Origin of the sequence: Pseudomonas sp. MF7453, from assembly GCF_016405455.1 — a bacterium.
GTDB lineage: Bacteria > Pseudomonadota > Gammaproteobacteria > Pseudomonadales > Pseudomonadaceae > Aquipseudomonas > Aquipseudomonas paralactis.
Map to the genome: position 1 here is coordinate 171,543 of NZ_JAEKCN010000009.1, position 57,671 is coordinate 229,213.

Below are 57,671 nucleotides of genomic sequence, written 5' to 3' on the forward strand. Positions count from 1 at the left end.
TCCATGTCTCTTAATGGTTACGGATGGCTCCGTCAGACCCAAGGCGCTGCCAGGGAAGACCGACCACCAGTGCCTGGAGCTGCTCAGCATTCAGCTCCATCGAGTCGCCACTTCGACTGCTCGGCCAGGCGAATTTTCCTTGGTGCAGACGGCGTGCCGCTAGCCAAACGCCCAGGCCGTCGTGCACCAACACCTTCATGCGGTTACCCCGGCGATTGGCAAAGAGATAAGCACAGTGCGGCTGCGCCGCACCGAAGACAGCGACGACTCGAGAGAGCGCTTTTTCGGTGCCAGCTCGCATATCCATGGGTTCGGTGGCCAGCCAGATGGCGTCGATGCGGATCATGGGGCAAGTCCACGAATAAAGCGGGCGCAGCCCTCGGGGTCGGAAGACGGCCATTTTATCGTGAGGGTTTGCTCGCCAAATGGCAGCTCAATGATTACGGAGCCCTCGGCCGGCCTTTTCGGCGCGACCTTCACCGGAACAAATGCCGGCAGCGGTGCGGGTGGTTGATCTCGGTAAAGCGGTAGCCACTTGCGGATCACATTGGCATTGATGCCGTGGCTGATGGCAACGCTGGAGATGGATACGCCGGGTTGCAGGCATTCCTGAACAACCTGGGCCTTGAACGACTTGGGGTAAGAGCTTCGTTGGCGCATTTAAGGGCTATCGCGTCCGCTTAAAAATAGGCGGACACCATCGCCCTTAATTTGGGAGTTCGGTAGGTGTGTTGGCTGTTCGCTTACGCAGTACCCAGCCCCAAAAACCTGACAGGCACAAAAAAGGCACTTGCGATAAATGCTAAGTGCCTGATTTTTATAGCTTGTTTGGGCCGGGGTAATCTGAACTGATATTATAAGTAATTGATTTAAAATGAAAAATATTGGTTAAAAAATTCCTTGGAATACCATTTGGAATACCAAGGCTTTAGCCTTGTGGTGCAGAGGAAAGGAGGGGCTTCGGCTGGTTCCATCACCTAAGGTAGTTCTCCTAGCCACCGCTTGCCTGTGGAGTACACGCCATTCTCAGACTCCTTCGTTATCAGAAGCTCCAAGACTTGAGCTCGTTTCAGCTCGTGCTTTTTTGCCAGCGTATCAAGTAGCTCGATCACGTTTTTCGACAGCATGACGTTAAGCTGCTTCTTGTCTGCTGCCCTTTCGTCGAACTGCTTGCGGCTCCATCTTTTCTTGATGTATTGGATGATGGCTTTCTGCTCAGTATGGCGGAGCTGCGCTTCATCGAAGAATATGAGGAGTTCCTTGTAATTGCTGATCGGGAGCTGGCTCCTGGGCATGGGTGTATGGTTCTTCTCCAACCATTCCCAAGCACATTTGCAGCGCTTGCTGCCATCTTTTTTGTCTTCGAACCACTCGAAATCACGGTCCCTTGACTTGTGCCTGAGCCAAAAATTGCGGAGGTTTTCGATTTCGTCTGCTTTCTCTGCGATAGGGGCATTCCAGAGATCAAGCATGGCGATGAGACGACTCCTGCCTGTGAGGTGTACCAGGCCTTGAGGCAGTCCCCGGGGAGGTCCCAGCGCGGTGATGTCCTCAATCCTGCGAAGTAGCCATTGATACTGCCGCTCATCTCCGTCAATCCACTTAAAATTGCCATCTGGGAGCAGAGCCCGATCTTTGTCCGAATTTATGCCTTCAAGGATGTGGATATTTTCATTCAGTGTGAGGGCGATTGTGTCCCTCATGGTGGCGCCGTTGCAGGTAGAGGGATCTAGATCAATATTTCCGTAGTACTGCAGGCAGAGCCATAGCCAGATGTCATGGCGATTGCTTTGTCGTGGTTCCTTGAGCAAACGGCTTAGCTCATCAAGCCCGCTATCGTCAACGATGAAAGTATTATCCATAGTCATGCTCTATCAATTGCCGAATATTAATATTATTAATTGGGTCAGATTCTAGTAGGATTCTATATGAATTCTATGCGCGTTCTACATGTATTCTATAGTGGATCAATTGATATTGTATGTTTATTCTATGAGTATTCTAGAATAATTATTCTCGTGGCAGCCAGCAAATATGGGCTCTGTAGCCATGAATTGTTGGTTTTTTAGCAGTGCTTAGTATTTTTACCGTGTGAATCGATCAGTGTTTTCGAGGCTGTCATGGCGTCAGTGACGTTTTGTCGCGTTCCTGGAGTCGGTGGTGCATATGGCGCTGAACGTCTATTAGTAAGAGCGAGCGGCCTCGTGGGTGCTTATCGAGTGGCGGCGAGATTGTCAGAACATGCTGCTGATGCTTATAGGTTGCGCGCGTCAATTTCAGCGAAGCGCGGGGTGCAAAGCGTACTCGGTTGTTTCGAGCGACTGACTGAGACTGCTTCGAGTCTTTGTCGTGTGGCAAAGGTGGTGGCCGAAGTCGGGCGCGTGCAGGGGTGAGTAATGCTCTGTACAAGGTCGAATTGATTCGTCGTCGGTCATCTTAGGCAAGATATTGGCGAAGCTCCCTAGGCTCGCGTCTCCGCTTGACGCAGTTGATCCTGAGCTAAATGGCGTCGGTCTATTAGGCTAATAAGTCTTCAACTGAGCGGCACAGACTATGCCGTTCTGATGGAATTCTCTGCGGAGCCTGGGCGGTCAACGTTAAGCAGTAGGCGTGGTGAGTATTTATTTACAGGCCTTGCGAATCCTCTGAACGAATATGAGGAGACAGTTCATGAGGATCATCCGTCTGAAAGAAGTTATCGACTGCACCGGCCTGGGCCGGTCCACTATCTACAAGTACATAAGCGAGGGGAGCTTTCCTAAGTCAGTACCATTGGGTGGCAGGTCTGTGGGCTGGGTTGAAAGCGAGGTTATGAGCTGGGTCATGGCCAGGATCGAGGCGCGTGATGCTTGTGAGTCGCTCACGGAGGTGTAGTGGCTAAAGGCGAGGGTGATCGGCCGATTGGCTGAGCGTTCGCCAATTCATTCGGTCGGCGTTCCGGCTGACTCGAATCTTTGGTTTATTTCCAGAGCTCTGAATCACTGAAGCTGCCACATTCTTGCCAGAGCTCTCTGGCAGTTTGCCGCCCCACTCCCTTGCAGGAGTGGGGTGGTGGTTTCGGTATTAGTATTATTTATATATCCATACATTAAACATGGATTCATCTGGGTAGAGCTTGCATTTCTCATGGTCATCATCAACCAATAGATCCTACCCATACATCCATTCAAGGCAGTCATCCCATCACGCTCACCCCTTCTTGAGGGGTGAGCTCAGCCAGTGATTGAACAAGCGCCTAGCTGCAGTTGCTGAGGTCTGCTGCACCTGCAGATCGAACCGTAAAAATTTACAGAATCCACTGAGTTGATGAACCTACTTAGCGGATCATTCCCATGACACACCAACCCAAGCGTCACCCTGACAACAGCAATCTTCACCTGCACTACGAGAGCACCTTCCGTGGACTGTCCGTGCTGACGCGTCACGCTCCCTTCATTACTGAATACCTCGAAGGCATTCATGGGACCACTCAGTTAGCGCTGAGAGCTCACCGCCAGGTGTTCGCTGTACGGTTCGACCTACATTTCCCAGATGACGACTCTGTCCCTACATCAGATAACACTGTCATTTCCAGATTTGTCGATTCGTTGACCTTCAGAATCCAATCGGCACGAGAGCGCTCCAGGCGGTTGAACGGTACTGCTCATCAGACAGACGTCCGATGGTGCTGGGTCAGGGAGACTGGGAAGGAGGGGCGACCACATTACCACTTCGTCTTACTGCTCAACCGAGATGCGTACCACACCGTGGGACGCTATGACTCAGCACAGCAGAATACATACAGCCGCATGAATGCGGCATGGGCCAGTGCGTTGAGAATGCCTATCGATGATACCAATGGTTTGGTGCATATCCCCGAGAATGCTGGGTACCACCTTTCTCAGGATGATCCAGCGGAGATGGATCGGTATTTCGTTCGGGTGAGCTACCTCTGCAAGGCGGCGACCAAGGTGTATGGCAATCGTTGCCGGGTATTTGGTTGCAGCAGAGGGTGAATGGACCACTGCAGCAAATCAGGGGGGGGGCTCAGCCCTCGCCTGATACACCCTGATACCCGTCACCGGACCGAGACTTGCACATATGCAGGCGACTGATCCGGACGTTGGGGTGTTGGCGTGGATTGTCCTATCGCGCGAAGTCATTGAAGTGGCCTTGCGCGATGAGCGGCACTACTTGAAAGCGTTTGATCAGGAAGAAGAGAAAGAGCTTGCGTCGCTTTATCCTCATGGGGTCAGCGCGCAGGCGCTTGTCCAGATAATTGAGCACAGCAGATTTGGCGGGAATTGCTTTAATGATCTCTATTTGGCAGAGACCTATAGCAGGGCACCGCCAGAGCTCGATGTGCAGTGTCTGGGCTGCATCTCTAAAATGCAGAATCGTCGCGATCAGGCGCGACTTGCATTTTCTAATGCATGGAAGATTAGGTAATCAAAATGAGTACCACCATATTTGTAAAATACAAATATGGACGTGCGCCTAAGGCGTACAATAATATCCGTTAAATAGTCAGATCACGTGCCGCTAATTCATATGACGCCCATAAGCTCTCTTGCAGAACTCGCTCAGCCACAGCGTGACCGCCTAGCCTTTATCGAGCTGCGTATACGTTTCGTCGGGGAGATTCGGAGGCAGGATCTGGTGGATCGCTTTGCCATCCAGTCCGCTGCGGCGACCCGGGACCTTGCGCTGTATAGGGAGCTAGCCTCCGGCAATATTGACTATGACTCCAAAGCCAAGACCTATGTTCTTGGAGCTGACTTCCGTTCGCTGTTCGATTACCCAGCAGAAAGAGTTATGTCGTGGCTGACACAGGCCTTCGGTGATGGCGAGCCGCTTAAGTTCAAAACTTGGGTGCCTAGTGAAATTCCTTCTAGGCTGACGAACCCTGATTTGGATGTGCTGGCGAGTGTGACGCGCGCCATCCATCATTGCTGCGCTTTGGCCGTCGAGTACCACTCGATTTCCAGTGGCAAGTCGAAACGCGAGATCGTGCCTTTTGCTTTGATCGATACAGGTTTTCGCTGGCACGTTCGCGCGTTCGATCGGAAGTCAAAGGAGTTCCGTGACTTCGTCATTACTCGGATAAGGCGCCCAGTGGTGCTTAATGGTCAGCCCGTGGCTCCTCACGAGATGAGCGATCAAGACATTCAGTGGACCCGAATCGTCGAGTTAGAGCTGGTACCGCATCCGAGCCAGCCGCGTCCAGAAATAACCGAAATGGACTACGGGATGGATGGAGGGGCACTACGCATGAAGTTGCGTGCCGCCACTGCCGGATACATCCTAAGGCAATGGAGCGTGGACTGCTCGCCAGGCCATAGTCTGCGTGGGCATGAGTACCGACTTTGGCTGAAGGACCAGTTGGCGTTATACGGTGTCAAGAATGCTGTTTTGGCTCCAGGCTACAAAGAACCCCGCCTGGACGAGGCGAAGCCAAATTACTAACAGTGTTGCCTAGCTGCCCACTGGAAAAAAGATTTAGGACTTTTATGAATACCATCGCAAAAACAATCGCAGAGCTCCGGATACTGATTGGTTACCTGGGGGAAAAGGGCCAGGCTAATTGGTGGGGCAGCGAGTTCTTTGGCGCTACAGCAACTGCTTTTTTGGCTCCAATATTCAACCGATCTCTGTTTCTTGCCCAATACCAGGGGGCAACTGCGGCGGCAGCTAAGGTTCACGACGAGGTCATTGGTGTTGGTCGTATCTATCACCTATTTCGTTTGCCGATCGGGCTCGAGCAAGCATCTGCTGATGCGCTCAACGACACCGCTTTCGTGCAAATCTTGCAAGGCAGATTGGCAAGTCGTGAGCTGGCGATGGTGCGCCTGGCTGAATTGGCGGAAAAACCAGAGTCCGCATCGCCAGGCCCCATTTCGCTGGGCCAGATGAGTCAAGATCTACAAACCGAGCTACAACGTGCTGCGGGCTTTTATTGTGCAGCCCTAACCTCTGGAATTCAGACCTTCCCCTACGTTCGGGAGGTTGAGTGAGTCAGCAGCGCTACTACACCACTCAGCTACAAGCCGGGCTTGGGCTCCTAGAAGAAACAAGGCAGCTGCTCCAGGTTTATCAACCTGGCATGAGTGCGTCCCAGCTTTATGAGGCCGCGCTGGCATCGGGTCGTTTCCCTTTGGTAACGGCAAGGCGCCTTCGCAATATTGTTGCCGAGTGCTTTGCCCCACGCTACATGCGCGACCCCTGCGTTGCCGCGCGCCTCAATTCCCTGGTTGGTCGTTTCACGACCGCCGAGCTCAATCAACTGCTCTTTATCTATACCGCGCGAGCCAATCTTGTATTGGCAGACTTCGTTCGAGAAGTTTACTGGGCGCGCTATTCAGCAGGGCGAAATGACCTCCAGCTGGAAGATGCACGCACCTTTGTTGCCAACAGCGTGCGCGAAGGAAAAACGCAAAAGCCATGGTCTGAGACCACGATCAAGCGCATCTCATCGTATTTGATGGGCTGCTGCGCCGACTATGGACTGCTGACAACCACAGGCCGTAACCAGCGCTCGATTGCTGCTTATCGCATCTTGCCAAAGGTCGCCGCCTACTTGGCCTACGACTTGAAGTTCAGTGGTCTTGGTGACAACCAAATTGTTTCAAGCTCCGACTGGGATCTCTTTGGACTGGAACGTACCGACGTCCGAGACCAATTGAAACGTTTGTCATTACAAGGCCTGTTCATATTTCAGGCCGCTTCCGATGTCGTGCATATCGGTTGGACCTATAAAAACATGGAGGAACTGATCGATGTCATCGCTCAAAGCTGATTTCAATGAGTTGATGGAGCGAATTAAGCAGGGGCGCGAGTTTGGCCATGCCAGCTTTGAGCCCATTTTCTATTTGGTTTTTCCGCCAAATCAGATCCTCAATGTGAAGCGCGAAACACCTGCGTGGGTGCACCGACTGCGTAACGAAGGCTGGGAAGTCGAAACCTTTTCGATCACCGAGCATGTTGCAGACATTATCGAGAAGGCACCGCTTCGCAAGATCTGGCTCGCGGCCGATCAGAAAGCACCCCTGGCATGGGGCAAGACCAATGCGTCGCTCGCCAATGCCATCAGTAATGGTGCTTTGCAGGCACGCATTGAAGCCAAGCTGGCCGAACTTGAAGGCAAGCCTAAGGCCATTTTACTGGTCACCGATCTTGAGGCGTTGCATCCCTACACACGCATCGGTGTCATCGAAGGCAAGTTGCAAGGCAAATTCCATGTACCCACGGTGTTCTTTTACCCTGGTGTGCGCACCGGCAAGACACGACTCAAATTCCTGGGGTTCTACCCCGACGATGGCAACTACCGCTCTGTCCACGTCGGCGGCTAATCATTGAGGTAAAACATGACGATCAAAAAACTCTTCGACCCCAGCAAGAGCATCAATCGCAGCATTGAAAAGGTCATCACCTATGGCGTGTCACAAGAGGCGCGCCTGAAATCGGAAATCTCGGAATACGTGGTTACCGACAGCATCGACCAGCAGTTTGAGAATCTCCTGCTCAAGATGGAAGCCGCCATGGACATTGGTGGCGAAAACGAAGTCGGCGTCTGGGTATCGGGCTTCTATGGCTCGGGTAAGAGCTCGTTCACCAAATATTTGGGCTTGGCATTTGACGATCGCATCACCATTGATGGCGTTCCATTCATCCAGCACCTCCAAGATCGCCTCAAGCGTCAGCAAACCAAGTCCTTGCTTTCGAACGTAGCCAAGCGATTTCCTGCCGCAGTGCTGATGTTGGACTTGGCCAGCGAACAGGTCGCAGGTGCGACCATGGAAGAGGTGTCGACGGTCCTGTTCTACAAGGTTCTGCAGTGGGCAGGTTATTCGCGCAATCTCAAGGTTGCTGCGCTGGAACGCAGGCTTAAGAAGGAAGGTCGTTACAACGAATTCCTGGATGCATTCAAAGAGGCTGCGGGCGGTGAAGACTGGAGCAACTACCGTAACGACGAGTTGGTGGTCGACAGCCTCATTCCTGAGATTGCGCACAAGCTTTACCCCACGCTTTTCAAGACATCCAGTTCGTTCACGACCGAATCAAGTGAAATCGTCGTTTTCGAAAACGATCGCGTGCGTGAAATGCTGGAGATTGCCCGCGAGGCATCGGGCAAGGAATACATCATCTTCATCATCGATGAAGTCGGTCAGTACGTTGGCCCACGGCCCAATCTGATCCTGAACCTCGATGGATTGGCGAAGAACCTGAAAAACATCGGCGACGGCAAGGTTTGGATCGTCGGAACGGCGCAACAAACGCTCACGGCGGACGACGCGAAGGCCGCCCTCAACTCGCCAGAACTGTTCAAGCTTAATGACCGCTTCCCGATTCAGATCGCCCTTGAATCCAACGACATCAAGGAAATTTGCTACACGCGTCTGCTGGGCAAGTCGTCACCAGCGGAAGCCGAATTGGGCGGATTGTTTGATCAATATGGTCAGCAGCTGCGCCAGAACACCAAGCTTGTTGATGCGCGCGTATATGGTGTCGATTTTGACCGCAAGACCTTTGTCGATCTCTACCCGTTCCTTCCTGCGCATTTCGACATCCTGCTGCACTTGCTAGGCGCACTGGCCAAGTCTACGGGTGGCATCGGCCTGCGCTCGGCGATCAAGGTGGTGCAAGATATTCTGATTGACGGCTCTGAAGGCAAACCTGCCGTTGCAGAGCAAGCCGTTGGCTGGCTCGCCACCACCGTCACGCTGTTTGATGCTCTGGATAAAGACATCAAGCGCGCCTTCGCCTCTTTGCACGCATCGGTCGAGAAGGTCACAAAGATCCGCTTCTCGCATTCCGAGTTGCATCAAAACATCGCCAAAACGGTCGCCGTACTGCAAATCCTTGGCAACCTGCCGATCACCCGTCAAAACGTCACCAGTCTGATGCACGCCAGCATCGCCGGGGCGTCTCAAGGAGACGCTGTGGCGAAGGCGGTCGAAGACCTGATCAACGACTCCATCGTTCCATTTGGCGAACAAGACGGCAACCTTTGCTTCTTCAGTGAAAAACTGAACGACATTGAACAGGAGCGCAGCCAAGTTGCACTGCGCGGCGTTGAGCTGCGTCGCATCGTTAACGAAGCGTTGACCAGTGTCTATGCGCCATTGCCCTCCACCCAATTACACGGCTCCTATGCCGTATCCACCGGACTCAAGGCGCAATCGGCAGGCAATGTGCCCGCATCGTTGGCGGGTGAACGCAACCAGATCCAAACCATTGTGGAGCTGGTCGACCCCAAAGAAATCGACAACGCACGTACTCGACTCACTGACGAATCGCGTCACAACTCCTTCAAGTTCAACATCTACCTCGTGGGCCGCACGACGCCGGAAATGGACGAACTGACGGCTGACATCCACCGATGCCGTGAAATCGCCAACCGCTATCGCAGCGATCCAGACCAAGAAATTCGTGAATATTGCAACGGTCAGGCCGATCGTGCGGAGCACCTCAGCACCAAACTGCGGGCGCAGATTCAGCGCAGTCTGCTGCAAGGATCGTTCATCTTCCGAGGCCAGGTTATTGCGGTCGATACGCTAGCCACGGAACTGCTGGATGCCGCTCGTAAACACCTGAGCGAAGTGGCCGAACAAGTTTTCGATCGTTACGCAGAGGCGCCGGTGCGCGCCTTGACAGAACTCGCCGAGAAATTCCTCCGGGTCGGTAACTTGTCGGGTATCACCAGTGCCCTTGATCCGCTGAATTTGGTGCAATCCCAAAGTGGAGGGCACAGCATTCGCACCGACCACTTGGCCATGGTGAGCATCCGTGACTACATTGATCGCAACGGCACGGTCGATGGTAAGCGCCTGACTGATGTATTTGCCGATGCGCCCTTTGGTTGGTCGGCAGACACCCTGCGATATCTAGTGGCGGCCATGCTGCTGGCCGGTGAGATCAAGCTCAAGGTGGCAGGGCGCGAAGTCACCGTCAACGGCCAGCAAGCCATCGATGCCATCAAAACCAACAATACGTTCAAGATCATTGGCATCTCGCTTCGCGGCGGCGACCGTCCGTCCAACGACGTACTGGCACGCGCTGCAACCCGGTTGACCGAATTGACTGGTGACACCGTCGTGCCGCTGGAAGACGACATCAGCAAAGTCACCACCAAGCTCTTTCCGCAACTGCAGCACCAATACGGCCCTCTCACTGAAAAACTGCGCGGCCTGAACTTGTCGGGTGTAGACCGCCTGCAAAGCCTCACGCACGAGATTAACGATGTGCTGCTCACCGACGCGTCGGATGCGCCACGTCGTTTGGGCAACGAGCAATCAGAGCTGTTTGAAAATCTTAAATGGGCTGCCGAAGTCAAACTCAAGTTGGAGCAAGGCTTGGAGCAAACGCTGCGCGATCTTCGCCAGCACTGCACGGCCATTGCCAACCTGCCGAATGTGGCCTTGCTGGCCACGCTAAAAGAAGAGTTGGCTGAGGCCCTCAGCCTTATCGACGAGCGCCTGCAGCAGGCCGACTTCTATCGTTTTGCGGCTGATTTCAGCACCAGCCTCACCACTATTCGCGCCCGCATTCGCGATACGGTGATCGCGATGCAAAATCTGCTCAAAACACGCATAAAAGATGCCGAGGTCGACCTCAAGCGGGTGCCGGAGTGGATCAAGCTCACCCAGCAAGAGCAGACTGAACTGTTGGGTAGCCTAGAGCGTTTGATTGTGGAAGTGACGCCTGATTTGTTGGGACTCAATTCCATTACAAACAAGCTGTCTGAACTGCAGGATGAAGTGCAAGGTTTGAAGCACAGCATTGAGCGTCTTGGCACGAAGCGGATTAAGGAGGAGCTTGAAGCTGAGATTCCTGTGCCAAGTGCTGTAAATGAACCGAAACCAGCCATCGCGCGCAGTATCAAAGCGCGCACCAAGATCACCACGATGGATGACTTGGATGCGCTGATCACGCAACTGCAACAACTGCGTGGCGAGCTGAAGTATGCACATGCCTTCGCCGTCAACCTCGAACTGCAGGACCAATAAATGGCTTTCGATCAATCCACACGAGGCCGCCTGCAAAAGCTGGTTAATACTTGTCGCAACCTGCTGTCCGACGAACTCAGTATCCAGCTTCAGCAAACCTATGGTCTAGACCCCAAGACCGGTGAAGTCACGCCCATGGCACGACTCACCCATCTGGACGACCGGCAGCGCCACACGGCTGAGGTCCTACGCCAAACCCTGGCGCACTACCTGGGCGCTGATGTCGATGACACCGATCACCGCATCGCAGTGCTCGACCGGATGGTGCGCGAGCAAGCCTTTACGGTGCTTAACCGCCTTGCTGCACTGTTAATGATGGAGGCGCGCGGACAACTGATCGAGTCGGTCAGCAAAGGCTATCAGTCGCGTGGCTACCAGCTCTATAGCAAGATTGCCGGTACAGCTCTGGGTGAAACCGGCCAGGCTTACCAGGTCTATATCTTCAGCGTGTTCGATGAACTGGCAGAAGAACTGCCTGCCCTGTTTGAGCGCTATGCCGCCAATGGTTTGCTGTTCCCACGCGAGACCGCCCTACGTGCTCTGCTGGATGAACTCAACCACTTTGAGATCGAACCTCTCTGGGCTGCAGACGAAACCATTGGTTGGATCTACCAATACTTCAATTCCAAAGAAGAGCGTAAAGCCATGCGTGATGCCAGTCAGGCGCCACGCAACAGCCGTGAACTCGCGGTGCGCAACCAGTTCTTTACTCCGCGTTATGTGGTGGAATACTTGGTCGATAACACGCTGGGTCGTCTCTGGTTTAACGCCACTGGCGGGAAAACGGATCTGCGAGATCGCTGCCAATATCTGCTGCTCAAGCCCGACGAGCAACCACAGGCAGCTATAAAACTGCGCGACCCGCGCACCCTGAAACTGCTGGACCCGGCTTGCGGCTCGATGCACTTTGGCCTGTACTCCTTTGATCTGTTTCTGGAAATTTACCGCGAAGCTTGGGCTTGGGAGCAGCAAAACGGTCCAGGTTCTTTGGATGGATCTACGCATCCCCAGTCGAAGTTCAAACCGCTCAGTCAGACCTATCCCGACCAAGACGTATTCCTCCTCGATGTACCTCGACTTGTCATCGAACACAACATCTATGGCGTTGATATCGACCCGCGAGCGGCTCAGATCGCCACGCTTGCGCTGTGGTTGCGTGCTCAGCGTGCCTGGCACGACACAAACGTAAAGGCAAAAGAGCGTCCGCGTATCGGTCAAGGCCATGTAGTCGCCGCGGTTGCTCCACCAGCTGAGCGCGAACTGCGTTTGCAGTTTGCAGCCCAGCTGGACCCACGCGACGCTGAGCTGTTCGAGAAAACGCTTCAAATGCTGAAGCACTTGCCCGAACTGGGGGTGTTACTTCAGGTGGAAAAGGAGTTGCCGTCCCTTATACGTCAAGTTTATGTAGGCAAGGGCACAGGCTTGTTTGCTGACCAGGAACAAGAGAACTGGAGAGGGGCCGAAATGCGCCTGCGTGAGGCGCTTTCTAACTTTGCCCACGCCAATAAAGCAACCTACCAAGGGCGACTCTTTGCGCAAGATGCATTGGATGGATTACGCCTAATTGATTTGTCTCGTGAAAAATTTGACGTGCTAGTCATGAATCCACCTTTTGGGGAGCCTGCACGATCAACCAAGTCATATCTTGAAGAAAGTCTGCCTAGGTCGAAGGGGAACATTCTCGCGAATTTCATCGAGCGAGCAACCGAAATTGTGAGGCCTGGCGGACGAATCGGAGCAATTGTTAGCAGAACATGTTTTTTTCTACAGAGCTTTTCAGAGTTCCGCACATCCGTGCTCGCAAACGAACTTTCACTCGAAAGCTTTGCCGATCTGGGACAGGGAGTGCTTGACGCAATGGTGGAAACCGCTGCGGTTACTTGGGAGAGAGGTGGGAACCACAAAAATGACGCTATCTTTTTTAGAGAACTCAATAGAACCAATAAAAATGAAGGTCTGCTTGAGTCAATAGAACTCGTAAAAAAAGGAGTTCCAGGAGTCAATTATTTCAAAAGGCAAGCATCGCAGTTCCTCGCATTCAGTGATGCACCATATGTCTATTGGATTGATGATTCGATAGCCAGAAAAATTGCTGCCCATCCAGCAGTCGACCCATTGGCGAGTTCAATAAGAGTTGGCTTACAAACGGGCGACGATTTTCGTTTTTTACGACTTTGGTGGGAAGTAAAGTCAAAAGATATTGTCGTTCCAGATAAGTCGAGCGACTTAGATAAGGTGCGCCAGCAGTGTTTGACGCTTTGTATTCCTACGAAGTGGGCTTGGTATTCAAAGACTGAAGCGGCTTCTCCGATGCTTTCGTCAATTCACATGTGTGTGAATTGGTTAAATGATGGATATGAAATAAAGGCTTTTCACGTGGGTAAGGGGGACTCCCCGTCCAAATACGTTCGCTCCGAAGCGTTCTATTTTCTTCCTGCCTTTAGCTACATGTTGCGGTCAAGTCGCCTTGTTCCGTACCTAGTCCCATCGGGAGTTATTCCGACAGCCGGCAGAAGCCAGGTCTATCCAAAGCTGGGGGAAGAAACTTGGTTGGCAGCGCTTTTGTCATCCAACTTTGCAACGGCAGTCGCTAGATTTCGAGGAGAAGCGTTTTGGCAGCCAAAATTCCAAAATTCCATGGTTTCCGCAATTCCCTATGTCAAGCCTGGGGCGAGCGACATCGCATATGCTGAGAACGTCATTGCTTCAGTGCGAGAAAAAATGGCGGAGCGGTTTAAGCGTGATGAGACGGAAATTTTGTTTGTCATGCCGTCGCTTAGCGGGAAAACCGAAGCACTGCAGCCAATCAATCGAGAATCGCTTATTGGCGCGGAGCTTGACCAGCGAATAGCTAGTTTATTTGGTCTGACTGCCTCCGAATTTAAAGTACTGCAGCGCGATCACAATGAGGCATTGGTTCGAGTAACCGGTGAAATCGAAGCGGATGACTCAGATGAAAGTGATGATGACGTAGAAGAAAACGTTTCAGTCCTTGATGATGATAGTTCCCGTTTGTCGTGGGCAGTCGGGGTGTCTTTCGGACGATTCGATTGGCGCCTTTACTCTGGGGAGAGGGAACTTCAATCTGAGCCTGCCCCGTTTGACCCCTTACCAGCTCAAAGTCCAGGCATGTTGCCTGACGGCTCAACGCCATTTCACGATAACTCCAACATATTGGTAGACGATCTTGGCCATTCGCATGATTTGCCGCGCTTGGTTGAGTTGGTATTGGATCGAGTTGGTGCGACTTTGTCGGGCGATGTACGTCGTTGGTTGCAGAAAGATTTTTTTGCCTTCCATTTTCAGCAGTACTCCAAGAGCCGCCGCAAAGCACCTATTTACTGGCCGCTGTCCACCGCATCTGGTAGCTACACCCTGTGGATCTATTACCCTTCCCTGAACAATCAAACGCTATTTACAGCGGTGAATGATTTCCTTGACGGCCCCAACGGCAAACTGACTCAAGTCAGCCGTGAGTGCTCAGAGTTGCGCATTAAGGGCAGCGGTCGCTCTCGCGATGAGGAAAAACAGTACGAAATACTACAAACCTTTGAGCAAGACCTCACCGACCTGCGCGACACCTTGCTCAAGATCGCTCCGACCTACCAGCCCAATCACGACGATGGCGTGCAAATCACCGCCGCGCCGCTGTGGCCATTATTCCGCCACAAGGCCTGGCAAAAGGTCTTGAAGGGCACCTGGGCCAAGCTGGAAAAAGGCGACTACGACTGGGCGCACCTGGCCATCGCCTACTGGCCAGAACGCGTGCGCGAGAAGTGCAAGACCGACAAATCCCTCGCCATCGCGCATGGGCTTGAAGAGCTGTACGTGGTGCCAGAGGCACCCCCCAAGAAAACGCGCGGAAAAAAGAAGGCCGGGGGTGATGAGTGATCCAGGACGTCAAAGCATTCCCCGTCAGTTTTTACTTCAATCCGGATGGGGCGACCTCTTTCTTCATCCCCAAGTACCAGCGCGAGTACGTTTGGGGGTGGTCGAACTGGGATGCGCTATTCAACGACCTGGATGAATCGCCTTCTGGCCACTTTTTGGGGTCGATCATTTGTGTCAACGGCCAAAAGGACTCGATGGCAGGTAGCAAGCTGGAGTTGATCGATGGCCAGCAGCGCTTTACCACCATCTGCCTGCTGTTCTGCGCGCTCTATGAAAAGCTGAAGTCGAACCCTGACCCGGATGACGACTTCAATGTCGAGATGGTGAACCTGAAGAACCGCATCTTCATCAAGGCGAACAACCAATGGCGCTTTGAACCCAGCGAGCAGATGCAGAACAAGGCGGACTTCCAGCGGATTCTGAGCGAGCTTTTCCCAAAGCTGGTCACTGCACCCAAAGGGCTGGCCAACTTCGGGAATCGCCGTATCGCGAAGGCCTACAAGTATTTCCGCGAGCGGCTTACGCTACTGACCATTAGCCAGGGCATGGTGCTGCTGGAAAAACTCAAGTCGGCGATCCTGGTCAAGATTGAGGTTCAAAGCCACTCAGACGCGTTTATGTTGTTCGAGTCGATCAACAACCGGGGCATTCCGCTATCGGCTATCGACATCATCAAGAACAATTTGCTGGCAGAACTCGACAAACGTCCTGACTACGGCATTGACCGGGCGTTTGATGAGTGGAAAGAGCTGATTTACTGGCTCGATGAGCCAGCGCTACAGGAGCGGTTCCTGCGGCATTTATACAATATATTCAAGTATTTGGGGCGCGTAGAAGTTAAAGGATGTCCAAGGGCGACGAGATCAAATCTGATCACCATTTATGATGCTATTTTGCGTCGTCATCCGGTGTGGTTTATTGGTCAGCTATTAGAAAAAGGAAAGACCTATTCCTTACTTCATTATCCGGATAGTGATGACTGTGTTTGGTCTGAAGATACAAAAAAACGACTGTTGGATTTACAGCACCTCGGCACAGCACCTGCCTATGCGTTTTTACTGTGGGTGAGTCAGGTCGCTAGAAGTCGGAGTTGGGATGAAGGCCTGGCACTAGGTCAAGTAGCCTCTTTGCTCACTAAATGGTTTTTTTGGCGGAATCTTACCGATACACCGCCAACCCGTGAGCTAGACCCGATGTTTGTGCAATTGATAGGCGAGCTGCTGAAGCAGATTCGCAATGGCTCGATTATCAAGCTCGAAGAATTTGTAGCCCAGGCCAGTGATTGGTTGGTGGCGCGTGCGGCCCCAGAGGATGTGTGTGATGCGCGCCTGAAGGGCGATGTTTACCTCGATAACTACGAGGCCACACGTTTCATGTTGTGCAAGCTGGAAGAAGTACACCAGACTCGCGAGAACACGCGCGATTTGTGGGCACACGACGCAAACGATCGCCCCGTTTTCACGGTTGAGCACATCTTGCCCAAGACAGAAAACCTTGGCCCAGGCTGGGTGGCCATGCTGGAACTCAATGGCAAGGACACCGCTGACGCCATACGCCAGCGCTGCGCCCACCAACTCGGCAACCTAACCCTGAGTGGGTACAACTCCAAACTCGGCACGATGGAATTCATCAAGAAGCGTGACCGCCAGAACGATAAGGACGACTTCATCGGGTATCGCAATGGGCTTTATCTGAACGCTGATTTGGCCACTCGCACCGAATGGAATGAGGCCGCGATGACGGCACGAACAGACAAGATGCTCAAGGAGGTGAAGTCCATCCTGAGCCTAAGGAGCAGCTCATGAGCATTGCTGAATTCATTCAGAACAAAATTCTTCGTCCCCGATTGCAGAAGACGGGTAGTCTCGTGGTGTATGACCCTGCCGGGCATTACCAAGATGTCTGCAAAGGGTTGGCCGCCGAAAAGCTGCTGGTTGTGGATGCTTCAAAGAGCAGCATTGAGAGTCGGGTAGCTGCGATGCAGGGCTTGCGTGATGTGATCGATCGGCAGCTCGCTGGAATGCTGGTCTATGTGCCTGCAAAAGCGCCCGAGAGCGATGAAGAAAGGCAGGCGGATCCCTTCGCACCCATTGCCGCAGCCGGGGCGATTTTCCCCGAAGGGGATGGTGATAGCTTTGAGAGCCTATGCCTGAAGGCGAAACCAGATCACACCACGGCCATTCGGGCCATCTTTGAGCAGGATGCTTCGCCTAGTTTTGCGGTGGTGGATGCTATTGGCGGCGGCTTGGGCTGGCCCAACTTGCGTGCGCTACTGGCAGTCGAGTCCGCCCGAGACATACTGTTCGCGCTGCTTGTGCCAAACGATGCGCAGCAATCGGCATTGAAAGGCAGCGATAGCTGGGTGACAGAGGCGCGTGATTTGCTCCGCAACAGCATGGGCCTGTCATTGAAGACCAGAGGCAAGACATGGGACTCGGTTGCCAACGAACTGTGGCGTTTCGTTTTGTTCAGCGAGTTTGTTTTTGATCTGCCTGGTGCATTGCCTGCCAGTTTGAACGATGTACCGCGAGCCGAAACGCAGGCGAAGCCGTTGATTGAATACCTGTGCGATTTGCTGCGCAATGATCGCCGCACGCAGAGTGTCTATATCGACCGCGCAGAAGAAATTGAGAGGGATCTCAACCTGGTCAGCCAATTTGGTAGCAGGTCTGATTTGGGCGACCGGGACACCTTTCCGTTTGAGGAACGCACGTTTTTGAGTCGGGCGATCGAAGGCATTCTACGTGATGACATCGACCGGGTGAGGAGCATCTCGGAGCGCCATCAGCAATCGGTGTGGACGGGCAAAGGCGAGAGCCGTGCCCAGTGGGATTTGATTCGATCGGCTACTGAGTTGCTTCAAACCTGCGACGACATGGAGCGGCAGCTTTCGGACAATGCACACAATCTTGATGTGCTGTTGACCTTTTATGTGAGCAGTCTGCGTGAAGCTGATCGCTTGCATCGCGAGTTCGAACAGGCAGTTAGCGATTACGACTGGCAAGACGCGCAAGGTGTCATGACGCCAGTCAAGCAGCAGGTTCGTAAGCAGTACGGCAAACTGGTCGAGAAGGTGCAGTTGATCTTCACTCGTCATGTGCAGCAAAGTGGCTGGCCGTTGGCTGGGCAGCTATCGAATACCGATGTGTTTGACCGCATTGTTGCGCCCAAGCTGCAAAAGAACGGCCACAAGGTGGCGTACTTCATGATTGATGCGCTTCGCTACGAATTGGGCGTGGCGCTGGAACGACAGTTGACGGAAGACGGACAAGTTGAGGTGCAGGCTGCCATGGCGCAGCTACCAAGCATCACGCCAGTAGGTATGGCCAGCTTGTTGCCCGGGGCTGGCCAGCAGCTTCGCATCAAGAATGACGAACAGAGTCTGGTGCCAATGCTGGGTGACCAGGTGGTGGAAACCGTTGCGCAGCGCATGGATGTGTTTCGGAAGAAATACGGCCAGCGCTTTGAAGAGGGGCGTCTGGAAGACTTTGTTCGCGGACGTTTCGATTTCTCGCCTGAAACCGATTTGTTGGTGTTGCGCGCTGTAGAGATAGATAGCCACTTTGAGAACCATCCTGACACCGCCCCTGCAGAGATTACCAATGCACTCAAACGCATTCGGGTCGCAATTCATAAGCTGAAAGAGCGTGGCTTTCATGAGGTGGTGATCGCGACCGATCATGGCTTTTTCATGAACACCCACGCTGGTGCGGGCGATGTCTGCAGCAAGCCTGCTGGCAACTGGATTGGCATTCATGACCGGTGCGCGCTGGGTGATGGTGCTGGCGACAGCAATCACCTAGTGGTCTCAGCCGAGAAAATGGGCATTCGCGGTGACTTTGCCAAGTTCACTGCGCCACATTCGTTGGCGGCCTATCGCAGTGGCTTGCTCTATTATCACGGTGGCATTTCTTTGCAGGAATGCGTGGTGCCGGTGATAACGATGCAGTTGAAAACATCCAATCAACCGACACTGCATAAAGCATCTGTGGCGATGAGCTACAAGAACGGCGCCAAGGCCATCACCACACGTATGCCCGTGATTGACCTTGCAGTTGAAACGGCAGACATGTTCTCGACTGAAAACGAGTTCGAGATTTTGCTGGAGGCACACGACAGCAAGGGCGAAGTGGTGGGTGAAGCGAAGGCCGGAGGTGCAGTGAATCCGGCAACAGGAACATTGTCGTTGAAGCCAGGTGACAAGGTTCAAGTCACGATCAAGATGCAAATGGATTTCGAGGGGAAATTCAAGATCAAGGCTTTGCATCCAACGACTTATACGGTGTACTGCCAACTTGACCTGGCAACCGACTATGCGGTGTAAAAACGATGAATGAGCTCGACCAAAAGCTTACCGCCACCTTTGATGGCAAGGTACTGCGCAAGGATTTACTCCATCGGATTAAGAAGGGAACCAACGTCCCTACCTTCGTGCTGGAGTTTTTGCTTGCGCGCTTTTGTGCGAGTGATGATCAGGCCGAAATGGATGCGGGCATGGAGGCGGTGCTCGCCAGCCTACAAGACAACTATGTAAAGCCTGACGAGGCCAATGCCGCGCAGTCAAAGGTGGCAACCAAAGGCAAGCATCGCTTTATCGACAAGGTCCATGTTCGGTATGTCGAGAAGGAAAAGCGCCACTGGGCCTCATTGGAGAACTTCAATTCACAGCGTATCGCTATTGGCGAGAAGTTCTATCGTGACAATGACCGCCTACTGGAGGGCGGAATTTGGGCTGAGGTGACGTTGGCACATAACGCGATCGAAGAAGACGACTACGCGTTTTATATTGAAGACCTGCGCCCCATCCAGATCAGCCGCTTTGATTTTGACCGCTACTGTGATGGTCGTACTCAGTTCACCCGTGACGAGTGGATTGCGGCGATTTTGCGCACCGTTGGCCTGGAGCCAACAAAGCTGTCAAAGCGCGTGTGCATGCACTTTATTGCGCGCCTGGCTGCCCTCGTCGAACCAAATTACAACTACATTGAGCTTGGGCCACGCGGCACTGGGAAGTCGTATTTCTTCAGTGAATTTTCGCCCTACGCCACATTGATTTCAGGTGGACAGGCGACCAAGTCGGCGCTGTTCTACAACAACGCACGCCGTAAGGTTGGTCTGGTTGGGTTTTGGGATACCGTGGCTTTCGACGAAGTAGGCGGCATCAAAGTCAAAGATCCGGACACCATTCAAATCATGAAAGATTTCATGGCGAATGGTCGCTTTTCGCGTGGCGCTGAAGTGATCGCTGATGCCAGCCTTAGCTTTGTTGGCAATTTCGATCTATCCGTTAGCCAAGTAGTTAACTCGGTTGAGCATGATCTTTTCCAACCGTTGCCCGCTGAGTTTGACTTGGCGATCATGGATCGATTTGCAGCCTACATACCTGGCTGGGAAATGCCCAAGAACAGCAGTGAATTTCTAACCAGTAGCTATGGGTTCATTACCGACTACCTAGCGGAAGCATTTCACTACCAGTTCAAGCACACCAATCGGTACGAAGAAGTCAGCAAACGCATCCGACTTGGCAAGAGTGTTGAGGGCCGCGATGAAAAAGGCATCAAGAAGACCGTCTGTGCCTTCCTGAAAATTCTTCACCCTACCGGTTCTCCGACCGATGAGGAGTTCGAAGAATATGTTGCCTATGCAGTTGAGTGCCGTCGACGTGTGAAGGAGCAGATGAATAAACGCAAACCCGATGATGAGTTTGCGCGCATCGATCTCTCATTCCTTAATGCGCAGGGGCAAGAGGTTGTTATCTATTGCCCTGAATCGAAGGATGCCGCAGCTACACAGCAACCGTTAAGACGGCAGCTCAACGACAAACTTGCACCTGCGCGTGACGTTGCGACAGAGGCTATACAAGAGCCACGGGTGCCGGAACCTGTCAGCAAAGTCGAAGCAGCTCCCCCTGACGTCACCCCTGTTGTTGTTCAAGACGAGTTGTTGGATAAGCACTTCACGATTATGTACGGTGACGTCGGCCACAGCTACGAGTCGATCATTGGCCCCTACCTGCGAGGAGCAAAGACGGTCGTCATTGAAGACCCGTACATTCGCCTTCAGCACCAGATCCAGAATTTCGTTCGCTTTTGTGAGTGCGTCTTAAAGGCCGGAACGGTGAAGAAGATCAGCCTCATTACCGGATACGACGACAACACGCAGCTAGCCGATATTGCAGAGAAGCTGGAAGAGTTGAAGCAGAGCTTGCTCGAGATGGATGTGGAGCTTGAGGTCAAACTCAACCCTAACTTGCACGATCGGGAAGTCCGCCTGGACAACGGTTGGGTTATCAAAATCGGGCGAGGGTTGGATTTTTATCAAAAGCCGGGTGGTTGGTTTGAGGTGGGAGCGAACGACTTGAGCCTGCGAAAGTGCCTTGAAACCAAGGTGGATATTTTTCGTGAGTAAATTGAGAACCACTGATATTTGCTGTCATAGCCAATGTTCAGGTACTTCTATTCCGTAGTTCTTAGACACTGTTTTCAATGTGGAGACGATCTCGGCGTGTTGAGTTCTGTTGGTTTGATTCCAGGTAGCACGGCAGTCAAGTAGGTTTTTCAGCGCGCTCAGGTTGTACATTCCTAGCCGATGGAAATTTCCCCAGCTGGGAATGCCGAACAGGTTGTAGATGACCACGGTGGCGTCGCGTTCGCTGGCCAAGCGCTTGTCGCCAGTCAGCTTCTCAGCAGCTTCCTCGGCTTCGTCGCGGTCGTCGTAGGTGTTGAGTAATTTCATCATTGTCTGGTTTAAGTCCTATCGGGCTGCAGATTCTGCCTGACCGGCAAAAAAAGAACATCAATAGGAGCTACTCAGGGAAAGCCGCTTGACTGCGGCTTTCCCTGAGTATGAGACCTATCCAATTAACCCCGCTGCATTCGACTGAAGATACAGCACGCAAGCTGAACGTGATGCCAGTCTATCGGACGGAGTGTCTGGGCCTTTCGGTTACAGATACCCCCGTTCAGCCAACGACACGCAGCCGTCATGACCCACCACCACATGATCCAATATCCGGGTACCGACCAAGTTAAGTGCGTTCTTGAGGGTGGTGGTCAATGTGCGATCGGCCTGGCTAGGCTCTGGGTCGCCGGAGGGATGGTTATGAACCAGGATTACGGCCGCCGCGTTGTGCTCTAAAGCGATCTTCACCACTTCCCGTGGATACACGCTGGCACCATCCAGCGTGCCTCTGAACAGTTCTCTGAAACCTATCACCCGGTGCTTGGCATCAAGCATTAGCAAGGCAAAGACTTCATACTCATGGTACTGCAGCAGTGTTTGCAGGTGACTAAAAACCTGCTTCGGCTCAGTCAGCGCTCGGCCTTTAGACAGGCGACTCATCGCCAGTTGTTGAGCCATCTGCAGGATGTCAGCTTCGGTGACTGGAGTCTCCATGACATAGGTACCGGTCGTTTCACCGGCTACAAGCTTGTGATATTTCATGCGTGTATTCCTGTGCGTATGCGTGAGAACGGTGGGGGGGTGAGCAATCCGGTTACTGAACGGTGGCCTTGCCGTTATGTCGCATGACTTGCGACTCCAGCTTATGGGCGAGTGAAGGTTTGGCAGGCGCTGCCAGTTGGGCCTGGGACTCTATAGGGCTGGGCTGATCTTCAGCTTTGGGGAAGAACTCCTCGACGATAACGCCGCTGTCTTCCTCGCTATCTTCAAAGGCTCCATTGTTAAAGCCCTGCCGGGCTGCGCGATCCAAGGCCGGTTGGTCAAAACCTGAGGCCTGCCGGGCCTCATCCAGTTGCTTAGCCGCGAGCAATGCGTCATCCATGCTCAGTCCACTGCGTACAGTGATATCGACGTAGAAAATCGGTGTGCCATGGCTCTGCCGGGTGGATTTGCCGCGCAAACGCAGCTCCAGCGGCAGGCAGGCCAGGCGGTTACCGGAGATGGCCTGGAAGTACTGCAGGCGTGCCGCCAGGGTGCGGATGCTGTTGAAGCCGGTGGTACGGAAGACAAAACTGCCCAGCGGGTCATCATCGCCAATCACCACGTTCAGCCGGCCATAGGGCTTGCAGGCATGGCCTTGGGCCAATGAGCAGCCATCCGGCGAAGGGCAGGGCAGCGTCTGGATGCCGTCCTTGGTCAAGCGCTTGCAGGTGTCACCATTGCCGACGCACAGCGGCCGGCCGCTGGTACGGTCGAAAAAACTGTAGTCGGCGCGAAAATTCAGATCGGGCTCGTTGAACAGCAAATGGATGGGAATGTTGCGCAACTTGCCGTCCTGGCCATGGCGCAGCTCTTCATTAAGAGGGTGCAGCAACCAGCCGTCGCGATTTTGTACCTGCGAGGTGAGGGTGAGTTGATCGTCCTTCTCGGGAAGACGCTTACCGTTTTTCTCGACGACCTTGCCGATGGAAATGCGCCCGAGCACGGGCGGGGTGATGGCCAGACCTTTGAGCATGATGGTTCTCCTGCATCTGAAAATAAAAAAGCCACCGGGACATGAACGGTCCGGGTGGCTTGAGTGAGGGGGTGTATTCAGGCGATCAGAAAGCGGCGACTGCCTTCGCGGGCCTTGCTGTAGCGGATCTGCAGATAGGGTTTGTCCTTGAGCATCTGTTCGACATCCAGACCAATGCTGTCTTTGGACTTCTTCCAGCTGATATAGCCTTCGGTAAATTCCGCACGGGTGGCTTCGCCCATGGCCTGCTGCAGGACTTGCTTGAGCTGCGCCTCTCTCGTCTCCTGCTGGGCAATGCTCTGACGCACAGCCTTGAGTTCCCGGTAGGTGCTGACCAGCTCCGTGTGCTGGCTGAAATCCAAGGTCTGACCGTTGTCCTCGGGGTAGAGGCAGCGTAACGCCGCCTCGGCGGAGGCAGTACCATCGGCCGGTGGCGGGGTATCACTGACCACGTAATCCCAGAACAGCCGCTCCAGGTCGATCAGCCGAGCAATCATCGAATCGTCGCGTTCGATGCGATGGATCTCCAGGTGCTGACCACCGAGCAGCACCGCGACATCCGCTGCCTGTTTACCCGTCACGGCCAGCTGGTGCATCACTTGCAACTGCACATACTCCGGCACACCCTCTTTCCAGAGGCGTGCGCCGTTGATGCCGGCAGTCTTGCATTCAAGGATCTGTACAGCGTTAGCGCCGATGACCTCGCGGTCGATGTTGGCCAGCATCCACGGCAGTTGAGGATCAGGATGCTGCAACACGGCATTGACTCGCCGTACCCGGTTGCCGGTGCGCTGGGTGTAGTGGGTCGCCACAATCGGTTCCAGGATGTTGCCCCAGTACGCTGGGCTCTCTTCATCCTGCGGATCGAGTTTGGGCAGTGAGGTGTCACGACCGGTTTTCTCCAGCCACAGTTCCAGCTGGGATTTGTAAGGATTGAGCCCTACGGCAGCGGCGGCATCCGAGCTGCCAATGCCTTGTTTGCGCACGGCCAGCCAGTCCTCGCGAGGGAGTTGTTTGGTTCCCACCAGGCGCAAGGCAGGGCGGGGTTTACTGCAGGATTGTTGCAGCGTTTGCGTTTCCATGATGTTTTCCTATCCGGCATAAAAAGCGCCCGGCCAGCAGGAGCTGTCCAGGCGCTTTAATAGTTGAGTAGGTGAGTGTGGCTAGGCGGCGAGTTGCAGTGCTGCGTTCAGTGCGCGCTCTTTGAGGGCTCCGCCGGCCCCAAACCACGCGGAGTCCATGCGGTATTCAGTACTTCGGGCACGTCGTTCGTGATCGACGTACTCGGTCACTGCGTTGAGCAAGCCCCACGCAGTGCCTTGAGCTGATTCGAGCGTCGCTCCACGACCTTGGCCTTCGTACAGGCTTTGAACCTTACGCAGGGCTCGCTCATTCGGAAGCACTTCCGGCATGGGGCTGTTTGGGTTGACGTCACACAGCACATTCATAAAGAAGCCCATGGCTTCATGCCACTGCACTTTGCGTTCCGCCAGTGCGCGCATGCGGTACATAAACTCATCCCATTGCGAGACAGCGATGCCAAGTTGCTTCTTCACGGCCTGCGAATCAAAGCGGGTGTTGTGTGGCACCTTGATCGCGCGGGTAGCGCCATTCAGGGATATGGTCAGGGTATTGTTGCAGACCACGCGCACTGTTGTCGGAGTGGCGGTGGTGGCCAGGGTGCCGTCGCAGGAGGTTGCTAGTAGAAGATAGCCATTCACCTGATCATTACCCTTCAGTGCGGTTGTCTGCCCCGTCCTGGCCAGAGCCCAGAACTTGCGGCCACCTTTGAGTATCCCAGCTGTTTCCAACTCGTAGCCTGAGACCTCAGTCAGGTCCCGGTAGAACTCCAGCACCTCACGAGGCTGCACAACCTGGTAGCGGTTGGAAACTACCGACAAGGGGGCCTTGGTGTCGGAGCGATACAGCACCTTCTGTTCCGGAAAGGAGTGAATCGTGCCGAGGTTACCGACAGTGTCTGCCTTGAAGTGAACTGGACTTTCCTGAATCTGCCAGTTCATGCCAGCTTCGCGTTGCCAGACTTCGAGTGGTTGCTTTTGCGTCAGGCGGTTACCCAGACCATGCCAAGGGGTAGCGCCAACGTAGGCCATTTGTTCGACGAGATGAGCCATGGGAGTGATTCCTTTGGGCGTGCTGGCATAAGTGCTGCGCGAGCGCAGCACTGGCCGAAGAATTTTGTAAGAGGATTAGGCTGGTAGGTTGAAGCGATGATTGCAGGCGAGGCAGAGGTTGTTGGCAAGCACGTGGCGATCGAGCGACTCACCCAGTTGGGCGCCGAGCGCACAGCCGCCGACACCGCCGGCCAGGCCGCCTAGGATGGCACCTGACACTGAGCCGAGGGTGATGCCGACGGGCCCGGCGATAGCGCCGATAAGCGCGCCACCCTGACCACCTGCTAAAGCTGCGCTGACGCCACGGGCTGCACCGCCTACGGTGCCGATGGCAGCCCCGATTTTCATGGCGTGATGGAAAGAGGCAACTTTGGGGGAATGACAGCGAGGGCACTGTAATGACATGGGACGAACCTTCTTGGTGTTGATGTCATTACGGTTATGTAGGACTGAGAATTTTTCGAATTGAATGCTTTTGCTGGCCACTTCGGCGCCTCTCCCCTAATCCTAGAGAGCAGAAGGGCCTTGACCCTTTGGCCACTTCAAACATGATAATGCATCACTTAATTCAAGTGATCCTGACGCGAATGCCAAGGCGCGCAAATGGTCTTTTGAAGCACGTTTCTCGCTTACGAATTTGGAGTTTGAGGATATGGAGGTCGTGTACTGGGAAGGTGGCCTTCTGCGCCACGAAGTTGCTGCCATCGAGGCCATGGAGAAAACCTTCAAGGGCTCCGAACCGTCCAATAGGTTATCCACAGCGAAGGGGGGGATGGCTCAGCAGTTGAAGGCTCTTGCCGCCGGGACGGGAGGGATGTGGCCCTGGTGCGGATATGCGGGTTTCCGTTTTGCGGACGCTCGAGGCGCAGAGGGTGAGTTTGACCTTGTTATTGTGACCCACAAGAACGTGCTTATCGTAGAGCTGAAACACTGGCACGGGGAAATCACATACAGCGGCGGGAAGTGGTACCAGAACGGCAGCGAACGCGGGCGCTCACCGGTTGCCGTAACTCAGAACAAGCTCTTTCTGCTGCAAAGGAAGCTCCAAGCTATCAAGTCGAGTTTCCCAGACAACCGCGTACCTAACATTCAGTTTTGCGTTGTCCTCACCGGCGATTGCACCTTTGCCGACTTACCCGACAATGAACTCAACCACGTTCTGACGCTTACGGACTTCTTGACGCTCGCGAACGAGGGTCAATACAACAAACGGTTCCGGCCGCACCCGGCTCAGCAGGGGCTGAATCAGCATTTCGACGTGTTCGATCGCTTGCTCAACAAAGGGAATACGAAGCCGAAAGAGCTGATCGTTGATGGTTTCAGGGCTCAGGAACTGATTTTCGAGCACCCTGCTAAGGTGTATGTCGAGCACCAGGCGAAGAACGACAACAACAAAGACGAGCGTGCGCTGCTGCGTCTTTGGGATTTCTCCAAGCTCGATGATCTGGATGCCAAAACGCCGGAGGGGCGATTCAAAATCCTTTCACGTGAACGTGACGTGTTGGTCTATCTGAGTAACCGGGACTTGGACCTGGGTAGACGCTGCCTTCGGCCGATGAAAAATCCTTCAAGGGACTCTGTGACCCAAGAGTATTCCGAGCTTTGTGAGTTGCCTTCGGAGCACTATCGTCTAAACGAATTCATCCATCGCTATGTGGGGCAGTTCGATCAGTCTGGCCGGATACGGTTAGTAAAGGTCTTGGTCGCGCAGTTCTCGCTTATGCATGGGTTCAAAGTCGCTCACCGCGATCTCGGTGACCATAGCATTTGGTTTTCACCGGACAGCAGTATCTCGCTGTCAAATTTTATCGCCGCATATCACCAGCCAGCAGGAACGGTCGGTCCACGTCGTGACCAGCTGAGCATCGGCGCAATCTGCATGCCAGAGGACACCAACCCTGATGTTTATCGGGGAACACCGTTTCAACGGGATGTCTTCGCGCTTGGTCTCATGTGCTGGCATCTCATCACGGCGACCGCGCTTCCGCTCAAGTTTGAGATCACGCACATTGAGAGCGCGCGCCGTGAGCTAAGTAGCTCGGACGATTGGTACGCTGCAGTACTTCTTCGGGCTATGGAGATTGACCCTGCCGACCGTTACCCCGACGCTGCTGCGCTGCTCGACGCATTGAACCGGGACACGCCAAGAATTGATGGGGCATTCGAATTTGATCACAGCGTTCTGGAGCGCTTCGGGTCGAGCGGATTCGTCCCCTACAAGGTTTTTCCGGTAGAAGATGAGCTTGTCGACTCCGAGGTCAAGGAGGTGTATCGGTCAGGTTCTCACGTAGTCAAGATATGGCCGACCCTTCACGCCAACTCAGTCTCTGGCGGTGAAGGGTCTATGCTGCTTGCATTCTTTGAGCGGCTCGAGTTGTTGCAAAAGAGTGGCTATGAATTCCTACCGGAGATCGAAAGTTTTGGATACGGTAAAGGCGGGACGCCGTTTCTGATACAGCGCCATGTCGAAGGATGCGACTGGAGCGGGCTGCAGAAGCTTGAACGCGATACCGCCTTCATCGTGGCCCGGAAGCTAATAGCTGCGGTTGAATGTCTTCACGAGCAGCAGGTAAGTCACGGTGATATCCACCCTGAGAACGTGAAAGTATGCGTTACTGCCGGCGATCCGGCCTCCTATGCTGTCTACCTGCTGGACATGCCTGACTTATGCGCCTCTGGCACCCAGCCGTTCAATCATCGATACAGCCCACTCTTAGAGAACTGTACCGTCATTGAGCGAGACAATTTTGCTGTCATGCGCATGACGGTCGAGCTACTAGGGATGGACTGGGATGAACCTAGCGATGCTGATATTCCCGACCTCAGAGCAGCAATCGACCAGGAGCGGCAAAGCGAGTCAGGATTCATCTCTATCGAGCGATTTCGGGACGCTCTTGAAGACGCGAGTAATCCACCCAAGGCTCGCCCATCAATCGCAATCGATATCGCAAGCCGAGATGAGGTTGAGGGGTTTACCATCTACCCCGATAACGGCCGGCTATACATCAAGATTACCTCGGATAGGCAGGACCCGAAGCTTCTGGTCGTAAGCTTCGATGGTATTGGTGGCGCGTTCCGTGCCACCTACGATCCCGCCACAAGAGTGTTCATCAAAGCTTTTGGGCCGAGGGTGCAGGACAGTGTTCGGCAGCGCGAGGTCCAAGATGCCGACTTTGAAGTCGACGTTAACATCAAGGTTTCCGTCTGCCGATATTCCAATCTAGCCACACTGACTGGCTTCATGGAGCAGCAGTCGGGTTTTGGCGACCTGGCAATCAGTATCCTCAACGACTTTCGTGCAGCTCTCCTCGAGCAAGATGACGAAGAACCATCCGGACCCGGACCGGTCGTTGATGCGGTATTAGAGGAGGGCACCGATCTAGCTCCCTCGGAACCATCCCGCAAGCCATACCCGGTAACCAAAGTATGGAAGGCGATTCTGGAGACCGAGACTGAGGCCTTACCAAGTGTTGAGGTTGCTGATGCGCCCAGGGTGCACAAAGATGGGGTCGGGCTGCTGATTCCGTATTCGGCGGAGAGGGAGGTCCTCGAATCATTCGATTCAGATGAAACGGTTTATCTCTCAAGGCGGAGGGACGGTAAGACAATCGATTTGGGCGCAGTCAATATCCGTCTAAGCACCCAGTCGGAGATCTATTTGGCTCTATCGAAGCAGGCCAAAGGCATTAAAGTTGACGACCAGCTGTTCTTGCAATCGCGGTCGACCCGAACCTCCTTTTCACGTCGCAAGCGCGCGACTGAACGCATGCTGCAACGCCTGTCAGTCGTCCCGAATCTTATCGACTATTTTGACGAGGAGTGCGATGCGAAACCCGAGCGATTCAATGAACCGCCGACAGAACATCACTTCAGAATGTATGAGCGTCAGGCTCCTGACGGCACCACCGTCGGACTGAATGACGCACAGAAGGAAGCATTTGCGCGGCTCGTCAGCACTGGACCTCTTGGCTTACTGCAGGGGCCGCCCGGTACCGGTAAGACCGAATTCATCGCTGCGTTCAGCCATTACCTAATCAGTGAGGTTGGTGCACGAAATATTTTGCTTACCAGTCAATCGCACGAAGCGGTGAACACCGCAGCTGAGCGTATTCGCTCCCACTGTCGAAAACTCAATACTGACCTCGATGTGGTGCGGTTCAGCAATAGAGAGCAGGTTGTTTCTGACGAACTACGGGATGTTTACTCCCGCTCTATCGTTAGCCAGCAGCGCGAGTCATTTCGCGCCGAGATGGCGCATCGGCTGAGTCTCATGGCCCCATCCCTTGGCGTGAGCGCTGCCTTTCTCGAGCGGTTGGTCACCGTCCTGCAGAAAGTTGGTGGACTTGTGAAAGGTCTTGCTCGACTAACTGCCGACTTGGAGTCGGAAGAAAGTTACGAAACGACCGGAAACGACAATTCGGTGACTTTGGGCGAGATGCGCTCCGAGCTCCTAGAGTTGATGCGCCATGACTTCGAGGTTGAGGTTGACGAGGAGGGCGCCCCCCTAATGTGGTTGGAGCAAGTCCAGAACAAGATAGCCAGTGACTTCGGCATTCGTAGCCATGAACTGAAACGCTGTCTGGCGTTGATTACGCTCTCCGACGACATGCTTGAGCGCATGGGCAGCGAAAAGGCCAACTACGATGAGTTTTTGGTGAGAACCCGCACTTTGGTGTGCGGCACCTGTGTCGGTATTGGCTTGAACCACCTCAAGCTTGCTGACGGCAGATTTGACTGGGTGATTATCGATGAAGCTGCCCGTTCCTCGCCAACAGAACTAGCGATCGCCATGCAGGTTGGTCGGCGAGTACTCCTTGTAGGAGACCACCGGCAGTTACCGCCTTTCTATGAAGATGAGCACAAGAAAGCCATCGCCAGGTCGTTGGAGCTCCACACGACCTCTGGGGAGTTCCAGCACATCATGCGCAGCGACTTCGAGAGGGCATTCGAGTCCCCTTACGGGCAGTTGGCTAGCGCCACGCTTAAAACCCAATATCGGATGCAGCCCCCAATCGGCGATATGGTCTCGGAGGTTTTCTACCAGGGGCTGCTGGAGACAGGTGAACGGCTCATACCAGAACATTTCGACCTTGCTCCTGGTTGTCTGGAGCAGGTGTGCGGCTGGTTGGACACTGGCACCCTTGGCAGCAGGGCATTCCATCAATCGCCCAATGGCAGCATGAGCTTGATCAACCACGCCGAAGTAGACGCGATCATGCAGATGCTCAAGGAGATCGAACAGCAGACTGAGTTTTCCGATGGGCTCATTGATGAGATGAGCCGTACGCAAGAGCCTGCAATCGGCATCATTTGCATGTACGGCGATCAGAAGAAGCTAATGCGACGAAAGTTTGCGGAACAGAACTGGCCGGATGCATTTAAGCGATTGGTCAAAATAGACACGGTGGATAGCTACCAGGGAAAGGAAAATCGCATCGTGATAATTTCACTTACGCGCTCGTGCGCGGACCAGTCCCCTGGGTTCCTACGCTCATCTAACCGGGTGAACGTAGCTCTATCCAGAGCAATGGATCGGCTAGTAGTGGTCGGGGATATGCGAATGTGGGCTGGGAGAAATGCGGAGTTGCCGCTGGGTAGGGTCTGTACGTTCATTCGAGAGCGTCAGCACAAAACCGGCTATGCAATCATTCCGGCAAAAGGAGCTGCAAAATGACTACGAATGAGCTTCGTTTGTTTGAGGTTGATATCAGCGTCCCGGTTCAGCAGTTCCGTATTGAGTACACCCTAGTTGAGCAGGGCGGGTTGCCTTTTGTTCCAGAGTTCCTGTTACGACTGTTGAGGGTCTCAGCACTACCGCCTGCGGACATTGCCCGTTTTTTCGGGTTCACGCCGAAGGAGGTCAGTACCGCTCTCTTGCCGTACTTGCAGCAAGGCGAACTGACCCTCGCCGCTGATGGACGCGTGGCGCTTACCGAAAAGGGGCTGAGACTGTTCGCTGGCGGTGGTGAAACCCCTATCGTTAAAGGGCGCAAGGAGTACCGGAAGACTCTTGCATTCGATCTACTCGCCTACTCCTTCGTCGAGCATAAGAAGCATCGCTTAGAGACCCCGAGGTGCTCTGTAGTTCTGAGCGCAGATCCTGCTATGCGCGCCGAATCCGTGGCGGGTGCAGAGCGAGCGTTTCAGCACAATCTATTCAAAATCTATCGGTCCGGTGAGCTTTGTGGTCAGGTAGACGAAATGCAGGTGCCTGAGCTGTACAAAGTCAGCCAGGTTCGGAAAGAGCGGGAGGGTTATATCCGGTTTGCAGAAGCTTACTGCCTCGACTTGGAGACGATGAACTTTGGGTTCGCAGAGCATGCCGGGCTGCCCGAGGAAGATCTTTACATCGCCCAGCGAAGTCTCCAGGTGGCAGGACTTGTAGGGCGGCGCAATATCGAAACGTTGGTTGCCTTTGCTGACAGAATAGGCGATCAGCATACGCTAGACATTCTCTCGACTGGCGTCCTCGATCTAAGCAAGGCTGCGCAAGCATCGATTGCAACTTTCAGAGCGGGTCAGGCCGAAATAGAACCGATCTACGGTGCTCTACAGATAACGCGCAACTGGGATCGAGCGGAATACCTCCTATCCAAATATGCGAAACGACTTGCGAGCGAAGATGCCAATGAGCCTGTTACGCTAACTTGGCTGGCCCCGGCTGCCCATGGTTTGTGGGGCAAGTGTTCGCGCCACAGTCAGGCATTGAGCACGTTTGTTGGTTCTGCAACATTGAAGGCCAGTGGGAAGGAGAAGTCAGTCTTCAGCCCGAGACTACTCATCCCGCTGGCCGATCAGCACGACGACCAGGCGCGACGCCGAGCTTTTAACGAATGCAAAGAGGCTGAGTCGGTCCTTCATAGCTTTATAGAGTCCGATGCACTGTCAGCGCTTGAGATTGTGAGCCTTGTGGATTCGTTTGCGATTGTTGTCTACCACCTAGTCCAGCCCGACCTGCATCCGGTGCCAATTCCCTTTGGCTTTATCACTGAAGACAAAGGAATGGTGCGCCGGATTGAGGCCGCCATAGAGGATAGGCTCGCGGAATACACAGAGGGCAATGTGCCGCGGTATCTCGGGCCGATGACGAAAAGCTCGAATTCGCTGAAGCGTATGTAGCGACAACTTTGGATTGGTAGATGGGGCTCGTTGAACCATTGCTCAAGAAGATGTACGCAACGATGAAGTCCGATGTAAAGGAGTCCATCGACGAGGTGTCGGAGCAATGACGTTCTTTCTACTCGTGAACCATTGGTTTTCCGACACTGGGTCGTAGGTCAACGTATCGGCACGACTTTTCTGTCCCTGTTTTCCTTGATAGCTGACACTGACAGGTTGCCGGTAGCTGCTTCTTGGATGTGCTCGCTCCACCAAGCCATCATTGGGCGTCTGCGCTCGATGTAGTCCGCTCGGTTGTAGGCGCTGCGTACCTCGTCTTTATCGACGTGGGCAAGCGCAACCTCGATCAATTCAGGATCACAGCCGTGCTCATTGAGAATGGTGCTCGCCATTGAACGCATGCCATGACTTACCAGGCGCCCTTCGAACCCCATGCGCTTCAGCGCCATGTTGGCGGTCTGGCTGTTGCAGTGGGTGCGAGGGTTCCGGTCTGCAGGAAACACGTACTCCCTGTGTCCACTGTAGGGCTTGATGGCCTCAAGGAGCGCCAAAGCTTGTTCAGTGAGCGGAATGATGTGTATCCGACGTTTCTTCATGCGCTCAGCCGGTATCGTCCAGATCTTCTTCTCGAAGTCGATATCAGCCCAGCGCGATGTGGCCGCCTCGGCTGGCCGAGTCATGGTGTGAAGTTGCCACTCAATCAGGCAGCGCGTAGTTCTTTTTATGCTGGCATTAGCAATTGCCAACATGAGCTCTTTCAGCTCGTCGGGCGCCAGGGCGGCCATATTTTTCTTTTTGGGCTTTTTGAAGACGGCGCGGATTCCACTGAGTGGATTCGCGTGAATTAATCCCGAGTTGACACCATAGGTCATAATTTCATTGAGGCGTTGGGTCAAGCGCTTAACAGTTTCAAGACTGCCCTTCGTCTCAAGGGGGCGAAGCAAATTTATGACTTTTGGGGCGGTGATAGCAGAGATCGGGGTGGCGGCCAGATCAGGGAAAACGTGCAGCGTGAGAGAGCGCCAAATATCTTCGGCGTACGCTGGGGTCACTGAGTCCTTTTTGAGCTCGAACCACGCTGCCGAGATATTTTCGAAAGTGTGTTCCGTGGCTGCTTTTTTCGCGTGCCGCTCGGCGTCGCGTTTCTCTTTAGGGTCCAGCCCCTGGGCGACGAGCTCTCTCGCTTCCACGGTTTTCTTGCGTGCTTGAGCCAGGCTTACCTCAGGAAAGGTGCCCAATCCCATGTTTATCCGCTTTTTCGTCACGGGTTGGATGTAGTTGAAATTCCATAGCTTTGAGCCATTGATTCTCACTCGCATCTGAAGGCCGTTGCCATCGGTGAGTATGTAGTCCTTTTCCTTTGGCTTCGCGGCTTTGACTTTTACGTCTGAAAGGCGCGTGGCTTGGGCCCCCATGGTGTATTCCAGTGCTGTTTATGTATTCCAAAAAATAGCAGGTGAGGGCTTGGAATACCACTTGGAATACACGAAATCGTAGATGGTCACGGATGCTGGTGGACGCTAGCGGACTCTAAGCCCCTGTATTCACTGGATTTCAGGCACAAAAAAAGACGTCCGTGGACGTCTCTAGATGTTAATTTGGTGGAGCCGGGGGGATTTGAACCCCCGTCCGCCAGTACTCCGCTGTCGGTACTACATGCGTAGCCGTTTCTATTAAGTTAACCCTCAGCGACCCGAAGGGCAGGGTGCTTTGGGCGAGTTGTGTAAGTTTTAGCCGCTTCGTCCACAACGTACTGCACGGCGATTCTGTTCTATATGACAATCACTTTGGGTTTACAGACATCCCCTGGTGATTGCTGGACCCGAAGGTACCAGAAGCTCAGGGCTAAGGCTGCTTACGCAGCGAGAGCGAATTCCTGGCCGTAGTTTTCGTCATTGGCAACTATAAGAAGTTGCAACAGTGGATTTACGAGTTCTGTTACCAACTCGGCATGCACCTAAAGTTTCGCGACCGGCGTCGAATCCTAAACGGCCCCGTGCTTGTAACTCGTTGTTTCTTAGTGAGTGACAAGCCTGTGCAGTGTACGCCAAAACGTCAGCGAAGGCCAACCCGAAGGTTGGCCCTCTCGCTTACTGGCCGCCTTTCTCGCTGTTCTGCAGGTCTTGCAGGGCCTTGGAGGTGATTTCGATGCATTTCTTCTCATCACCGGCGGCGTGGGCGGCCTTGGCCTGGGAGACGGCGGTGTCTATTTCGCCACTTTTACCGCTGGTGTCGGTGGCGAGCAGGGCTTTGCCGTTGTTGATTTTGTCCAGGTTGATCTGGCACAGGTCTTTGTCACCGGCGGCGAAAGCGGGGGAGGCGAGCATCGCAGCGGTCATGAACAAGCCAGCAAGAGCGGAACGCTTCATAGGGTGTCTCCTTGCGCAAAAGGGCTCGACGCTGCTGGCGGGCAACCGCTGCCAGCGACATCACTGATTGGCCTCGTTGGTCGAGGCCTATGCAGATGACTGCGCCGGTGCGCGAGGGTTCGGTTTTTTTGCCGGGTCAGTGGGGGCGGGCGCGGGTGACGCGGTCTACCAGGTAGACCAGGCCGTGGTAGTCGATGCCGCCATGCTGGCTCAGGCCGATCTCGCAGGTGCGGCTGGTGGAGATGCCTTCGCTGCAATATTGCACGGCGTCCTTGAGTGAGCGCAGGGAGTGGGCGTTGAGTTCCGGGGTGGTGAAGCCTTTGTCGCCGGCAAAGCCGCAGCAATGAATGCCTTCGGGGATCACCACGGTTTTTGCGCAGCGTCGTGCCAGTTCGATCAGGGCCTGGCTTTCGCCCAGGTGTTGGGTGCTGCAGGTGACGTGCACGGCGATGGGCGCTTCCTGGGGTGTGAAGTCGAGGCGATCCATCAGGTGGGTGCGGATAAAGCGCACGGGGTCGTAGAGGTCCAGGCGCGTTTCTCCCAACTCTTGCACCAGGCGTAGGGTGCAGGGGCTGGTGTCGCAGTAGATGGGGTCGAGGCCGCCGCGGCTGGCGTGGAGCAGGGCGCCGATCAGTTCCTGGCGCTTGTGTTCGGCCTGCTCGGCGTAGCCTTTGGAGGCGAAGGGTTGGCCGCAGCAGAGGCTGTCCTGATTGTCGGGGAAGACTACCTGGTAGCCGGCTTTTTCCAGCAGCTGGCGGGTTTTGTCGTACAGTGACATTTGCTCTTTATCACCGGCTGCCGGGCCCATGGCGCGGGAGACGCAGGCGGCCAGGTAAACCACACGCGGGCGCGCGTCCGTCACAGCGGGGCTGAAGCGGATGGCTTTTTCGGGCTGTGGCATGGCGTTGGTCCACTGCGGAATTTGCCCTTTGGACAGCTTGGTCAGCGTGCTCGAGAGCCTGGCCAGCCGTGGGGCGCCCAGCAGCATGCGTGCGCCATTGGCGACGTGCAGTGTAAAGCGCGCACCTTGCAGTGCGGTGGCGAAATGGCTGGCGAGCCAATCGGCGGTTTTCGTACGGTCGGCCTCGCGGCTGCGCAGCTTTTTCACCAGGTCGCCAGTATTGATGCCTACAGGGCAACGTTGCGCGCATAAGCCGGTGGCGGCGCAGGTGTCGATGCCCTGGTAGTGGTAGGCCGCTTCCAGTTCGGTGGTGTCCACGCCTGCGCGTTTTTTGGCCTGGATGTCGCGCCAGATCACAATGCGCTGGCGCGGGCTCAGGGTCAGGCCTTTTGATGGGCACACCGGTTCGCAGAAGCCACACTCGATGCACTTATCCACAAGCTCATCGGCGGCGGGCAGGGGCTTGAGGTGTTTGAGGTGGATCTGCGGGTCTTCGCTGAGTACCACGTCCGGGTTGAGGATGCCGTTGGGGTCGAGCAGGCGTTTGAGCTGCCACATCAGTTGATACGCGTCGCTGCCCCATTCCAGTTCGACGAAAGGGGCCATATTGCGGCCGGTGCCGTGTTCGGCCTTCAGCGAGCCACCGAACTCCACGGCCACCAGTTGCGCGACGTCGTCCATGAACGCTTGATAGCGCGCGACTTCTTCGCTGCTGTTGAAGCCTTGAGTGAACACAAAGTGCAGATTGCCTTCCAGGGCATGTCCGAAAAGGATGGCTTCGTCGTAGTGGTGTTTGTCGAACAGTGCGATCAGGCGGTTCACGCCAATCGCCAATTGTTCTACCGGGAAGGTGACGTCTTCGATGATCACGGTGGTGCCGGTTTTGCGCACGGCACCTACGGCGGGGAAGGTGTCTTTGCGGATGGCCCACAGGCGTGCGTTTTCCAGTGGGTCTTCGGTGAAGTCGACTTGTTGCTCCACGGGAAACGCCGCCAGGGAGGCCATGATTCGCGTCAGTTGTTCGTGCAGCAGCGATGGCGAAGCAGCGCGCGATTCGATCAGCAGTGCGCAGGCGTTTTCCGATAAGTGTTGTACGAAGTCGGGCATGCCCGGTTTGTTTTGCACCGAGCGCATACTGCGTCGGTCCAGCAGTTCAACGGCGGAGACTGGCTGGGTTTTCAGCACGGTGACTGCGTTGCAGCAAGTTTCGACATCCGGGAAGACGATCAGCGCCGAGGCTTTGTTGGGGTGATCGATCACGGTGTCGTAGGTGACCGCACTGATAAACCCCAGGGTGCCCTCGGAGCCGACCAGCAGGTGGCTGAGGATATCCAGCGGGTCATCGAAATCCACCAAGGCATTGAGTGACAGGCCGGTGGTGTTTTTCAGGCGGTATTTATGGCGGATCTTTGCCGCCAGCTCAGTATTTGCCCGTGTCTCGCGGCCCAGCAGGGCGAGGCGTTCAAGCAGTGCGCTATGTGACTGGCGGAAGGCTTGCACGCTGGCGGCATCTTCGGTGTCCAGGCGGCTTCCATCGGCCAGTACCAGGCGGATGCCCGCCAGGGTGTGGTAGGTGTTTTGCGCCGTGCCGCAGCACATGCCACTGGCATTGTTGGCGACGATGCCGCCAATTTTGCAGGCGTTGATCGACGCCGGGTCTGGGCCGATCTTGCGCCCGAATGGCGCGAGCCAGGCGTTGGCCTGGGCCCCGATGACGCCGGGTTGCAGGCGTATCTGTGTGCCTTGCCCGCGAATTTCGCGGTGGTTCCAGTTATCACCCAGCACGATCAGCACCGAGTCGCTGATCGCCTGCCCCGACAGGCTGGTGCCCGCTGCCCGGAAGGTCACCGGCACATGATCGCGCTGGGCCAGTTGCAGCAGCGCGACGACTTCGTCTTCTGACTCCACGCGGATCACCAGCTGTGGGATCAGTCGGTAGAAGCTGGCGTCGGTGCCGAAGGCGAGGGTGGAAAGTGGATCGTCGAAGCGGCGATCTTGCGGGATCAGTTGTGCGACGTCGCTCAAAAAAGCAGCAGGCAGGCTCATCGGTCCTCCAGAAATAGCAGACGCCGGCATCGTTGTCCGGCGTCGATTCTTACCCTATTACGTGCAGGTCTCAGTGCACCAGCATACCGGTGAACCAGTACGCCTGTGCCAAGGTGATCAGCCCGACGATGGTGGCAAAAAACAGGCTGTGCTTGAGGGTAAAGCGGAACAGATCGGACTCCTTGCCCACCAGGCCAGTGGCTGCGCAAGCCACGGCGATCGATTGCGGCGAGATCATTTTGCCGGTCACGCCGCCGCTGGTGTTGGCGGCTACCAGCAAGGTGTCGTTGACGCCAATCTGGTGGGCGGTGGTGGCTTGCAACGAACTGAACAGAGCGTTGGATGAGGTATCCGAGCCTGTCAGGAAAACCCCAAGCCAGCCGAGGAATGGCGAGAAGAACGGGAAGGCGGCGCCGGTACCGGCCAATACCAGGGCCATGGTCGAGGACATGCCGGAGTAGTTGGTGACGAAGGCGAACGCCAGCACCATGCCGATGGAAAGAATCGGCCAGCGCAGCTCAAAGAACGTCTCTTTTAAAGTGGTAAGACCAGTTTTGACGTCAATTTTCAGTACCAGCATCGAGACCAGCGCGGAGAAGAAAATCGCAGTGCCGGTGGCCGAAATCGGGTCCAGCTTGAAGACGGCGGGGATGGCGGTGGGGTTAGTCACGATTGGCGCGACTTTGATTACCATTTGATCCAGATGAGGGATCGCGAAGTTGAACACCCAGCTGTACATCGAACCGCCCGCGGCGAACATGGCCTTGAAAGGTTTGAGGGTCCAGATGGTGACCAGCACGGTCAGGATCAGGAACGGCGACCAGGCCTTGAAAATCTGCCCCAGGCTGTAGGGTGAAACCACTGTGCTGCGCGGCAAGCCAAAGCCGCCGGCGCTGGAGGTGACCGCTACGCTGGAGGTAGCACCGGCAATCTGTGCGCCTGCGGTGCGCTTGGGTTGCCAGATTTTCAGGAACAGTGTCAGGGCGATCAGGCTGGCGAGTGCCGAGGTGATATCCGGCAGTTCCGGGCCAATAAAGTTGGAGGTGAAATACTGGGTGACGGCAAAGCTCAAGCCGGCCACCAGGGCTGCCGGCCAGGTTTCACGCACGCCGCGCAGGCCGTCCATCATGAACACCAGCCAGAACGGCACGAACAGCGACAGCAGCGGCAGTTGGCGGCCGGTCATGGCGCCGATCTTGAATGCATCAATGCCCGTAACCTGGCCTGCGACGATGATCGGGATGCCCAGTGCGCCGAACGCAACCGGCGCGGTGTTGGCGATCAGGCACAGGCCCGCGGCGTACAGCGGATTGAAGCCCAGGCCCACCAGCAGAGCGGCGGTGATGGCCACAGGCGCGCCGAACCCGGCGGCGCCTTCCAGGAAGGCGCCAAAGCAGAAACCGATCAGCAACACCTGCAAGCGCTGGTCATCGGTGATCGACAAGACGGAGCTGCGGATGATCTCGAACTGCCCGCTCTTGACCGTCAGTTTGTAGAGAAATACTGCCGCCACGATGATCCAGGCGATCGGCCACAAGCCATAGGCAAATCCGTAACCGGCCGCTGCCAGCGCCATGTCGACCGGCATCTGGAAGGCGAAGATGGCGACCAGGATCGACAGCGCCAGGGTGATGCTGCCGGCCACATGGCCTTTGAGGCGGAATACGGCCAGGGCCAGGAAGAAGAACACGATGGGAATAACGGCGGCCAGTGCGGACAGGCCGAGGCTGCCGAGTGGGCTGTAGAGCTGTTGCCAGGTTTGCATATGGGGTGGCCCCTGATTGTTGTTGTTTGGTCAGCTTGGATAATTGGTAATACCAATTTACAGTTGCTGTGGGCTAGATTAAGAGCCTTGGCAGGGGTGTGTCAATTTGCCGCTCGTCAAACTTTGGTCTGAGAGTAGGTGTCGAGTGTTCTGATCGGGTAAATCGAAGGTGTTCTGATAGGTGCTGCAAGCGCGGCGATAGGCCAGAATAGGGGCCCCGGCGAGTGGTCGGGATGGTGGAGAGTGAGTTATGGGGTTTGATCAGGTGCGTCAGCGCCGTTTGTCTGACGATATAGTCGAGCAGCTTGAGGGCATGATCCTTGAGGGCACGTTGAAGTCGGGCGAGCGCTTGCCGGCGGAGCGCGCTTTGGCTGAACAGTTTGGTGTGTCGCGACCTTCATTGCGTGAGGCGATCCAGAAGTTGGCGGCCAAGGGTTTGTTGGTCAGTCGACAGGGTGGCGGCAACTATGTGGTGGATTCCCTGGGCTCGACCTTCAGTGATCCGCTGCTGCATCTGCTGGAAAACAATCCTGAAGCGCAGCGCGATCTTCTGGAGTTTCGCCAGACCCTGGAAGCTTCGTGTGCTTACTACGCAGCATTGCGTGCTACCGAGGTCGACCGTGAGCGGCTAACGGCGGCGTTTGAGGCGCTGCAGGATTGTTATGCGCGCGCCGACGAGGTGAGCCGAGTGGAGGAGGGTGCTGCGGATGCAAGGTTTCACTTGGCGATTGCCGAAGCCAGTCATAACGCCGTGTTGCTGCACACCATTCGCGGGCTGTTCGACCTACTCAAGCGTAACGTGGTGACGAATATTGGTGGCATGTATCAGCAGCGTACCGAGACCCGCGACATGTTGATCAGTCAGCATCGGGACCTGTACCTGGCGATTATTGAGGGGCGGGCCGAGCAGGCGCGCGAAGTTTCAACACGGCATCTGCTGTATGTGCAGGAGGTGTTGGAGGAAGTGCGTCAGGAGGTTCAGCGCGTAGCGCGGGCGGAGCGACGTAAAGGCATGTAGCCGCGGGCGCTACCCGCGGCTACATCGTCACAAGGGCTAGTCTTCCTTGCCCTTGTTGCGCACGGCGCGATGCAGTTCGCGATTGGAGTCGCGCTCGCGCTCGGTGTCGCGCTTGTCGTATTCCTTCTTGCCCTTGCCCAGTGCGATTTCGCACTTGACCAGGTGCTTGCTCCAGTACCAGGACAGGCAGACGCACGCGTAGCCTTTTTGCTGCACGGCCGCGGCGAGCTTTTCCAGTTCGCGGGCATTGAGCAACAGCTTGCGCGTGCGTACCGGGTCGGCAATCACGTGGGTGCTCGCGGTGGTCAGCGGGGTGATATGACTGCCGAGCAGCCACGCCTCGCCATCCTTGAGCAGCACGTAGCTGTCGACCAGCTGCAGTTTGCTGGCACGCAGACTTTTTACTTCCCAGCCGGCCAGGACCAGACCAGCCTCGAACCGATGTTCGATGAAGTAATCGTGTCGCGCCTTTTTATTTTGCGCGATGGTCCCTGTGGGGTGTTTCTTTTGTTTAGCCATAGGGGCGGCATTATAGGGAGTTGCGAGCGTGTCGGCTACGGTCAACCTGCGTGCTTGAGCGTGTTGGACGAATCCCGGACAATACGGGCAGTTCTTTGGTTTTTTTCGCTCGCGGATTGGGCTGTACTTTCGCGATGTTTGCCTTAAGCAGTGGAAGTAACGCTCACATGACGACGCATATTCAACGTTCGGCCCTGCTGCCCTATCCGGCACAGGCGCTCTATGACCTGGTCAACGACGTGGCGCGTTACCCGGAATTCCTGCCTTGGTGTTCGACTGCCGAGGTTTTGGAGAGCAGTGATGAGCACATGGTTGCCAGTGTCGGGGTGGCCAAGGGTGGCCTCAGTCAGCATTTTGTTACCCGCAATGTGCTGGTGCCGGGCAAGTCCATTGAAATGAATTTGCAGGAAGGGCCGTTTACGCAGCTGCACGGCGTGTGGGTGTTCAAGGCGCTGACGGATAAGGCCTGCAAGATCAGCCTGGATCTTTCGTTCGATTATGCCGGCCCCATTGTGCGGGCGACGTTGGGGCCACTGTTCAATCAGGCCGCCAATACCTTGGTGGACGCTTTCTGTCAGCGAGCCAAGCAATTGCATGGTTGATATTGAAGTGGTGTATGCCGATGTCGATCGCCAGGTTCTGCTGGCGGTAACGATGCCGGCGGGCACAAGCTTGAGGGCGGCAGTGCTGGCGTCGGGCATTGCAGAACATTTTCCGCAGTTGGCGTTGGCGGACTGCACGCTGGGCATCTTCGGTAAGGTGGTGGCGGACGCTGATGTGCGCGCCGTGCAGTCGGGAGATCGAATTGAGATCTACCGGCCGTTGCTGGCAGATCCCAAGGAAATACGCAGGCTGCGTGCGGCCAAGGCGGCGATGTTCAAGCGGCAGAACACCTAAGCTTGCCAACCGGCAGGCAACAAAAAGCCCGGCATGCCGGGCTTTTTATCGAGCGCCGCAAAATTATTGCGGGCTGGTGTCCAGAGGCTGTGGCGTCGGGACGGGCACAGTTTCTACGCCGTCGACGTCTTTCTGGATCTGGTCCAGCAAGGAGCCTGGCTTGGCCGGCACCTCGGATTTTGGCTTTTCGGCTTCCTGCGCAGGCGCGGTCACGTTAGTGCCGCTGTCCTTGCCCAGCAAGGCTTCATCGCGGCTTACGCCGGGCATGAAGTCACCGGACAGGCTCACGAGCTGGTCATTGCCATTGAAGATGACACTGACGCGCTCCTGTTGGCGTTCACCGCCACCAGGCTGCAGGCTGTAGAGATAATCCCAGCGATCGGCATGGAAAGTGTCGGTCAGCAGGGGGTTACCCATGATAAACCGTACTTGCCGTCGGGTCATTCCCGGGCGTAACTGGTCTATCATGTCCTGCGTGACGACATTGCCCTGCTGGATGTCGATTTTGTAAACCCCGGGGAATGAACAACCGGCGAGTGCGAGCAGTCCCACAAAGGTGAAACTGGTTAGCAAGAGCTTGGTGTTTTGCATCGGTGGGCGACTTCCACTATCTTGGCTGGGACAACGTAAACGCCGATCATACCCGTATTAAGAGAAGCTGCGAAGCAGCATCCGCGAGAAAGCTAACCATGGTTGAAAATAGCGAACTACGCAAAGCCGGTCTCAAAGTGACTCTGCCACGAGTCAAGATTCTACAAATGCTCGATTCTGCTGAGCAGCGCCACATGAGTGCCGAGGATGTTTACAAGGCGCTGATGGAGTCTAACGAGGACGTCGGTCTGGCCACGGTCTACCGTGTACTGACCCAGTTTGAAGCCGCAGGGCTGGTGGTTCGCCATAATTTCGACGGCGGTCATGCCGTGTTCGAATTGGCTGACGGTGGCCACCATGACCACATGGTTGATCTGGATACCAATGAGGTTATCGAGTTCACCAGCCCTGAAATCGAAGCGCTGCAGCACAAGATTGCTGAGGAGCACGGTTTCGATTTGGTCGACCATAATCTGGTGCTGTACATCCGTAAGAAAAAGTAAAAATCGACGCAGTTTTGCTCTGCGAAACGATTGAAGGCGACCCTGGGGTCGCCTTCGTGCTTTCTATAAAGAGGAAAAGTACCCGTTCAAGCCTTCGCGGCCACGACCATTTTTTTCGCGTGAGCCAACGACTCCTTGGTCAGGTCGATACCGCCAAGCATCCGCGCGACTTCTTCTACCCGTTCGGACTTGTTCAGCTTGGAGACGGCCGTGTGTGTCGCGTCGCTGCCGCGCACCTTATGCACAAATAGATGTTGATGCCCTTGAGCGGCCACTTGTGGCAAGTGGGTCACCGTCAGTACCTGTCCGCGATCCCCCAGGCGGCGCAACAGCTGCCCAACAATCTCTGCGGTTGGCCCGCCGATGCCAACGTCTACTTCATCGAACACCAGGGTCGGTACCCGCGAGGTCTGCGCGGTAATCACCTGAATCGCCAGGCTGATCCGCGACAACTCGCCGCCTGAGGCCACTTTGGCCAGGGCCTTGAGCGGTTGCCCGGGGTTGGCACTCACCAGCAGTTCGACGTGCTCCAGACCATGGGGCTGCAATTCTTGACTGGCATTGGGATGCAGCTCGATGGTGAAGCGCCCGCCTGGCATACCCAGGCGCTGAATTTCCTGCTCGACGGCGCTGGCCAGGCTAGTAGCCGCCTGCTGGCGCAGAGCGCTCAGCTCTCGGGCCTTTTCCTGATAATGACGGGCAAACGAAGCGAGCTCCTCGCCCAGTCGTTCGATGGATTCGTCGTTCGCGTTGAGTGTTTCGATTTCATCCAGCAGTTTCTGCTGCATGGTTGCGACTTCCGTCGGCTGGATTCGATGCTTGCGAGCCAGGGTATAGATAGTGTCCAGGCGTTCTTCTATTTCCTGCAGGCGTGCGGGGTCGGCGTCGAAGTGGTCCAGGAAACGATTGAGTTCGCCCACGGCCTCTTCAACCTGGATCTGCGCGCTGGTCAACAGGGTGGTCGCTTCGCTCAGCGAGCCGGAAGCATTGTTCACGCTGGACAGGCGATTGAGGCTGGCGGTCAGTGCGTTGAGCACATTGCCCGAGTCGCTCTCGCTGCATTGCTCGACCACCTGACGGCAAATACCCAGCAGGGTCTCGGCGTTGGTCAGGTTCTTGTGTTCCTGCTCAAGCTGTTCCAGCTCGGTCTCACCCAGGCCCAGGCTTTCGAGCTCTTCGAGTTGATAGCTGAGCAACTGGTGGCGGGCGCGTTGTTCGTCGCCGGAGTTGGAAAGGCGTTCTAGTTCCTGGCGTGTCTGGCGCCAGCGTTGGGCGGCCAGTTGAACCTGCCGGGAAAGGTCGGTGGCACCGGCGTATTCATCGAGCAGGCGACGATGGGTATCGGTTTTCAGCAGGGATTGGTGTTCGTGCTGGCTGTGGATATCGATCAGCAATTCGCCCAGGGCTTTCAAGTCGCCCAGTGGGCAGGGCGTGCCGTTGATATAGCCGCGGGAGCGCCCTTCGGCAGTGATCACCCGGCGCAAGATGCACGGGCCTTCATTATTCAGGTCGCGCTCGACCAGCCATGCCTCAGCTTCGGGAATGTCGGCCAGGTCAAAGGTGGCCAGGATATCGGCCTTGTCGGAGCCTGGGCGTACCACGCCGCTGTCGGCGCGGTCGCCGAGGGTCAGGCCCAGGGCGTCGAGCATGATCGACTTGCCGGCGCCGGTTTCGCCTGTGATTACGCTCATCCCGCGATCCAGTTCGAGATCCAGATGTTCAACGATGGCGTAGTTATGTACAGACAGGTGCACGAGCATGACGGCCGCTCCCAGGCTTTAGGTCTGGTTATTTATACAGTGTTTTGTTTGTGGCTGACAATCCTGACGCTTAGCTCGATTTGCTTGGTCAATGGCTTTTTTTAGCGCGATGAGGAATGTGGCGGCAGGAAATGATCCAAGTCATGCGAAAGACTTTTGGTAACGCCCGCGCCCTTGAACCTGGAAATTGTGGCCCCATATACCGGAACAGAAGCGCGAGTCGAGATCGCGCATGATTTTGAAAGGAGAAATCTATGGCTGACGAACAGACGCAGGATACGCAAACTCCAGACGCCAATTCGGCTGCCGGTGATGAACTGGCGACTCGTGTGCAGGTGCTCGAAGAGCAATTGGCCGCTGCGCAGGATCAATCGTTGCGTGTTGCCGCCGATCTGCAGAACGTCCGCCGCCGTGCCGAGCAGGACGTAGAAAAGGCGCACAAATTCGCGCTGGAAAAATTCGCCGGTGACCTGCTGCCGATCATCGACAGCCTGGAGCGTGGTCTTGAGTTGTCTGACCCGGCCGACGAAAACATTCGCCCAATGCGCGAAGGGATCGAGCTGACGCTGAAAATGTTCCAGGACACCCTGAAGCGTTATCAGCTGGAAGCGATCGATCCGCAAGGCGGCGAGCCGTTCAACGCTGAACATCACCAGGCCATGGCCATGCAGGAAAGCCACGACCTGGAGCCTAACAGCGTGATGAAAGTGTTCCAGAAGGGCTACCAGCTCAACGGTCGCCTGATGCGTCCGGCAATGGTGGTGGTGAGCAAGGCTCCTTCACCCGTTGCACCTACTATTGATGAGCAGGCTTGAAATTCGCCGCAAGGCCCCCATTTATAAGTCAAGCGTTTAAGTGCTACCGCAGTTAGCCAAAACTGCTGCGGCAACCAAATTCAAGTTTCGGGAGAGTAAATCATGGGCAAAATTATCGGTATCGACCTGGGGACCACCAACTCCTGCGTCTCCGTGCTGGAAAACGGCGTTGCAAAAGTTATCGAAAACGCCGAAGGCGCACGTACCACTCCGTCGATCATCGCGTACGCCAACGACGGTGAAATCCTCGTCGGTCAGTCGGCCAAGCGCCAGGCAGTGACCAACCCGCATAACACCCTGTATGCGGTAAAGCGTTTGATCGGTCGTAAGTTCGACGAAGAAGTCGTACAAAAAGACATCAAGATGGTCCCTTACAAAATCGCCAAGGCCGACAACGGTGACGCCTGGGTTGAAGTAAACGGCCAGAAAATGTCGCCGCCGCAAATTTCGGCTGAAATCTTGAAAAAGATGAAAAAAACCGCCGAAGACTATCTGGGTGAGGCAGTGACTGAGGCGGTGATTACCGTTCCGGCCTACTTCAACGACAGTCAGCGCCAGGCTACCAAAGACGCCGGTCGCATCGCGGGTCTGGACGTAAAACGTATCATCAACGAGCCAACCGCGGCCGCTCTGGCCTACGGCATGGACAAGGCCAAGGGCGACCACACTGTGATCGTTTACGACCTGGGTGGCGGCACTTTCGACGTCTCCGTGATCGAGATCGCAGAAGTTGACGGCGAGCACCAGTTCGAAGTGTTGGCCACTAACGGCGACACCTTCCTGGGTGGTGAAGACTTTGACATTCGTCTGATCGACTACCTCGTAGACGAATTCAAGAAAGAAAGCGGCATGAACCTCAAGGGTGACCCGCTGGCCATGCAGCGCCTGAAAGAAGCCGCTGAAAAAGCCAAGATCGAGCTGTCTTCCGCTCAGTCGACCGACGTGAACCTGCCGTACATCACTGCAGACGCTACCGGTCCTAAGCACTTGAACGTGAAAATCTCGCGCTCCAAGCTCGAAGCTCTGGTTGAAGACCTGGTTCAGCGCACCATCGAGCCTTGCCGTATTGCACTGAAAGACTCCGGTATCGACGTTGGTTCGATCAACGACGTGATCCTGGTGGGCGGTCAGACCCGTATGCCGCTGGTTCAGAAGCTGGTCACCGAGTTCTTCGGCAAGGAAGCACGTAAAGACGTGAACCCGGACGAAGCCGTTGCCATGGGTGCTGCCATCCAGGGTGCTGTATTGGCAGGTGACGTAAAAGACGTATTGCTGCTGGACGTAAGCCCGCTGACCCTGGGTATCGAAACCATGGGTGGCGTAATGACTGCGCTGATCGAGAAAAACACCACGATTCCTACCAAGAAATCCCAGGTGTTCTCGACTGCCGATGACAACCAGGGCGCTGTGACCATTCACGTGCTGCAAGGTGAGCGCAAGCAAGCCGCTCAGAACAAGTCCCTGGGCAAGTTCGACCTGGCTGAGATTCCACCAGCACCACGCGGCGTGCCGCAAATCGAAGTGACCTTCGACATCGACGCCAACGGCATCCTGCACGTCGGTGCGAAAGACAAGGCCACCGGCAAAGAGCAGAAGATCACCATCAAGGCCAACTCCGGTCTGTCTGATGAAGAAATTCAACAGATGATTCGTGATGCTGAAGCCAACGCTGATGCGGATGCCAAGTTTGCTGAACTGGCCGGTGCCCGTAACCAGGGTGATGCGCTGGTGCACTCGACTCGCAAGATGATCGCTGATGCTGGCGATAAAGTGACCGAAGAAGAGAAAACCGCAATCGAAGCTGCCGTGGTTGCCCTGGAAGCCGCCATTAAAGGCGACGACAAGGCTGCCATCGAAGCCAAGATCGAGGAGCTGTCGAAAGTCTCCGCGCCGGTTGCTCAGAAAATGTACGCCGAACAAGGCCAGCCGACTGACGGTGCTGCGCAGCAAGCAGAGCCAGAAGCCAAGCACGACGATGTTGTCGATGCCGAGTTCGAAGAAGTCAAAGAGCAGAAGTAATCTGCTCGTCCGGTTGACCGCGATCCAGCGGTGACTGGTAGGATGTCGCCGCGCGGGAGCTTGCTCCCGCGTTGGCGTGTCTGGGGTACGTGAATTTTTACAGCATGCGACAACGCTCGGATGCTGGCGGTGTGATCGGGAATGCTCCTGCTTTTCGAGTGACTGTCACCGCGTTTTTTGGCCGGGTCCCTGGCTGAAAGCAGTAATGACCAGGATCGTTGAATTGACGTGAGTTGGGTCCGGGCCTGTATTGGGGCTCAACGAGTTTGGCAGGGTTCAGGAGGGCCAGGCCGAACGTCCTTAAGAGTGCAAAGACTTATGGCAAAGCGTGACTATTACGAAGTATTGGGTGTGGAGCGCGGGGCCAGCGAAGCGGAGCTGAAAAAGGCTTACCGTCGCCTGGCGATGAAGCACCACCCGGACCGTAATCCGGATAACAAAGAATCCGAAGAGATGTTCAAAGAGGCCAATGAGGCCTACGAATGCCTGTGTGATCCAAACAAGCGTGCGGCCTACGACCAGTACGGTCATGCCGGCGTCGACCCGAGCATGGGTGGCGGCGGTGCCGGTTTCGGTGGTCAGAACTTCTCCGATATTTTCGGCGACGTGTTCAGCGATTTCTTCGGCGGTGGCCGTGGCGGTCAGCGTGGCGGCGCGCAGCGTGGCAGTGACTTGCGCTACACCCTTGAGTTGAATCTGGAAGAAGCCGTGCGCGGCACCAGCGTCAATATTCGGGTGCCGACGCTGGTTAACTGCAAGCCGTGCGACGGTTCGGGTGCCAAGAAAGGCTCCTCGCCGATCACGTGCCCGACCTGTGGTGGTATCGGTCAGGTGCGCATGCAGCAGGGCTTCTTCTCGGTGCAGCAAACCTGCCCGCGGTGCCATGGCCAGGGCAAGATCATTTCCGACCCGTGCGACTCTTGCCACGGCGAAGGTCGCGTTGAAGAGTACAAGACCCTCTCGGTGAAAGTGCCGGCGGGTGTGGATACCGGTGATCGTATTCGCCTGTCGGGCGAAGGTGAGGCGGGGACCCAGGGTGGTCCGACGGGCGACCTGTACGTGGTGATTAATGTGCGTGAGCACTCGATCTTCCAGCGCGATGGTAAACACCTGTTTTGCGAAGTGCCGATCAGCTTTGTCGATGCGGCCCTGGGTGGTGAGTTGGAGATTCCGACCCTTGATGGTCGAGTCAAGCTCAAGATTCCCGAAGGGACTCAGACCGGCAAGCAGTTCCGTATTCGTGGCAAAGGCGTTGCGCCGGTGCGCGGTGGTGGTGCGGGCGACCTGATGTGTCGTGTGGCGGTGGAAACACCGGTTAACCTGGGCCGTCGTCAGCGCGAACTGCTCGAAGAGTTCCGTAGCTCGCTGGAAGGCGATCACTCTCATTCGCCGAAAACCACGGGCTTCTTCGATGGCGTGAAACGCTTCTTCGGCGACCTGTAAGGACGTGAGTATGCGACGTATAGCCGTAATGGGCGCTGCCGGGCGCATGGGCAAAACGCTGGTCGAGGCGGTGCAGCAGCGCTCGCCGGCCTCCGGGCTGACGGCGGCGATTGTTCGCCCGGGCAGCACGTTGATCGGCGCGGATGCCGGTGAGTTGGCTTCGTTGGGCCGCATTGGTGTTTCGTTGACGGGCAGCCTGGAGCAGGTGGCTGACGAGTTCGATGTGCTCATCGACTTCACCTTGCCTGACGTGATGCTGAAAAACCTGGCCTTCTGCCGCAAGGCAGGCAAGGCCATGGTGATCGGCACGACCGGCTTGAGCGCTGAACAAAAGCAGTTGCTGGTGGAGGCGGGCAAGGATATTCCGATCGTCTTTGCTGCCAACTTCAGCGTTGGCGTGAACCTGTCGCTGAAGTTGCTGGACCTAGCGGCGCGCGTGCTGGGTGATGAGGCTGATATCGAGATTATCGAGACTCATCACCGTCACAAGATCGACGCTCCGTCGGGCACTGCGTTGCGCATGGGTGAAGCTATTGCCGATGCGCTGGGCCGCGATCTGTCGAAAGTGGCGGTATACGGGCGTGAAGGCCACACCGGTGAGCGCGCACGCGACACCATCGGTTTTGCAACCGTGCGCGGTGGTGATGTGGTTGGCGATCACACCGTGCTGTTCGCCACCGAAGGCGAGCGCCTGGAGATCACGCACAAAGCCTCCAGCCGCATGACCTTCGCCAAGGGCGCGGTGCGTGCTGCGCTTTGGTTGGACGGTCGCGAGCCGGGCCTGTATGACATGCGTGACGTGCTGGATCTGCACTAATCAGTAGCTTAAACGAGGCCTCAGGATTATCCTGTGGCCCCGTTTTTACCCGCTAAGCGACGTCCTGTCGCATTCTCCTGCCTTTAAGGCTCATTAGCGGTGGACCCAAAAAGCCTTTTTCTGTAAGCTACAGCTTTAGTGTGTCCACTAAAAGCGCGCAGAATAATTCGGTGAAGAAGCGGGGTGACGTGTCCATACGTCACTCCGCTTTTTTACAACCTGCGATCGCCCTTTCAGGCTTTATTTACGGGAGGTCTTCTTGACTAAGCCAGCCATACTCGCCCTTGCTGATGGCAGCATTTTTCGCGGCGAAGCCATTGGAGCCGACGGTCAAACCGTTGGAGAGGTGGTGTTTAACACCGCCATGACCGGCTATCAGGAAATCCTTACCGATCCTTCCTACGCCCAACAGATCGTTACCCTGACCTATCCGCACATCGGCAACACCGGCACTACGCCGGAGGACGTCGAGTCTGATCGTGTCTGGTCGGCGGGCCTGGTGATTCGTGACCTGCCCCTGGTTGCGAGCAACTGGCGTAACACGATGTCGCTGTCCGATTACCTGAAAGCCAACAATGTTGTGGCGATCGCCGGTATCGATACGCGCCGCCTCACGCGCATCCTGCGTGAAAAGGGCTCGCAGAATGGCTGCATCATGGTCGGTGACAATATTTCCGACGAGGCGGCGATTGCCGCAGCACAAGGTTTCCCTGGCCTGAAAGGCATGGACCTGGCGAAAGTCGTCAGCGTCAAAGAAAAGTACGAGTGGCGCTCCACGGTCTGGGACTTGAAGACCGACAGTCACGCGACTATCGAGGCTGCCGATCTGCCTTACCACGTGGTCGCCTACGACTACGGCGTCAAGTACAACATCCTGCGCATGTTGGTCGAGCGTGGCTGCCGCGTGACCGTGGTGCCGGCGCAAACGCCTGCCAGCGATGTGCTGGCGATGCAGCCGGACGGTGTGTTCCTGTCCAACGGCCCGGGTGACCCCGAGCCATGCGACTACGCTATCCAGGCTATCAAGGACGTGCTGGAAACCGACATTCCGGTGTTCGGTATCTGCCTTGGCCACCAACTGCTGGCCCTGGCTTCTGGCGCCAAGACCCTGAAAATGGGCCACGGCCATCACGGTGCCAACCACCCGGTACAAGACCTGGACACCGGCGTTGTGATGATCACCAGCCAGAACCACGGTTTTGCGGTCGATGAAGCCAGCTTGCCGAGTAACGTGCGCGCCATTCACAAGTCGCTGTTCGACGGCTCCCTTCAGGGTATCGAGCGCACCGACAAGAGCGCGTTCAGCTTCCAGGGCCACCCTGAAGCCAGCCCGGGCCCGAACGACGTAGCGCCGCTGTTCGACCGTTTCATCAATGAGATGGCCAAGCGACGCTGACTGAGTGGTCTGCGGGCGGCCCCGAACTCGGTGGCCCCCGCAGGCTCTTCAAGGATTGTTCAAGACGGCTTGCCGACTGACCTGCGGATTTGAGTGACAAACCCATGCCAAAACGTACAGACATAAAAAGCATCCTGATTCTCGGCGCTGGCCCGATCGTGATCGGCCAGGCCTGCGAATTCGACTACTCCGGCGCCCAGGCCTGTAAAGCCCTGCGTGAGGAGGGCTACCGCGTCATCCTGGTGAACTCCAACCCGGCCACTATCATGACCGACCCGGCCATGGCCGACGCGACCTACATCGAGCCGATCAAGTGGCAGACCGTTGCCAAGATCATCGAGAAGGAGCGTCCGGACGCGCTGCTGCCAACCATGGGCGGCCAGACCGCACTGAACTGTGCCCTGGACCTGGAGCGCGAAGGCGTTCTGGAAAAGTTCGGCGTAGAGATGATCGGCGCCAATGCCGACACCATCGACAAGGCTGAAGACCGTTCGCGTTTCGACAAGGCCATGAAGTCCATCGGCCTGGCTTGCCCGCGTTCCGGTATCGCCCACAGCATGGAAGAGGCCAACGCGGTCCTCGAGACCCTGGGCTTCCCGTGCATTATTCGTCCGTCTTTCACCATGGGCGGCACCGGCGGCGGTATTGCTTACAACCGTGAAGAGTTCGAAGAAATCTGCGCCCGTGGCCTGGATCTGTCGCCGACCAAAGAGCTGCTGATCGACGAGTCGCTGATCGGCTGGAAAGAATACGAGATGGAGGTTGTCCGCGATAAGAAGGACAACTGCATCATCGTCTGCTCCATCGAAAACTTCGACCCGATGGGCGTGCACACCGGTGACTCGATCACCGTGGCTCCGGCACAGACCCTGACCGACAAGGAATACCAGATCCTGCGTAACGCTTCCCTGGCGGTACTGCGCGAGATCGGCGTTGAAACCGGCGGTTCCAACGTTCAGTTCGGCATCTGCCCGGACACCGGCCGCATGGTCGTGATCGAGATGAACCCACGTGTATCGCGTTCTTCGGCCCTGGCCTCGAAAGCGACCGGCTTCCCGATTGCGCGTATCGCCGCCAAGCTGGCTATCGGCTACACCCTGGACGAGCTGCAAAACGAAATCACCGGCGGCGCTATGCCGGCGTCTTTCGAGCCGTCTATCGACTACGTCGTGACCAAGCTGCCGCGCTTTGCCTTCGAGAAATTCGCCAAGGCTGATGCGCGCCTGACCACCCAGATGAAGTCTGTTGGTGAAGTCATGGCGATCGGCCGCACCTTCCAGGAATCCTTGCAGAAAGCCCTGCGCGGCCTGGAAGTCGGCGTCTGCGGCCTGGACGAGAAGCTCGACCTGAGCAACCCGGAAAGCATGAGCATCCTCAAGCGCGAGCTGACCGTGCCGGGCGCCGAGCGTATCTGGTACGTGGCTGACGCCTTCCGTGCTGGCCTGAGCGTCGAAGATATCTTCGGCATGAACATGATCGACCCGTGGTTCCTGGTGCAGATCGAAGATCTGATCAAGGAAGAAGAGAAGGTCAAGACCCTCGGCCTGTCGTCTATCGACCGCGACCTGATGTTCCGCCTCAAGCGCAAAGGCTTCTCCGATCAGCGTCTGGCCAAGCTGCTGGGTGTGACCGAGAAGAACCTGCGTACTCATCGCCACAAGCTGGATATCTTCCCGGTCTACAAGCGCGTTGATACCTGCGCGGCTGAGTTTGCTACCGACACGGCCTACATGTACTCCACCTATGAGGAGGAGTGCGAAGCTGCACCGTCGGATCGCGACAAGATCATCATTCTGGGCGGTGGTCCGAACCGTATCGGCCAGGGTATCGAGTTCGACTACTGTTGTGTACACGCCGCTCTCGCCCTGCGCGAAGACGGGTACGAGACCATCATGGTCAACTGCAACCCGGAAACCGTTTCCACCGACTATGACACTTCCGACCGTCTGTACTTTGAGCCGGTAACGCTGGAAGACGTATTGGAAATCTGCCGCGTCGAGAAGCCTAAAGGCGTCATCGTCCAATACGGCGGCCAGACCCCGTTGAAACTGGCGCGTGCCCTGGAAGCTGCTGGCGTGCCGATCATCGGTACCAGCCCGGACGCTATCGACCGTGCCGAAGACCGTGAGCGCTTCCAGCAGATGGTTGAGCGCCTGAACCTGCGTCAGCCGCCAAACGCTACCGTGCGCAGCGAAGACGAAGCCATCCGCGCGGCCAGCAAGATCGGCTACCCGCTGGTGGTGCGTCCGTCCTACGTACTGGGTGGTCGTGCGATGGAAATCGTCTACGAAGAAGACGAGCTCAAGCGTTACCTGCGTGATGCGGTAAAAGTGTCCAACGACAGCCCGGTGCTGCTGGATCACTTCCTCAACTGCGCCATTGAAATGGACGTGGATGCGGTGTGCGACGGCACTGACGTGGTGATCGGCGCGATCATGCAGCACATCGAGCAGGCTGGCGTTCACTCCGGTGACTCTGCGTGCTCGCTGCCGCCGTACTCGCTGCCGGCGCACATCCAGGACGAGATGCGCGAACAGGTCAAGAAAATGGCCCTGGAACTGGGCGTTGTCGGCCTGATGAACGTGCAGTTGGCGCTGCAAGGCGAAGACATCTACGTCATCGAAGTCAACCCGCGTGCCTCGCGTACCGTGCCGTTTGTTTCCAAGTGCATCGGTGTGTCCCTGGCCATGATCGCTGCCCGCGTGATGGCTGGTAAGACCCTGAAGGAAATCGGCTTTACCAAGGAAATCATTCCAAACTTCTACAGCGTGAAAGAGGCGGTGTTCCCATTCGCCAAATTCCCTGGTGTGGACCCGATCCTGGGCCCAGAGATGAAGTCCACCGGTGAAGTGATGGGCGTGGGCGATACCTTCGGCGAGGCGTTCGCCAAAGCCCAGATGGGGGCCAGCGAAGTCCTGCCGACCGGCGGTACCGCGTTTATCAGCGTGCGTGATGACGACAAGCCACTGGTTGCGGGCGTGGCCCGTGATCTGATCAACTTGGGCTTTGAAGTCGTCGCGACTGCCGGGACCGCCAAGCTGATCGAAGCTGCCGGCCTGAAAGTACGTCGCGTGAACAAGGTGACGGAAGGCCGTCCGCATGTGGTCGACATGATCAAGAATGACGAAGTCACCCTGATCATCAACACCACCGAAGGTCGTCAGTCGATCGCGGATTCCTACTCCATTCGTCGTAATGCCCTGCAGCACAAGATCTACTGCACCACCACCATTGCTGCTGGCGAAGCCATCTGCGAAGCGCTCAAGTTCGGTCCGGAAAAGACCGTGCGTCGCTTGCAGGATCTACACGCAGGATTGAAGGCATGAGCATAACCAAATACCCGATGACCGTTCAGGGCGCTCGCGCCCTGGAAGAGGAACACGCCCACCTGACCAAGGTCGTACGTCCGAAGCTGAGCCAGGACATCGGTACGGCTCGCGAGCTGGGTGACTTGAAGGAAAACGCCGAATACCACGCTGCTCGCGAGCAGCAGGGTATGGTCGAGGCGCGGATTCGTGACATCGAAGGCCGCATGCAGAATGCGGTGATCATTGATGTCACGACCATCCCGCATACCGGCAAGGTGATTTTCGGCACGACCGTGGAAATTGCCAACGTCGAGACTGACGAAAGCGTGACTTACCAGATCGTGGGTGAGGACGAGGCTGACTTCAAGCAAGGCAAGATCTCTGTCGGCTCGCCGATCGCTCGCGCCTTGATTGCCAAGGAAGAGGGCGACGTCGTTGCCGTGAAAACGCCGAGCGGCGTCATTGAGTACGAGATTGTCGAAGTTCGCCACATCTGAAAGGCGGCGCCCGCTACGCGCGGGCGCCATGCTTTGGCAGTTCTCTCAGATGCTTTGGGTGGGCGGTCTGTGGCTGTTGCATATGGGTGTGTTACCGGTGCTTGGCCTTATTGGCCTGGCACCGTTGCTGATCGATGAGATCGACAGATTGCTGAGCGCGTGGCTGGTGGGTTTTGCGGCGGCGTGTGTGTTGCTCCAGGCGTTAGTGCTGGTCAAGGCTGAGGGTTTGGAGAGTTTATGGCGGGACATTCGCGGGCAACTGCTGTTGATGTCGCTGTATGCGTGCGCGATGTTTTGCGTGGTGTATATTTGGCTACCGCAAGCGTTGCGCTGGCAGTTATTCAGCTATCTTGTGCTGGGGTTTTCCGGTTTGGTGCTGGTCATGCAGCCGGCGCCGGGGTGGAGTGGCAGGGCGCGCGAAGCACGCCCGTGACCCTTTTCATCATTTGAAGCGATGAACGTTCGACAGTTGCTTGTTGACGCTGAAGTTCTTGCGATACAGCAGCGCCATCTTGCCGATGACCTGAACCAGGTCCGCTTTGCCCACCTTGCACAGTTCTGCAATGGCGGCCAAACGCGCTTCGCGATCGAGGATATTGACCTTGATCTTGATCAGTTCGTGATCGTTCAGTGCGCGTTCAAATTCGGCTAAAACACCTTCAGTCAACCCATTGTCTGCCACAATCAGAACTGGTTTCAGATGGTGGCCAATGGATTTGTACTGTTTCTTCTGCTCTTGAGTGAGCGGCATAATCTGACCCCTGCGTCTGATCTTGTAAAAAGCGGCGGCCAGTTTACCCGAGCGAGTCCGGGACCGCCCAGTTAATCACGACCCGTTTTATTTTTCGAGGTGGCCCGTGGCCCGTTCCAAAACCAGCCTTAAGTGGCTACAAGAACATTTCAACGATCCTTACGTCAAAAAGGCGCAAAAGGACGGCTACCGTTCCCGGGCCAGCTACAAGCTGCTGGAGATCCAGGACAAGGACAAATTGATCCGTCCAGGCATGAGCGTTATCGATCTCGGCGCGGCCCCCGGTGGCTGGTCCCAGGTGACCAGTCGTCTGATTGGTGGGCAAGGCCGATTGATCGCTTCCGACATCCTCGAAATGGACAGCATCCCGGACGTGACCTTTGTTCACGGCGATTTCACCGAGGACAAGGTATTGGCGGAGATCCTGGAGGCTGTGGGAAATTCACAGGTAGACCTTGTGATTTCCGACATGGCCCCCAATATGAGTGGATTACCGGCTGTTGATATGCCGCGTGCCATGTTCCTGTGTGAACTGGCGCTGGATTTGGCGGGTCGGGTGTTGCGTCCGGGTGGCGATTTCCTGGTGAAGGTCTTCCAGGGTGAGGGTTTCGACGAGTACCACAAGAACATTCGCAAGTTGTTCGACAAGGTGCAGACCCGTAAACCGGACTCTTCCCGTGACAGGTCCAGGGAGCAGTATCTGCTGTGCCGTGGCTACCGCGGCGTCGAAGGCGCGGCAAGTGAAGAGCGCTTTTGAGAAATTCGAGGAGGGCGATAGGTTTTTTTATATCGCTTTCGTCACGAAGCTTTACGAATATTGTGTAGTCAAAGTTTCACAAAGGGTTACAGACGGCGCCTGCCAGAGTTGTAGGTAATGTAGTAAGTTAGGCCGGTGAATATCATGCGAAGCGCGCGCCAGTAGCGGAGCTTGCTTCAGAGGGTAGTTAATTGAACGATATGGCAAAGAATCTGATCCTGTGGTTGATCATCGCGGCTGTCCTGGTGACGGTGATGAACAACTTCTCCAGCCCTAACGAGCCGCAGACCCTCAACTATTCCGACTTCATCCAGCAAGTTAAGGATGGCAAGGTCGAGCGCGTAGCGGTTGATGGCTACGTGATTACCGGTAAGCGCAACGACGGCGACAGCTTCAAGACCATTCGTCCGGCAATCCAGGACAACGGTCTGATCGGCGACCTGGTGGATAACCACGTGGTTGTCGAAGGCAAGCAGCCTGAACAGCAAAGCATCTGGACTCAGCTCCTGGTAGCAAGCTTCCCGATCCTGGTGATTATCGCCGTGTTCATGTTCTTCATGCGCCAGATGCAAGGTGGCGCGGGAGGCAAGGGTGGGCCGATGAGCTTCGGCAAGAGCAAGGCGCGCCTGCTCTCCGAAGACCAGGTGAAGACCACCCTGGCTGACGTTGCAGGTTGCGACGAAGCCAAGGAAGAAGTCGGTGAGCTGGTCGAGTTCCTGCGTGATCCGGGCAAGTTCCAGCGCCTGGGTGGCCGTATCCCTCGCGGCGTGTTGATGGTCGGTCCTCCGGGTACCGGTAAAACCTTGCTGGCCAAGGCGATTGCCGGCGAAGCCAAGGTGCCTTTCTTCACTATTTCCGGTTCTGACTTCGTCGAGATGTTCGTCGGTGTGGGTGCCAGCCGTGTTCGCGACATGTTCGAACAGGCCAAGAAGCACGCACCGTGCATCATCTTCATC

At 55.8% G+C, this 57,671-nt stretch carries 45 protein-coding genes and 1 other RNA gene (1 of these 46 only partly in view); 28 read left to right on the forward strand and 18 right to left on the reverse strand.

The window, feature by feature from the left end; genetic code table 11:
* Nucleotides 1-10 precede the first annotated feature (10 nt).
* From tnpB to JFT63_RS16040, 3 genes are all read right to left on the reverse strand, one after another.
* Complete coding sequence (gene tnpB / locus JFT63_RS16030) at nt 11-346, reverse strand: IS66 family insertion sequence element accessory protein TnpB (RefSeq protein ID WP_186563488.1); 336 nt, start codon at nt 344-346, stop codon at nt 11-13.
* Nucleotides 343-660: an IS66-like element accessory protein TnpA gene (gene tnpA, locus JFT63_RS16035; protein ID WP_198844294.1), complete on the reverse strand. Its 318-nt coding sequence runs from the start codon at nt 658-660 to the stop codon at nt 343-345. Before tnpA ends, tnpB begins: the two co-directional genes overlap by 4 nt.
* Before the next feature lie 317 nt (nt 661-977).
* Nucleotides 978-1,862, reverse strand: a complete 885-nt coding sequence (locus JFT63_RS16040; RefSeq protein WP_179291768.1) for a hypothetical protein — start codon at nt 1,860-1,862, stop codon at nt 978-980.
* A gap of 808 nt (nt 1,863-2,670) precedes the next feature.
* On the opposite strand from JFT63_RS16040, the gene JFT63_RS16045 reads away from it, so the two are divergent.
* From JFT63_RS16045 to brxL, 12 genes are all read left to right on the forward strand, one after another.
* On the forward strand, nt 2,671-2,874 hold the full coding sequence (locus JFT63_RS16045) for an AlpA family transcriptional regulator (protein WP_095027050.1): 204 nt from the start codon (nt 2,671-2,673) through the stop codon (nt 2,872-2,874).
* Nucleotides 2,875-3,332: 458 nt separating this feature from the next.
* Nucleotides 3,333-3,995, forward strand: a complete 663-nt coding sequence (locus tag JFT63_RS30115) for an inovirus Gp2 family protein (protein ID WP_198844295.1) — start codon at nt 3,333-3,335, stop codon at nt 3,993-3,995.
* Nucleotides 3,996-4,080: 85 nt separating this feature from the next.
* Nucleotides 4,081-4,428: a hypothetical protein gene (locus tag JFT63_RS16055; protein WP_198844296.1), complete on the forward strand. Its 348-nt coding sequence runs from the start codon at nt 4,081-4,083 to the stop codon at nt 4,426-4,428.
* Between the two features lie 102 nt (nt 4,429-4,530).
* Nucleotides 4,531-5,445: a WYL domain-containing protein gene (locus JFT63_RS16060; RefSeq protein ID WP_095027077.1), complete on the forward strand. Its 915-nt coding sequence runs from the start codon at nt 4,531-4,533 to the stop codon at nt 5,443-5,445.
* A 44-nt stretch (nt 5,446-5,489) separates the two neighbouring features.
* Nucleotides 5,490-5,993: a BrxE family protein gene (locus tag JFT63_RS16065; protein WP_095027053.1), complete on the forward strand. Its 504-nt coding sequence runs from the start codon at nt 5,490-5,492 to the stop codon at nt 5,991-5,993.
* Nucleotides 5,990-6,775, forward strand: coding sequence for a BrxA family protein (locus tag JFT63_RS16070; RefSeq protein WP_198844297.1), 786 nt, complete (start codon nt 5,990-5,992; stop codon nt 6,773-6,775). The genes JFT63_RS16065 and JFT63_RS16070 overlap by 4 nt, the downstream gene beginning before the upstream one ends.
* A complete protein-coding gene (locus JFT63_RS16075; RefSeq protein ID WP_095027055.1) occupies nt 6,756-7,328 on the forward strand; it encodes a BREX protein BrxB domain-containing protein in 573 nt (190 codons plus the stop codon). The genes JFT63_RS16070 and JFT63_RS16075 overlap by 20 nt, the downstream gene beginning before the upstream one ends.
* A gap of 15 nt (nt 7,329-7,343) precedes the next feature.
* On the forward strand, nt 7,344-10,985 hold the full coding sequence (brxC, locus tag JFT63_RS16080; RefSeq protein ID WP_095027056.1) for a BREX system P-loop protein BrxC: 3,642 nt from the start codon (nt 7,344-7,346) through the stop codon (nt 10,983-10,985).
* A complete protein-coding gene (gene pglX / locus JFT63_RS29645) occupies nt 10,986-14,876 on the forward strand; it encodes a BREX-1 system adenine-specific DNA-methyltransferase PglX (protein WP_233102321.1) in 3,891 nt (1,296 codons plus the stop codon).
* Nucleotides 14,873-16,681 carry a DUF262 domain-containing protein gene (locus JFT63_RS29965; RefSeq protein ID WP_095027057.1) on the forward strand — a complete coding sequence of 603 codons (1,809 nt, stop codon included), beginning with the start codon at nt 14,873-14,875 and terminating at the stop codon, nt 16,679-16,681. The genes pglX and JFT63_RS29965 overlap by 4 nt, the downstream gene beginning before the upstream one ends.
* On the forward strand, nt 16,678-19,200 hold the full coding sequence (locus tag JFT63_RS16095; protein WP_198844298.1) for a PglZ domain-containing protein: 2,523 nt from the start codon (nt 16,678-16,680) through the stop codon (nt 19,198-19,200). The genes JFT63_RS29965 and JFT63_RS16095 overlap by 4 nt, the downstream gene beginning before the upstream one ends.
* 5 nt (nt 19,201-19,205) lie before the next feature.
* On the forward strand, nt 19,206-21,284 hold the full coding sequence (gene brxL / locus JFT63_RS16100; RefSeq protein ID WP_095027059.1) for a BREX system Lon protease-like protein BrxL: 2,079 nt from the start codon (nt 19,206-19,208) through the stop codon (nt 21,282-21,284).
* A 24-nt stretch (nt 21,285-21,308) separates the two neighbouring features.
* On the opposite strand, the gene JFT63_RS16105 is transcribed toward brxL, so the two are convergent.
* From JFT63_RS16105 to JFT63_RS16130, 6 genes are all read right to left on the reverse strand, one after another.
* Nucleotides 21,309-21,611 carry a hypothetical protein gene (locus tag JFT63_RS16105; protein WP_095027078.1) on the reverse strand — a complete coding sequence of 101 codons (303 nt, stop codon included), beginning with the start codon at nt 21,609-21,611 and terminating at the stop codon, nt 21,309-21,311.
* A 210-nt stretch (nt 21,612-21,821) separates the two neighbouring features.
* Entirely contained in the window at nt 21,822-22,319 is a 498-nt protein-coding gene (gene radC, locus JFT63_RS16110) for a RadC family protein (protein ID WP_095027060.1), read from the reverse strand.
* Nucleotides 22,320-22,371: 52 nt separating this feature from the next.
* Entirely contained in the window at nt 22,372-23,292 is a 921-nt protein-coding gene (locus JFT63_RS16115) for a recombination directionality factor (RefSeq protein WP_198844299.1), read from the reverse strand.
* Nucleotides 23,293-23,369: 77 nt separating this feature from the next.
* Nucleotides 23,370-24,374 carry a YqaJ viral recombinase family nuclease gene (locus tag JFT63_RS16120; RefSeq protein ID WP_095027062.1) on the reverse strand — a complete coding sequence of 335 codons (1,005 nt, stop codon included), beginning with the start codon at nt 24,372-24,374 and terminating at the stop codon, nt 23,370-23,372.
* Between the two features lie 81 nt (nt 24,375-24,455).
* A complete protein-coding gene (locus JFT63_RS16125) occupies nt 24,456-25,424 on the reverse strand; it encodes a DUF932 domain-containing protein (RefSeq protein WP_095027063.1) in 969 nt (322 codons plus the stop codon).
* Between the two features lie 75 nt (nt 25,425-25,499).
* On the reverse strand, nt 25,500-25,829 hold the full coding sequence (locus JFT63_RS16130) for a hypothetical protein (protein WP_198844312.1): 330 nt from the start codon (nt 25,827-25,829) through the stop codon (nt 25,500-25,502).
* A gap of 247 nt (nt 25,830-26,076) precedes the next feature.
* Here JFT63_RS16130 and JFT63_RS16135 point away from each other — a divergent pair, with 247 nt between their 5' ends.
* Entirely contained in the window at nt 26,077-31,098 is a 5,022-nt protein-coding gene (locus tag JFT63_RS16135) for an AAA domain-containing protein (RefSeq protein ID WP_198844300.1), read from the forward strand.
* Complete coding sequence (locus tag JFT63_RS16140) at nt 31,095-32,543, forward strand: hypothetical protein (protein WP_095027065.1); 1,449 nt, start codon at nt 31,095-31,097, stop codon at nt 32,541-32,543. The genes JFT63_RS16135 and JFT63_RS16140 overlap by 4 nt, the downstream gene beginning before the upstream one ends.
* Nucleotides 32,544-32,701: 158 nt before the next feature.
* Here the strand turns inward: JFT63_RS16140 and JFT63_RS16145 are convergent, their stop codons facing one another.
* From JFT63_RS16145 to JFT63_RS16165, 5 genes are all read right to left on the reverse strand, one after another.
* Nucleotides 32,702-33,958, reverse strand: a complete 1,257-nt coding sequence (locus JFT63_RS16145; protein ID WP_095027066.1) for an integrase domain-containing protein — start codon at nt 33,956-33,958, stop codon at nt 32,702-32,704.
* Between the two features lie 184 nt (nt 33,959-34,142).
* Nucleotides 34,143-34,539: a transfer-messenger RNA gene (gene ssrA / locus JFT63_RS16150) on the reverse strand.
* Between the two features lie 94 nt (nt 34,540-34,633).
* Nucleotides 34,634-34,912: a hypothetical protein gene (locus JFT63_RS16155; RefSeq protein WP_020301768.1), complete on the reverse strand. Its 279-nt coding sequence runs from the start codon at nt 34,910-34,912 to the stop codon at nt 34,634-34,636.
* 136 nt (nt 34,913-35,048) lie between these two features.
* Nucleotides 35,049-37,859: an FAD-binding and (Fe-S)-binding domain-containing protein gene (locus JFT63_RS16160; RefSeq protein ID WP_198844301.1), complete on the reverse strand. Its 2,811-nt coding sequence runs from the start codon at nt 37,857-37,859 to the stop codon at nt 35,049-35,051.
* A 70-nt stretch (nt 37,860-37,929) separates the two neighbouring features.
* Complete coding sequence (locus tag JFT63_RS16165; RefSeq protein ID WP_057711115.1) at nt 37,930-39,624, reverse strand: lactate permease LctP family transporter; 1,695 nt, start codon at nt 39,622-39,624, stop codon at nt 37,930-37,932.
* 250 nt (nt 39,625-39,874) lie between these two features.
* Between JFT63_RS16165 and JFT63_RS16170 the strand changes: the two genes are divergently transcribed.
* Nucleotides 39,875-40,642, forward strand: coding sequence for a GntR family transcriptional regulator (locus JFT63_RS16170; RefSeq protein ID WP_034117836.1), 768 nt, complete (start codon nt 39,875-39,877; stop codon nt 40,640-40,642).
* A 36-nt stretch (nt 40,643-40,678) separates the two neighbouring features.
* Here the strand turns inward: JFT63_RS16170 and smpB are convergent, their stop codons facing one another.
* Complete coding sequence (gene smpB / locus JFT63_RS16175; protein ID WP_005791513.1) at nt 40,679-41,161, reverse strand: SsrA-binding protein SmpB; 483 nt, start codon at nt 41,159-41,161, stop codon at nt 40,679-40,681.
* A 167-nt stretch (nt 41,162-41,328) separates the two neighbouring features.
* On the opposite strand from smpB, the gene JFT63_RS16180 reads away from it, so the two are divergent.
* Together JFT63_RS16180 and JFT63_RS16185 are read left to right on the forward strand one after the other, a co-directional pair.
* Nucleotides 41,329-41,763 carry a type II toxin-antitoxin system RatA family toxin gene (locus JFT63_RS16180; RefSeq protein ID WP_005791512.1) on the forward strand — a complete coding sequence of 145 codons (435 nt, stop codon included), beginning with the start codon at nt 41,329-41,331 and terminating at the stop codon, nt 41,761-41,763.
* A complete protein-coding gene (locus JFT63_RS16185) occupies nt 41,756-42,058 on the forward strand; it encodes an RnfH family protein (protein ID WP_198844302.1) in 303 nt (100 codons plus the stop codon). The genes JFT63_RS16180 and JFT63_RS16185 overlap by 8 nt, the downstream gene beginning before the upstream one ends.
* A 63-nt stretch (nt 42,059-42,121) precedes the next feature.
* Here the strand turns inward: JFT63_RS16185 and JFT63_RS16190 are convergent, their stop codons facing one another.
* Nucleotides 42,122-42,649, reverse strand: a complete 528-nt coding sequence (locus JFT63_RS16190; RefSeq protein ID WP_005791510.1) for an outer membrane protein assembly factor BamE — start codon at nt 42,647-42,649, stop codon at nt 42,122-42,124.
* A gap of 98 nt (nt 42,650-42,747) precedes the next feature.
* On the opposite strand from JFT63_RS16190, the gene fur reads away from it, so the two are divergent.
* Nucleotides 42,748-43,152: a ferric iron uptake transcriptional regulator gene (gene fur / locus JFT63_RS16195; RefSeq protein WP_003194220.1), complete on the forward strand. Its 405-nt coding sequence runs from the start codon at nt 42,748-42,750 to the stop codon at nt 43,150-43,152.
* 86 nt (nt 43,153-43,238) lie between these two features.
* Here fur and recN read toward each other — a convergent pair whose 3' ends face one another.
* Nucleotides 43,239-44,912: a DNA repair protein RecN gene (gene recN / locus JFT63_RS16200; protein ID WP_057703310.1), complete on the reverse strand. Its 1,674-nt coding sequence runs from the start codon at nt 44,910-44,912 to the stop codon at nt 43,239-43,241.
* Between the two features lie 254 nt (nt 44,913-45,166).
* Between recN and grpE the strand changes: the two genes are divergently transcribed.
* The 8 genes from grpE (at nt 45,167) to JFT63_RS16240 (ending at nt 55,640) form a co-directional block, all read left to right on the forward strand.
* Nucleotides 45,167-45,727: a nucleotide exchange factor GrpE gene (grpE, locus tag JFT63_RS16205; RefSeq protein WP_057703311.1), complete on the forward strand. Its 561-nt coding sequence runs from the start codon at nt 45,167-45,169 to the stop codon at nt 45,725-45,727.
* A gap of 102 nt (nt 45,728-45,829) precedes the next feature.
* The gene (dnaK, locus tag JFT63_RS16210) at nt 45,830-47,746 is read left to right on the forward strand and encodes a molecular chaperone DnaK (protein ID WP_057703312.1); all 1,917 of its coding nucleotides are present in this window, start codon (nt 45,830-45,832) and stop codon (nt 47,744-47,746) included.
* 318 nt (nt 47,747-48,064) lie between these two features.
* A complete protein-coding gene (gene dnaJ, locus JFT63_RS16215) occupies nt 48,065-49,189 on the forward strand; it encodes a molecular chaperone DnaJ (protein ID WP_057703313.1) in 1,125 nt (374 codons plus the stop codon).
* Between the two features lie 10 nt (nt 49,190-49,199).
* Nucleotides 49,200-50,006, forward strand: coding sequence for a 4-hydroxy-tetrahydrodipicolinate reductase (gene dapB / locus JFT63_RS16220; RefSeq protein WP_186562603.1), 807 nt, complete (start codon nt 49,200-49,202; stop codon nt 50,004-50,006).
* A gap of 259 nt (nt 50,007-50,265) precedes the next feature.
* A complete protein-coding gene (carA, locus tag JFT63_RS16225) occupies nt 50,266-51,402 on the forward strand; it encodes a glutamine-hydrolyzing carbamoyl-phosphate synthase small subunit (RefSeq protein WP_005791498.1) in 1,137 nt (378 codons plus the stop codon).
* A gap of 104 nt (nt 51,403-51,506) precedes the next feature.
* On the forward strand, nt 51,507-54,728 hold the full coding sequence (carB, locus tag JFT63_RS16230; RefSeq protein WP_005791497.1) for a carbamoyl-phosphate synthase large subunit: 3,222 nt from the start codon (nt 51,507-51,509) through the stop codon (nt 54,726-54,728).
* Nucleotides 54,729-54,730: 2 nt separating this feature from the next.
* On the forward strand, nt 54,731-55,207 hold the full coding sequence (greA, locus tag JFT63_RS16235) for a transcription elongation factor GreA (protein WP_032873232.1): 477 nt from the start codon (nt 54,731-54,733) through the stop codon (nt 55,205-55,207).
* Nucleotides 55,208-55,235: 28 nt separating this feature from the next.
* The gene (locus JFT63_RS16240) at nt 55,236-55,640 is read left to right on the forward strand and encodes an MFS transporter (RefSeq protein ID WP_198844303.1); all 405 of its coding nucleotides are present in this window, start codon (nt 55,236-55,238) and stop codon (nt 55,638-55,640) included.
* 9 nt (nt 55,641-55,649) lie between these two features.
* On the opposite strand, the gene JFT63_RS16245 is transcribed toward JFT63_RS16240, so the two are convergent.
* Entirely contained in the window at nt 55,650-55,958 is a 309-nt protein-coding gene (locus tag JFT63_RS16245; protein WP_010206607.1) for a YhbY family RNA-binding protein, read from the reverse strand.
* Between the two features lie 106 nt (nt 55,959-56,064).
* On the opposite strand from JFT63_RS16245, the gene rlmE reads away from it, so the two are divergent.
* On the forward strand, nt 56,065-56,715 hold the full coding sequence (rlmE, locus tag JFT63_RS16250) for a 23S rRNA (uridine(2552)-2'-O)-methyltransferase RlmE (protein ID WP_003194199.1): 651 nt from the start codon (nt 56,065-56,067) through the stop codon (nt 56,713-56,715).
* Nucleotides 56,716-56,915: 200 nt separating this feature from the next.
* Nucleotides 56,916-57,671: the 5' end (the start) of an ATP-dependent zinc metalloprotease FtsH gene (gene ftsH, locus JFT63_RS16255; protein ID WP_043205904.1), read on the forward strand. It continues 1,155 nt past the right edge of the window; the window shows 756 of its 1,911 coding nt (coding positions 1-756); its start codon is at nt 56,916-56,918; its stop codon lies beyond the right edge, outside the window.

Bases quoted from the DNA above. Each gene is read 5' to 3' on its own strand.
- tnpB (WP_186563488.1), bottom strand. From the start codon at position 346: ATGATCCGCATCGACGCCATCTGGCTGGCCACCGAACCCATGGATATG.
- tnpA (WP_198844294.1), bottom strand. From the start codon at position 660: ATGCGCCAACGAAGCTCTTACCCCAAGTCGTTCAAGGCCCAGGTTGTT.
- JFT63_RS16040 (WP_179291768.1), bottom strand. From the start codon at position 1,862: ATGGATAATACTTTCATCGTTGACGATAGCGGGCTTGATGAGCTAAGC.
- JFT63_RS16045 (WP_095027050.1), top strand. From the start codon at position 2,671: ATGAGGATCATCCGTCTGAAAGAAGTTATCGACTGCACCGGCCTGGGC.
- JFT63_RS30115 (WP_198844295.1), top strand. From the start codon at position 3,333: ATGACACACCAACCCAAGCGTCACCCTGACAACAGCAATCTTCACCTG.
- JFT63_RS16055 (WP_198844296.1), top strand. From the start codon at position 4,081: ATGCAGGCGACTGATCCGGACGTTGGGGTGTTGGCGTGGATTGTCCTA.
- JFT63_RS16060 (WP_095027077.1), top strand. From the start codon at position 4,531: ATGACGCCCATAAGCTCTCTTGCAGAACTCGCTCAGCCACAGCGTGAC.
- JFT63_RS16065 (WP_095027053.1), top strand. From the start codon at position 5,490: ATGAATACCATCGCAAAAACAATCGCAGAGCTCCGGATACTGATTGGT.
- JFT63_RS16075 (WP_095027055.1), top strand. From the start codon at position 6,756: ATGTCATCGCTCAAAGCTGATTTCAATGAGTTGATGGAGCGAATTAAG.
- brxC (WP_095027056.1), top strand. From the start codon at position 7,344: ATGACGATCAAAAAACTCTTCGACCCCAGCAAGAGCATCAATCGCAGC.
- pglX (WP_233102321.1), top strand. From the start codon at position 10,986: ATGGCTTTCGATCAATCCACACGAGGCCGCCTGCAAAAGCTGGTTAAT.
- JFT63_RS16095 (WP_198844298.1), top strand. From the start codon at position 16,678: ATGAGCATTGCTGAATTCATTCAGAACAAAATTCTTCGTCCCCGATTG.
- brxL (WP_095027059.1), top strand. From the start codon at position 19,206: ATGAATGAGCTCGACCAAAAGCTTACCGCCACCTTTGATGGCAAGGTA.
- JFT63_RS16105 (WP_095027078.1), bottom strand. From the start codon at position 21,611: ATGAAATTACTCAACACCTACGACGACCGCGACGAAGCCGAGGAAGCT.
- radC (WP_095027060.1), bottom strand. From the start codon at position 22,319: ATGAAATATCACAAGCTTGTAGCCGGTGAAACGACCGGTACCTATGTC.
- JFT63_RS16115 (WP_198844299.1), bottom strand. From the start codon at position 23,292: ATGCTCAAAGGTCTGGCCATCACCCCGCCCGTGCTCGGGCGCATTTCC.
- JFT63_RS16120 (WP_095027062.1), bottom strand. From the start codon at position 24,374: ATGGAAACGCAAACGCTGCAACAATCCTGCAGTAAACCCCGCCCTGCC.
- JFT63_RS16125 (WP_095027063.1), bottom strand. From the start codon at position 25,424: ATGGCTCATCTCGTCGAACAAATGGCCTACGTTGGCGCTACCCCTTGG.
- JFT63_RS16130 (WP_198844312.1), bottom strand. From the start codon at position 25,829: ATGTCATTACAGTGCCCTCGCTGTCATTCCCCCAAAGTTGCCTCTTTC.
- JFT63_RS16135 (WP_198844300.1), top strand. From the start codon at position 26,077: ATGGAGGTCGTGTACTGGGAAGGTGGCCTTCTGCGCCACGAAGTTGCT.
- JFT63_RS16140 (WP_095027065.1), top strand. From the start codon at position 31,095: ATGACTACGAATGAGCTTCGTTTGTTTGAGGTTGATATCAGCGTCCCG.
- JFT63_RS16145 (WP_095027066.1), bottom strand. From the start codon at position 33,958: ATGGGGGCCCAAGCCACGCGCCTTTCAGACGTAAAAGTCAAAGCCGCG.
- JFT63_RS16155 (WP_020301768.1), bottom strand. From the start codon at position 34,912: ATGAAGCGTTCCGCTCTTGCTGGCTTGTTCATGACCGCTGCGATGCTC.
- JFT63_RS16160 (WP_198844301.1), bottom strand. From the start codon at position 37,859: ATGAGCCTGCCTGCTGCTTTTTTGAGCGACGTCGCACAACTGATCCCG.
- JFT63_RS16165 (WP_057711115.1), bottom strand. From the start codon at position 39,624: ATGCAAACCTGGCAACAGCTCTACAGCCCACTCGGCAGCCTCGGCCTG.
- JFT63_RS16170 (WP_034117836.1), top strand. From the start codon at position 39,875: ATGGGGTTTGATCAGGTGCGTCAGCGCCGTTTGTCTGACGATATAGTC.
- smpB (WP_005791513.1), bottom strand. From the start codon at position 41,161: ATGGCTAAACAAAAGAAACACCCCACAGGGACCATCGCGCAAAATAAA.
- JFT63_RS16180 (WP_005791512.1), top strand. From the start codon at position 41,329: ATGACGACGCATATTCAACGTTCGGCCCTGCTGCCCTATCCGGCACAG.
- JFT63_RS16185 (WP_198844302.1), top strand. From the start codon at position 41,756: ATGGTTGATATTGAAGTGGTGTATGCCGATGTCGATCGCCAGGTTCTG.
- JFT63_RS16190 (WP_005791510.1), bottom strand. From the start codon at position 42,649: ATGCAAAACACCAAGCTCTTGCTAACCAGTTTCACCTTTGTGGGACTG.
- fur (WP_003194220.1), top strand. From the start codon at position 42,748: ATGGTTGAAAATAGCGAACTACGCAAAGCCGGTCTCAAAGTGACTCTG.
- recN (WP_057703310.1), bottom strand. From the start codon at position 44,912: ATGCTCGTGCACCTGTCTGTACATAACTACGCCATCGTTGAACATCTG.
- grpE (WP_057703311.1), top strand. From the start codon at position 45,167: ATGGCTGACGAACAGACGCAGGATACGCAAACTCCAGACGCCAATTCG.
- dnaK (WP_057703312.1), top strand. From the start codon at position 45,830: ATGGGCAAAATTATCGGTATCGACCTGGGGACCACCAACTCCTGCGTC.
- dnaJ (WP_057703313.1), top strand. From the start codon at position 48,065: ATGGCAAAGCGTGACTATTACGAAGTATTGGGTGTGGAGCGCGGGGCC.
- dapB (WP_186562603.1), top strand. From the start codon at position 49,200: ATGCGACGTATAGCCGTAATGGGCGCTGCCGGGCGCATGGGCAAAACG.
- carB (WP_005791497.1), top strand. From the start codon at position 51,507: ATGCCAAAACGTACAGACATAAAAAGCATCCTGATTCTCGGCGCTGGC.
- JFT63_RS16240 (WP_198844303.1), top strand. From the start codon at position 55,236: ATGCTTTGGCAGTTCTCTCAGATGCTTTGGGTGGGCGGTCTGTGGCTG.
- JFT63_RS16245 (WP_010206607.1), bottom strand. From the start codon at position 55,958: ATGCCGCTCACTCAAGAGCAGAAGAAACAGTACAAATCCATTGGCCAC.